The sequence below is a fragment of the Citrobacter sp. CK199 genome (genome assembly GCF_030333285.1).
Lineage (GTDB): Bacteria > Pseudomonadota > Gammaproteobacteria > Enterobacterales > Enterobacteriaceae > Citrobacter_B > Citrobacter_B koseri.
Map to the genome: position 1 here is coordinate 1 of NZ_JAOWGF010000024.1, position 57671 is coordinate 57671.

Here is a 57671-nt window from a genome sequence, read left to right on the forward strand (position 1 = left end):
ACCTCCTTCGGATTTGCCAGATAACCCGTGGTATCCCCGGTCGGGCGGCTGTTGGCGTTGGGTTTAATCACAATGTTCGGTCTGGTGAAGTGCGCGCCCGGCAGCGGCGCAACGGCCGCCAGCGTGCCATGTTTCTTCCGCAGCTCTTCTATCGGGCCAAAGTCCAGCGCGCGCAGCGGGCAGGACTCGACGCAGATCGGCTTTTTGCCGTCGGCAACGCGGTCATGACAGCCGTCGCATTTGGTCATGTGGCCTTTGGCGGCGTTGTACTGCGGCGCACCGTACGGGCAGGCCATATGGCAGTAGCGACAGCCGATGCAGACATCCTCATCCACCACCACAAAACCGTCCTCGCGTTTGTGCATCGCGCCGCTCGGACACACTTTCGTGCAGGCCGGGTCTTCGCAGTGGTTGCAGGAGATGGAAAGATAGTAGGCAAAGACATTCTGGTGCCAGACGCCGTTATCCTCCTGCCAGTCGCCGCCCGCATATTCATAGATGCGGCGGAAGCTGACGTCCGGGGTTAAATCTTTGTAGTCTTTGCAGGCCAGTTCGCAGGTTTTGCAACCGGTGCAACGACTGGAGTCAATAAAAAATCCATATTGGGTTGTCATCGGTTACTCCTTATACCTTCTCAACCTGAACGAGATTGCTGTGAGACGGGTTCCCCTTCGCCAGCGGAGAAGGACGATGTGATGTCAGAATGTTGATGGAACCGCCGTGATCGACCTGGTCGCCAAACATATCCGCCTTGAGCCAGGCGCCTTGCCCGATGGCGGTAACGCCCGGCAAAATGCGCGGCGTGACTTTTGCCGGGATCAGCATCTGCCCGTTATTGTTAAATACGCGCACCGTGTCACCCTGTTGGATGTTGCGCGCTTTCGCGTCAATGGGGTTAATCCAGATCTCTTGCGGGCACGCTTGCTGCAACACGTCAATATTGCCGTAGCTGGAGTGGGTGCGGGCTTTATAGTGGAAGCCGGTCAATTGCAGCGGATAGGTTATTCGGATGGGATCGTCCCAGCCATCAAACCCTGGCGCATAGGCGGGCAGCGGATGAACGATCTCATCGTTTTCCAGCTCCCAGGTGTCGGCGATGGTCGCCAGCCGCTCGGAGTAGATTTCAATCTTCCCTGATGGCGTTTTCAGCGGACTGGAGGCAGGATCTTCGCGGAATGCACGGAAGGCGACATAGTGTTCCTCCGGGCATTTTTTCTTGAAGATGCCGGTAGTTTTCATCTCTTCGTAGTCCGGCATTTCCGGGTTACGCGCTTTGGTTTTGGCATGCAGGTATTTCACCCACTCATGCTGGGTACGGCCTTCCGTAAATGTCTGGTAGACATCCGGGCCGAGGCGTCTGGCGATTTCGCTCAGCGTCCAGTAGATCGGCTTTCTTTCAAATTTTGGTGAGGTGGCCGGTTGCCCCAGGATGACATAACCCATGTTGCCTGCGGATTCGTGCGAAATAAGATCTTCCTGTTCCGTTGGCATCAGGTCCGGCAGCAGAATGTCGCAGTATTTTGCGGAAGCCGTCATGAAGTGCTCAATCCCGACGATCATTTCGCACTTGCTGTCGTCCTGTAATACGTCATGGGTGTGGGCGATGTTGCCATGCTGGTTAATCAGCGTATTGCTGGCATAGCACCACATAAATTTGATCGGGACATCAAGTTTATCTTTACCGCGCACGCCGTCGCGTGTGGCGGTCATTTCCGCGCCATGATCGATGGCGTCTGTCCAGGTAAAAACGGAGATCTGCGTTTTTACCGGGTTATCCAGCATAGAAAACCACTCTACGCCGAGGTCCCAGGTGCCTTCACGCACGCCGGAGTTGCCGCCGTTGATCCCGACGTTGCCAGTCAGGATAGAGAGCATGGCGATCGCGCGCGCAGTCTGTTCGCCATTGGAGTGACGCTGCGGCCCCCAGCCCTGACAGATATATGCCGGTTTTGCCGAGCCGATTTCCCGTGCCAGCTGGATGATTTTTTCCGCCGGGATACTGGTGATATGCGCGGCCCATTCCGGTGTTTTGGCAATACCGTCCGGGCCATCGCCCAGAATATAGGCTTTATAGTGCGCATTACGCGGCGCGCTGGCGGGTAAGGTCGTTTCGTCGTAACCGACGCAGTATTTATCGAGGAAAGGCTTGTCGATCAGATTTTCGGTGATGAGCACCCAGGCGATCCCCGCCGCCAGCGCGGCATCAGTACCGGGACGAATAGGGAGCCATTCATCTTCGCGACCCGCCGCCGTATCGTTATAACGCGGATCGATGACGATCATTCTGGCGTTGGAACGTTCGCGAGCCTGTTCCACATAGTAGGTCACGCCGCCGCCGCTCATGCGCGTTTCTGCCGGGTTGTTGCCGAACATTACCACCAGTTTACTGTTGGCGATGTCATCCGGGCTGTTGCCGTCATTCGTGCCGAACATATAACTCATTGCGGCGCTGATTTGTGCGGTACTGTAGCTGCCGTAACGGCTGAGATAACCGCCGCATGAGTTCATCAGACGATAAGGCACGTTGGAGTTCGTGATGTTCCCGCCATCCACGCCGGTGCCATACAGCACATGTACGGCTTCGTTGCCGTAATCTTTCAGAATACGCTTCAGGTTGTCGCCAATGGTATCCAGCGCTTCATCCCAGCTGATACGTTCAAATTTGCCTTCGCCGCGTTTACCGACGCGTTTCATCGGGTATTTAAGGCGATCCGGGTGATTCATGCGGCGACGGATCGAGCGTCCGCGCAGGCAGGCCCGCACCTGATGATTGCCGTAGACGTCATCGCCGGTGGTGTCGGACTCGACCCAGTACACTGCATCATCTTTCACATGCAGCCGTAGCAGACAGCGGCTCCCGCAGTTGACGGTACAGGAACTCCAGACCGCTTTTTCTTCCACTGGCGCAGGCGAAAGGCCGTCAGCGGCGCGGGCGATTCGGGAGAAAGGAAGCGTGAAGGCGCTACTGGCGAGCGCGAGACCACTAATGGCGGATGTTTTCACCAGACTACGACGGCTGATAGTGGCCGTCATGAGCGCCTCAGGCGTGGTGATTTTCATAGTTACTCACTTTGCTTATTGATTAAAAAAAAGAAACGCGATTTATAAAATTTGTTTTTACAGGACGTTGGTTTGTTCACATGACCGATGGACGTGCGAACACATCCCCCGAAACGCCTGTAATCGTTTCAGGGGATGGGGGTTACACTTTCTCGATTTCGACCAGATTGGTGTGCTGCGGATTTCCTTTCGCCAGCGGAGAGGGGCGCTGCGTCGTTAACGTATTCACGCAGGCGCCATGATCGATGCGATCGCCTGACATATCGGCATCATGCCAGGCGCCCTGGCCCATCGCGCTCACGCCGGGGAGAATGCGTGGCGTGACTTTCGCCGGAATGCGTACTTCGCCGCGATCGTTAAATACCCGCACCATATCCCCGTTGGCGATACCGCGTTTTTGCGCATCCACGGGGTTAATCCAGACTTCCTGACGGCAGGCGGATTTGAGAACATCAATGTTGCCGTAAGAGGAGTGCGTGCGTGATTTATAATGAAAACCAAAGAGTTGCAGTGGGAATACGCTGCGCTTAGGATCGTCCCATCCTTCGAACGTTGAGGCATAAATGGGAAGCGGGCTGATGACGTCGCCTTTTTCCAGCTCCCAGGTTTGGGCGATTTTAGCCAGGCGGCTGGAGTAAATTTCTATCTTGCCGGACGGCGTTTTCAGCGGGTTTGCCTGTGGGTCTTCACGGAATTTTTTATAGGCCACGAAATGGCCGTTGGGATCTTTACGCTTGTAGATCCCCATTTTTTTCAGCTCGTCATAGCCCGGTAACTCCGGGTCTTTAGCCAGCATTTTGGCGTACAGATATTGCAGCCACTGTTCCTGGGTTCGCCCCTCGGTAAACCTCTGGTGCACGTCCGGGCCCAGCCGCTTCGCGACTTCGCTCATTATCCAGTAAATGGGCTTACGCTCGAATTTAGGGGCGGTCGCGGGCTGGATGAAGATTAAATAACCCATATTGCCCGCATAGTCGTTAGGAATGATATCTTCCTGTTCTACCGTCATCAGGTCCGGCAACAGAATATCGGCGTATTTCGCGGAAGAGGTCATAAAGTTGTCGATGACCACGATCATTTCGCACTTCGATTCGTCTTGCAGGATCTCGTGTGTTTTATTGATATCCGAATGCTGGTTGGTGATGGTATTGCCCGCGTAATTCCAGATGAACTTGATCGGCACATCCAGCTTTTCTTTACCGCGCACGCCGTCGCGCAGGGCTGTCATTTCCGGGCCGCGGGCAATAGCGTCCGTCCAGGTAAACACGGAGATCTGCGTTTTTACCGGGTTTTCCGGTAACGGCATGCGTTCAATGGTGATGGTGTAGGTGGATTCGCGCGCGCCGCTGTTCCCGCCGTGAATACCGACATTGCCCGTCAGAATCGGCAGCATCGCAATCGCGCGTGCGGTGAGTTCACCGTTCGCCTGACGCTGCGGGCCCCATCCCTGACAAATACAGGCCGGTTTAGCTGCGCCAATCTCTCTGGCGAGCTTAATGATGCGATCCGCCGGAATACCGGTAATGCGCGACGCCCACTCAGGCGTTTTAGCCGTGCCGTCTTCGCCTTGGCCCAGAATATAGGCTTTATAGTGGCCATTCGCTGGCGCATCGGCCGGTAGCGTTTTTTCGTCGTAACCCACGCAGTAGTTATCGAGGAAAGGCTGGTTGACAAGATCTTCGGTGATGAGCACCCAGGCCAGTCCGGCGACCAGCGCGGCATCGGTGCCGGGACGAATAGGTATCCATTCGTCTTCACGTCCTGCCGCGGTATCGGTATAGCGTGGATCGATAACGATCATGCGCGCATTTGAACGTTCCCTGGCCTGTTCCAGGAACCAGGTAATTCCGCCGCCGCTCATACGGGTTTCTGCCGGGTTATTACCGAACATCACCACCAGTTTGGTGTTTTCGATATCGGAGGTGCTGTTACCCTCGTTCGAACCATAGGTGTAGGGCATGGCCGCCGCGATTTGCGCGGTGCTGTAGGTGCCATAGTGACTAAGAAAACCGCCGTAACAGTTCATCAGGCGGGCCACCAGAGAGGCATAAGGCGAGGAGCGGGTGATGTTGCCGCCGACGATACCGGAGGTGTAGTTAATGTACACCGCCTCGTTACCGTATTTATCGACCGTGTTTTTCAGGCTGTTGCTGATGGTATCCAGCGCTTCTTCCCAACTGATACGCTCAAATTTCCCCTCGCCGCGTTTGCCTGTGCGTTTCATCGGATAGTTGAGGCGATCAGGATGGTTAATTCGCCGACGGATTGAACGTCCGCGCAGGCAGGCGCGCACCTGGTGATTGCCATAGACATCTTCGCCGGTGTTGTCGGTTTCCACCCACCAGACTTCATCATCTTTGACGTGGAGACGCAGGGCGCAGCGGCTACCGCAGTTGACCGAACATGCTCCCCAGACCACTTTGTCTTCAGCGGGCTGGATTGCCTGCTGCACGGCAGCCGCCGCGATACGCATCCCGAAAGGCAAGGAGAGCCCTCCGGCAGCGAGCGCCAGCGATCCTATCGCGGTGGATTTCACTAACGTCCTGCGGCTGATGCCTCCCTGTTGTTCAACATCGGACATAATTCACTCCATTATAGTTATCGTTATATAATTATGTTTATAACGAAATTAATAGGATACTAATGAAAGAGTGATTTTAACCCCTTATAGGTAGAGGTTATTAATCCATGTCAAAATTGAGGGAATCTCTCTAAGAGGGAGTAAGAGCCTGGTATATCAGGCTCTTATCTGTTACTGAGGTTCGACAGCATGCCCGTCCTGAGAAGGACTGGTACTGGCAGGAGCGTTTCCGCTGCTGGTGCGGGCATACAAAATTTTATGGGTATCGTTTGCACAGTGGCCTACGACCTGGGAATCGGGCTGATCCGCCTGGTCATTAGGAACAATAGTTAACGTAAAACTGGACTCCGCCACACCATTGTTAATGATGCGCTGTTCGATGTCGCTTTTGACTCTTTCACATGACCCCGGCGCCGCCAGTACCTGCGGGGAGGCGACGATGAGCAGACACGCTGCAATTCCTGCTGAGATTTTCATCATTCACTCCTTTTATGAACACGATAATGAAAGCTTAGCATTTCTAGTGTAAACAACTGTATTTGCTAATATGATTGAGAATCATCTCTTTATCCTGGTGAATAACGTGAAGAAACAGACCCTGGTGAGCTTTCTGTGTGTGCTGCTTGTTGGATGTGATAACGCCACTGTTCTGGTCTCCTTTACCCCGGAAATGGCCAGCTTTTCCAATGAGTTCGATTTTGATCCGTTGCGCGGCCCGGTTAAAGATTTCAGCCAGACGTTGATGAACGACAAAGGGGAAGTGACGAAGCGCATCAGCGGAACGCTTTCGCAGGAAGGCTGCTTTGATACGCTGGAACTGCACGATCTGGAAAACAATACCGGGCTGGCGTTGGTACTGGATGCAAACTACTACCGCGATGCCGAGACGATGGAGAAAAGAGTGCGCTTGCAGGGGAAATGTCAGTTGGCGGAGTTGCCCTCGGCAGGCGTGGTCTGGGATACGGACGATAACGGTTTTGTTGTTTCCGCAACGGGAAGAGAGACGAAGGTACAGTACCGCTATGATGCGGAAGGGTATCCGTTGGGTAAGACCACCATCAGTAAAGACAAAACGTTATCTATTGATGCAAAACCGTCGGCGGACCCGCTTAAAAAGCTCGACTATACGGCGGTCAGCCTGCTGAACGATCGCCCGTTAGGCAATGTGAAGCAGACGTGTGAATATGATAATTACGCCAATCCGATCAACTGCCAGCTTGTGATCGTTGATGAAAGCGTTGAACCCGCCGTTGCGCGGAGCTATACCATTAAAAATACGATTGATTATTACCCGGCTGCGTCTGACACAGCCGGGTAGCGGCTTACTGTGCGGTAGGCTTCAGCAGGCTTGAGCCAGGCGTTTTGTGATCGTCCAGATATTGCTGCTGGAAAATGCACATACGAATGGTGTTGCGGTATTGGCCATTGATAAAGAACTCATGAATCAGTTCACCTTCAACCATAAAACCTAACTTACGGTAAATGTGAATGGCTTTTTCGTTTTCTTTATCAACGATCAGATACAGCTTATAAAGGTTGAGTACGGTGAATCCGTAGTCCATCGCCAGCTTCGCCGCGCGCGAAGCCAGCCCTTTTCCCTGGTATTCCGGTGAGATGATGATTTGAAACTCAGCCCGGCGGTGAACGTGATTAATTTCTACCAGTTCGACCAGACCGGCTTTTTCGCCGTTGCACTCCACGACAAAGCGCCGTTCGCTCTGGTCATGAATGTGCTTATCATACAGGTCAGACAGCTCGACAAACGCTTCGTACGGCTCTTCAAACCAGTAACGCATTACGCTGGCGTTGTTATCAAGCTGGTGGACGAATCGTAAATCTTCGCGCTCCAGCGGGCGCAACTTAACACTGTTGGCGTGGGTCATTTTGTGTCCTTACCGTCTGTCGCTCAACGCACTGTTATGGCGCAACGGTACGGCCAGTACGACGATCCAGGCAACGCAGCGTATTCGGTTCCCAGTACGCGTTAAGGTTGGCGCTCTGCTCGCACTTGTCGCGGTTATCAAACGCGGCGTCGGCTTTGTCCCACTCTTTCTCCGTGCGCGTGTTCACTTTCTGGCGCAGGCTGCGGGTATCATTCCATTGTTCCTTTTCCATGGCTGCGTGTTGGCGGCTTTGCGCGCTGTCTCCAGATTCAATGATCAGTTTGCTGGTATTCGCGAATGCGGAGGTGGTATACACGACAGCACCCAGCGCAAGCATTGCCGTCAGGCACAGGCGTTTGCTAAGTGTATTGTTCATGGTTAATTCCTTTCATGATAGAGGGATAAAACTTGTCTAAATTCTACACCATTCCTGGCGCAGGGCATACCCACCCTGCGGGTATGGATACGAAGGCGCTATTCTGGCGTATCATGCTTAAACCTGACGTAACGCAATGATGATGATGCTAAAAACAACACTTCTTTTTTTCATAACCGCACTGTGCGAAATCGTGGGCTGTTTTCTGCCCTGGCTATGGTTGAAGCGGGGCGCAACGGCCTGGCTGCTGGTTCCGGCGGGAGTCTCACTGGCGTTATTCGTCTGGCTGCTGACGTTGCATCCGGCCGCCAGCGGCCGCGTCTATGCGGCTTATGGCGGGGTCTATGTCTGTACTGCGCTGTTATGGTTACGCTTTGTTGACGGCGTCAGACTCAGTCTTTATGACTGGTCAGGCGCACTGATCGCACTCTGTGGAATGCTGATTATCGTTGCCGGGTGGGGGCGCGCTTAAGCGCCTTATTTTGTGATCGATGAGCGATTTTTTGATCATTATACTTGTATGGTAGTAGTTCAGGTGTGTAAATTTCCTGCATCGCACAGAAGAGATGTAAGGAACAACAATGAAGATTGTAGGGGCTGAAGTTTTTGTCACATGTCCGGGACGTAACTTTGTCACGCTGAAAATCACCACCGAGGACGGTATCACCGGCCTGGGCGACGCTACCCTGAATGGCCGTGAGCTGTCGGTGGCATCCTATCTGAAAGATCACCTTTGTCCGCAGCTTATTGGCCGCGATGCGCACCGTATCGAAGATATCTGGCAGTTCTTTTATAAAGGCGCCTATTGGCGTCGCGGGCCGGTCACGATGTCTGCTATTTCTGCCGTTGACATGGCGCTGTGGGATATCAAAGCGAAAGCCGCCAACATGCCGCTGTATCAGTTGCTGGGCGGCGCATCCCGCGAAGGCGTGATGGTCTATTGCCACACGACGGGTCACACCATTGATGATGTGCTGGAAGATTATGCGCGTCACAAAGAGATGGGGTTTAAAGCGATTCGCGTGCAGTGCGGCGTGCCGGGTATGAAAACCACCTACGGCATGTCTAAAGGCAAAGGTCTGGCCTACGAACCCGCTACGAAAGGTCAGTGGCCGGAAGAGCAACTCTGGTCAACCGAGAAATACCTCGATTTCACGCCGAAACTGTTTGACGCCGTACGTGCTGAATTTGGTTTTGAAGAGCATTTGCTTCACGACATGCACCACCGCCTGACGCCGATTGAAGCCGCCCGTTTTGGTAAGCGCGTTGAGGATTATCGTCTGTTCTGGATGGAGGACCCGACGCCTGCGGAAAACCAGGAATGCTTCCGTCTGATTCGTCAGCATACGGTGACGCCGATTGCCGTCGGGGAAGTGTTCAACAGCATCTGGGACTGCAAGCAGCTCATTGAAGAGCAACTGATTGACTATATCCGCACCACCATTACCCATGCCGGCGGCATTACGGGGATGCGCCGCATTGCGGATTTTGCCTCGCTTTACCAGGTGCGCACGGGGTCTCATGGGCCTTCTGATTTGTCGCCGGTTTGCATGGCCGCAGCGCTTCACTTTGATCTGTGGGTGCCTAACTTTGGCGTTCAGGAATACATGGGGTACTCCGAACAAATGCTTGATGTCTTCCCGCATAGCTGGACGTTCGATAACGGCTATATGCACCCAGGCGACAAGCCGGGTCTTGGTATTGAGTTTGATGAAAAACTGGCGGCGAAATATCCGTATGACCCTGCGTATTTGCCGGTCGCCCGTCTGGAAGATGGCACGTTGTGGAACTGGTAAGGAGTGATATGACATGAAAAGTATAGTGATTGAAAAACCTGACACGCTGGTTTTAGCGGAGCGTCCTATCCCTGAGCCTGCGGCCGGGGACGTTCGGGTTAAAGTGAAGCTGGCGGGGATCTGCGGTTCTGATAGCCATATCTATCGTGGGCATAATCCTTTTGCAAAGTATCCGCGTGTTATCGGGCATGAATTTTTTGGTGTGATTGACGCTGTGGGCGAAGGTGTTAGCCACGCCAGAGTGGGGGAACGCGTATCGGTCGATCCCGTCATCAGTTGCGGGCATTGCTATCCCTGTTCAATAGGCAAGCCCAATGTATGTACCTCGCTGGTTGTTCTGGGCGTACACCGCGACGGCGGATTTAGTGAATATGCGGTCGTTCCGGCGAAAAACGCGTTTACGATCCCGGATGCCATTGCTGATAAGCACGCGGTGATGGTTGAACCTTTCACCATTGCGGCGAACGTCACCGGGCAGGTTAATCCGACAGAGAACGATATTGCGCTGATTTATGGCGCAGGGCCGATGGGACTGACGACGGTTCAGGCGCTGAAGGGCGTTTATAACGTTAAAGAGGTGATTGTTGCCGATCGTATTGATGAACGACTGGAGATGGCGAAAGAAAGCGGCGCCGACTGGGTTATCAATAATGGACAGCAATCTCTGCAAGATTTCCTGGATGAAAAAGGGTTAAAACCGACGCTGATCGTCGATGCGGCGTGTCATCCGTCCATTTTACAAGAAGCTATCTCGCTGGCGTCGCCCGCCGCGCGCATTGTACTGATGGGGTTCTCCAGCGATCCTTGCCAGATTGTGCAGCAGGGGATTACTGGCAAGGAGTTGTCAATTTATTCCTCCCGTCTGAATGCGAATAAATTCCCGGTCGTTATTGGCTGGCTGGAAAAAGGTCTGATCGATCCCGATAAGCTCGTCACGCATACGTTTAATTATCACCATGTCACTGACGCGATTGAATTGTTTGAGAAAGACCAACGGCACTGCTGCAAGGTTTTACTCACATTCTCTGAATAATATTAATAAATGCGAGAGAGTGGTACGCATCTTACCTCTTAGAGATTGCCAATATGACTCAACAAAAACATGAACGGTCAACAAAAGATTTAATCAGAGCCGCCGTATCCGGTTGGCTGGGAACCGCCCTTGAATTTATGGATTTCCAGTTATATTCTCTGGGCGCTGCATTAGTTTTCCATGAAATATTTTTCCCGGAACAGTCCGCCGCAATGGCGCTTATTCTGGCGATGGGAACCTATGGCGCAGGATATATCGCACGTATTGTCGGCGCGTTTATTTTCGGAAAAATGGGCGACAGTATTGGACGTAAAAAAGTCTTGTTTATCACTATCACCATGATGGGGATTTGTACAACCCTCATTGGGGTTCTGCCGACCTATGCGCAAATTGGTATATTTGCGCCTGTTTTACTGGTGACGTTACGTATTGTTCAGGGGTTAGGCGCCGGGGCGGAGATCTCCGGGGCGGGAACGATGCTGGCTGAGTATGCGCCTAAAGGGAAACGCGGCATTATTTCCTCGCTTGTCGCAATGGGAACAAACTGCGGTACGCTGAGCGCAACAGCAATCTGGGCGGTGATGTTCTTTGCGCTTGACAGAGAACAGCTTCTGGCCTGGGGATGGCGTATCCCATTCCTGGCGAGCGTTGTTGTCATGATCTTCGCTATCTGGCTGCGTATGAACCTCAAAGAAAGCCCGGTATTTGAAAAGGTCAATGAAGGCGAAAATGCGCCAGCGTTAAATAACGCATCAGAAAACACATTGGGCGCCATGTTTAGCAGTAAATCCTTCTGGCTGGCAACCGGTTTACGTTTCGGTCAGGCGGGCAATTCTGGGTTAATTCAGACATTCCTTGCAGGATATTTAGTGCAGACGTTATTATTCAATAAGGCGATTCCTACCGACGCGTTAATGATTAGCTCTGTCATTGGTTTTATTACTATTCCACTTTTGGGATGGTTATCTGATAAATATGGTCGCCGCCTGCCTTATATTTTATTGAATATATCTGCGATTATTCTTGCGTACCCGATGTTGTCTATCATCGTGGATAAAACCTATAGCCCCGGCGTGATTATGACCGCGCTTATTGTTATTCATAACTTTGCCGTGTTGGGTCTCTTTGCGCTGGAAAACATTACGATGGCCGAGATGTTTGGTTCGCGTAATCGCTTTACCCGGATGGCGATTTCAAAAGAAGCCGGTGGCTTAGTCGCCGTTGGATTTGGTCCTGTACTGGCAGGTATTTTCTGTAATATGACCGATTCCTGGTTGCCTATATTAGCGATGATCATTGCCTATTCTCTTATCGGCTTAATTTCAGCGATTTTGATGCCGGAAGTGAGAGATCGCGATCTGAGCGTGCTGGAGGATGCAGCGGACCTAAAGGCGGCAAGTAGCGTTCAGGGTTCGGCAACGCAGGTAGGGTAACGTCGCACAGGGCATGACCGGAATTGACAGGGAATGTTGAATTTCGGTCATGTTGTCACATAACTTTAAAATGATGTCATACCAATTGCAAAAAGCTTAATTCAAATCAAATCATACAACCCTACAGGCGTTACTCTGAGACGGTCCTGAATTCATTCATACAATAGGTCATACCATGCAAAACAAGCTCTTAACGGCTAAGGCTTCGCTTCCTCATTACGATCGCGCCAGACTGGCTCCTCGCATTGTGCATTTGGGCTTTGGCGCATTCCATCGCGCGCATCAGGGTGTCTACGCAGATATCCTTGCGGCGGAACACAACAGCGACTGGGGATATTGTGAAGTCAACCTGATTGGCGGCGAGCAGCAGATTGCCGACCTGAAACAGCAAGACAACCTGTATACCGTGGCGGAAATGTCAGCGGATGCCTGGACCGCAAGGGTTGTTGGGGTGGTAAAAAACGCGCTGCACGCGCAGGTTGACGGTCTGGAAACCGTCCTGGCCGCCATGTGCGAGCCGCAGGTGGCGATTGTTTCCCTGACGATTACAGAAAAAGGGTACTGCCACTCTCCGGCGACCGGTCAGTTGATGCTGGATCACCCGATGATCGCCGCCGATCTGCAAAACCCGCAGCAGCCGAAATCCGCGCCTGGCGTGGTGGTGGAAGCGCTGGCGCGTCGTAAAGCGGCTGGCCTGGCGCCATTTACCGTGATGTCCTGCGATAACATGCCTGAAAATGGACACGTCATGCGCAATGTGGTTACTGCCTATGCCCGTGCGGTAGATGCAGAACTGGCCGCGTGGATTGAGCAACATGTGACGTTCCCGTCCACGATGGTTGATCGTATTGTACCTGCGGTGACGGCTGACACGCTGGATAAGATCGAACAGTTAACCGGCGTACGCGATCCTGCGGGTGTGGCGTGTGAACCGTTCCGCCAGTGGGTGATTGAGGATAATTTTGTCGCGGGTCGCCCTGAATGGGAAAAAGCGGGCGCTGAACTGGTGGCAGATGTTATCCCGTTCGAAGAGATGAAACTGCGTATGCTTAATGGCAGTCACTCATTCCTGGCGTACCTCGGGTATCTGGCGGGCTATCAGCACATTAATGACTGCATGGAAGATGAAAATTACCGCCTGGCCGCGCATGCGTTGATGTTGCAGGAACAGGCGCCGACGCTGAAAGTGAAGGGGGTGGATCTGAAGCGTTATGCCGATTTGCTGATCGCGCGCTACAGCAACCCGGCGTTGCGTCACCGTACCTGGCAAATTGCGATGGACGGTAGCCAGAAACTGCCGCAGCGTATGCTGGACTCCGTTCGCTGGCATATCGCGCATAACAGCCGTTTCGACCTGCTGGCCTTAGGCGTGGCGGGCTGGATGCGTTACGTTGGCGGCGTTGATGAGCAGGGGAATCCGATTGAAATTAGCGATCCGCTGCTGCCGGTTATTCAGCAAGCGGTTCAGGGCAGTGAAGAAGGGGAAAGTCGCGTTCAGGCGCTGCTGGCCATTGATGCGATTTTTGGTAATGAATTGCCGCACGTTGAGCTGTTTACGAATAAGGTGAAAGAAGCGTATCTGTCGCTGCTTGCCAACGGCGCGAAAGCAACCGTTGCAAAATATGCGGCGAATATCGCATCAGCGTAATCTCTGCATGGTTGTAGGCCGGATAAGGCCTGCAACGTTCAACATCATTGACTATTGTAGGCCGGATAAGGCGGTTACGCCGCCATCCGGCTTGTTTGTCAGCGGGATTACTCTTCGCTGAACCAGTCGCTGTTTTCCTGGCGGATAAGCTGAACGGACTCGCCAATCTCCTGTAGATGCACAGTCATGGCGCGTTCCACCGCGTCGGCGTCATGCTTTTCCAGGGCGGCAAAAATATCATGATGCTGGCGCAGCAACATTTCAGGCGGCGACACATGATCCAGACTCATATAACGCACGCGGTCGATGGTGGCTTTAATATTTTCAACCGTATCCCACGCCAGCTGGCAATCGGCAATTAATGCCAGTTTCTGGTGAAATTCATCATCAAGCTGGAAGAAATCGTTGAGCTGCTTGCGGTCAATGGCGATCCGCTGCTGGTGAAGGTTCTGCTCCAGCTGATAGCACTGGCTGTCGGTGATCATCAACGCCGCGCGACGAACGACCGCACATTCTATGGCCTGTCGGACAAAACACCCATTCTGCACCTGCGATAATGAAATCTTATTCACATAGCTGCCGCGCTGAGGGCGGATTTGAATCAAACCGTTTTCCGCCAGCTTAATAAACGCTTCACGTACAGGCTGGCGCGACACGTTAAAGCGCACGGAAACCTCTTTCTCGGAAAGCGGTGTGCCTGGCGCAATCAGACAGTGCACGATGTCACGTCGGAGAATGCGGTAAATTTGCTGATTTACAGGCTGCGTAGGATTGAGTTGGGTTTCAACGGTCATTCGTTCTTACTTTTTAGAGAGTTAACCAGAGTACTCTACCACTTTTTTGTCACTATCTATACCCGGCCCGCGGGCCGGGTATAAAAATTAACCCCGATGAACGCTCAGTCCGGCAAAAGACTGCGTAACCGGCATCATTTCCAGCGTATTAATGTTCACATGCGCAGGCAGATTAGCGACCCACCATACCGCTTCTGTGACATCATCCGGCGTGAGCGCGGTTGTGTTCTCGTAGGTTTTACCCACTTTGTCGTCATCGCCTTTAAAGCGGACGTTAGAAAACTCCGTGCCGCCGACCAGACCGGGTTCAATATCGGTAACGCGTACTGCCGTACCGTGTAAATCCGTGCGCAGATTCAGACTGAACTGGCGCACAAACGCTTTGGTTGCGCCATATACGTTGCCACCCGCGTATGGCCAGCTACCTGCGGTAGAGCCAATATTGATGATGTGGCCGCGATTGCGCTCCACCATGCCAGGCAGAACCGCGCGGGTCATGTAAATAAGACCTTTGTTGTTCGTGTCGATCATGGTTTCCCAGTCTTCCACGCTGGCTTTATGCGCGGGCTCAAGCCCCAGCGCCAGCCCGGCGTTGTTGACCAGCACATCAATGTTGCGCCACTCTGCGGGTAATGACGCCAGCATATCTTCAATGGATGCACGGTTACGCACATCTAAACGAGCGATAAACAGATTGTCGCCCAGCTCATCTTTCAGTTCTTGCAGGCGTTCCTGGCGACGGCCAGTGGCAATCACTTTGTGTCCATTCTCAATAAAACGACGTGTAATGCATTCGCCGAAACCTGCGGTCGCACCGGTGACTAAAACGATCATCTCACTGTTCCTCAACGCTTTTTGTGTTGTATTACCATAGCACGCCATCTCTGTTCAGGGGTAATCCTCGTTAATGGGATTGCGGTCATTTCAAGGGAGACCTACTCTAATGAACAAATCGTTTGCAGGAGTGAAAAATGTCGTTAACGAATCCATTCTTTAGCCAGAGCGTATTGCCTTACCGGGCCCCGCGTTTTGATCTGATTGAAGATAGCCATTACCGCCCGGCGTTTGACGAAGGGATGCGGCAAAAGCGCGCTGAAATTGATGCGATTGTCCAAAACCCGCAGGCGCCTGATTTTGAGAACACGTATCTGGCGCTGGAGCAAAGCGGCGCGTTGCTCACCCGTGTGACAAGCGTGTTTTTCGCCATGACGGCGGCGCATACCAATGACGAATTACAGCGCCTTGATGAAGCCTTTTCCGCTGAACTGGCGGCGCTGGCAAATGATATTTATCTCAACAGTACGCTCTTTGCGCGTGTGGATGCGGTCTGGCGGCAGCGGGAGACGCTGGCGCTGGATGCCGAGTCGTTGCGTCTTGTGGAGGTTATCCACCAGCGTTTTGTACTTTCCGGCGCGCAGCTTGGCGATGACGATAAAGCGCAGCTCAGGAGCCTGAATACCGAATCCGCCACGCTGACCAGCCAGTTTAATCAGCGGCTGTTGGCGGCGAATAAATCCGGTGGGATGGTGGTTGATTATCGCCATCAACTGGACGGATTGAGTCAGGAGGAGGTCGCTCTTGCCGCTGATGTCGCCAGGGAAAAAGGGCTGGCGGATCGCTGGCTTATTCCGCTTCTCAATACCACACAACAACCGACACTGGCCGTTTTACGCGATCGCCAGACCCGTGAAAATCTGTTTAACGCCGCATGGACTCGTGCGGAAAAGAACGACGCCAACGACACGCGTGCGATTATTCAGCGTCTGGTGGACATCCGTACCCGGCAGGCAACATTACTCGGGTTTGCCAGTTATGCCGCCTGGAAAACTGCCGATCAGATGGCGAAAACGCCTGACGCGGCGCTCGCTTTTATGCGCGCCATTGTCCCGGCCGCGCGTCAGCGCGCGCTGGATGAGCAGGCTGAGATCCAGAAAGTGATCGATGATGAGCAGGGAGGATTCACGACCCAGGCGTGGGACTGGGCGTACTATGCTGAGCAGGTACGCCGTGGAAAATACGCGCTGGATGAAGCGCAGCTCAAACCTTACTTTGCGTTAGATACGGTACTGAACGACGGCGTGTTCTGGACGGCAAACCAGCTGTTCGGCATTAAGTTTATCGAGCGCTTTGATATCCCGGTTTACCATCCTGATGTGCGCGTCTGGGAAATTTTCGATCATGATGGCGTCGGTCTGGCGTTGTTTTATGGTGATTTCTTTGCCCGCGAGTCAAAAAGCGGCGGCGCATGGATGGGCAATTTTATTGAACAATCCACGCTTAACGAAACCAGACCGGTTATCTACAACGTCTGTAATTACCAGAAGCCAGCGGCAGGGCAGCCCGCATTGCTGCTTTGGGATGATGTGATCACCTTGTTCCATGAATTTGGTCATACGCTGCACGGCCTGTTTGCGACACAGCGCTATGCGACGCTGTCGGGGACGAACACCCCGCGCGATTTTGTCGAATTTCCTTCGCAGATTAATGAGCACTGGGCGAGTCATCCGCAGGTGTTCGAACGCTATGCGCGCCACGTCGGGACGGGTGAAAAAATGCCCGAAGCGTTGCAGGAAAAAATGCGGCGGGCAAGCCTGTTTAACAAAGGCTATGACATGACGGAACTGCTCAGCGCCGCATTGCTGGATATGCGCTGGCACAGTCTTGAAACCTTTTCGGCATCGCAGTCGGTCGATCTCTTTGAACAGCAGGCGCTGGCGGCGGAAGAACTCGATCTTCCGGCAGTGCCGCCGCGCTACCGGAGCAGCTATTTCGCCCATATCTTCGGTGGCGGGTATGCGGCAGGCTATTACGCCTATTTGTGGACGCAAATGCTGGCGGACGACGGCTACCAGTGGTTTGTTGAACAGGGAGGGTTAACGCGTGAGAACGGACAGCGTTTCCGTGATGCCATCTTGTCACGCGGCAACAGTACGGATCTGGAACGTCTCTACCCGGCGTGGCGGGGTCATGAACCGCGTATCGAACCCATGTTAAAACACCGGGGTTTAGACCGCTAAGCGCAAGGGCGCTGCCTGAATGTTTATCAGGTAACGCTCTGATTTTTTATCAATGTTAAGTAAGCTGCCGGGATACTGGTGTACAATGCGGGCTTCTTTTTATCCGGGGCCCCTGTTTTCATGTGTTCGTATTCTCTTCCGCTTTTCTCTTTGTTTGAGAAAAAACTTGTTGTGTCTGTGAATCAGAACTGATGAGAACAATGAAAATTAAACACCAGATGCTCTGCGTATCCTTATTTGCGCTCATCGGGTGTGGCAACAGCACGCTTTCACAGCTGGATATGCCTGCGCAAAAAAGCGCGCAAGTTGTGGTGGGATACTACGGACGCGGTATTGATCCGATGATTCGGCAATATATGCGGGAAAAAGAGGTGACTGGCGTCGTTGTTGCTGTTATTCAGAATAATGGCCCGGCAGAATTTCACAGTTACGGGATAACCGATGATAAAAATCGTTATCCCATCACGCCAGATACGCTGTTCGCTTTAGGCTCGCTGAGTAAAGGCGTGACGGCAGAAGTGACGACGATGCTGGTGGATGAAGGGGTGTTTAACTGGACGGATACACTGGAAACGTTGCTTCCACAGAATACGCCTTTAAGCCCTGACGCCAAAAATATTACGCTCCTCCAGTTGGTGACTCACACTTCCGGTTTGCCCCGGCAGCCTATGGATTTGCTGACGCTGGAAAACTTAATGCGCTATTTCAGTAACGGTGAGAACTTTTATACGCAGCTGGACAGCGACGCCGTGCTGGGTTATCTCAGTGATTTTACTGCGCCGGACGCGCGCGTTCCGCAGTATTCCAACATCGGCTACGCCATCCTGGGGTATATTTTGCAGCGCAGAACGGGAGAGCCGATCCAGGCGCTGGCGCAACGCATGATATTTGAACCACTGGCGATGACAAACAGCAGTTATACGCCCACCTTATTGAAGGCATACCCGCGAAGAGCGCTGGGCCATGCTGGCGATCAGCCCAAGCTCATTACCCGTGGCCATCTGACGCCAGACTGGGTTTTTAACAAAAATATGATGGGGGCGGCCAGTTTATACAGTAGCGCCCGCGATCTGGCTAATTATGCCCGCGCGCATTTTACATCCACAACCGTTTCGGCCATCGATCAGGCTTTTGCTGAAGCCACACAGACTTATTATTATCGACAGAAAGAAGCAGCGAATATTGCGTGGGTGAGTGATGAGTTTTCTGCGCAAAAGATCACCTATCAGGTCGGATATATTGGTGGGTATTCCAGCTATATTGGGTTTGATAAAAGAAATCGCAACGCGGTAGTGGTTTTGCAAAATAGTTTCAACTGGAGTAATTATATCGGTCAGACGATCCTGACTCGCCTGGCGCAGCAGGGGAAGGGCGATTAAAGATGTTAAGTGCATTGCAAATATTCCAGGATTATTCACTTTTTTCCTTTATTACCACTTTAAAATCATAGCGTTATAGAACCTCCATTTCCTGGTTCGGCCTTCTATTAATAAATTGACATAAATTTGCTTTTGTACCGCTAGACTACGGTACATCAAGGATGTATGCCCAAGGAGTGGCAATGATTAAAAAAACGATAGAAATCGATACCATCTTGTTAGATCTGAACCAGTCTATTGATGCCCACTATCAGTGGCTGGTGAAAATGTTTCGTTGCACAGTGTCTGGCGATGTCAATCAACCCGATATTTTCGATATCAATTCTCACTGTCTGTGTCAGTTCAGCCAATGGCTAAATAATCATCCGGTACACGAACCTGAAGAAAAGGGCTTTGTTATCAAGATTATTATTGCTCATGAACACATGCATACACGAGGTCGGGAATTACTGCGGGCGATCGCGGAGAAACGTTCGGAAGATCACCATTTTGACAGCTTTCAGGAAGCGTTATTAGCATTTACCTCGGCGGTGATGGACTACAAAATATATCTGCTCAATATTCGCAGCAATATGGATATATTAACCGGATTACCCGGGCGCAGAGTCCTTGATGAATCTTTCGATCGTCAGCTTATTGATGCGCAATCGCTTAATTTATATTTGCTGCTTTTTGATATTGACCGCTTTAAATTGGTCAATGACAACTATGGTCATCTGGTCGGTGATAGCGTGCTGCGCACCCTGGCGTCGAATTTATCCGTCTGGACGCGCTACGATGAAACGCCTTACCGCTATGGCGGGGAGGAGTTTGTGATTATCATCCGTACAAAAACGGATGAACAGGCCTGTCGGGCAGGGTTACGTATCTGCCAGCTAGTGGCGGATAATTCGATTAATTACCCTAACGGAGAACTCTCGATAACGGTAACTGCGGGCATTACCCAGGCGCAGCAGGGAGAACCGCTGGATGTCGTCATCGGACGCGCAGACAGGGCAATGTACCGGGGTAAACAAACCGGAAGGAATCGCTGCATGTTTATGGACAAAGATCAGCAAATCACGCGTGTGTAACATGAGCCGAACGGCACGCTCTTTACATAACCGGTTCACTGACATAAGTGTGCAAAGGGATGGAAGCGCGAAACGCCGGTTTTGCTGGTTTAGTTCTATGTTGTTTAACCTTCATTGATATTGTCTGTGTCAGGATGGTAAACGATCCGTTATCTGCGCAGGGAATTGCCTGATAACGCATAAGGTAAAAACACAAATCTATCCATGCAAGCATTCACCGCTGGTTTATCCGGCGGTTTTTTTTGTCTGTCTGCCGGGCGGGTAAAAAAATGGCCCCTTGTGCAGTTACGCTACAAGGGGCCTTGTCGGTGAGGAGCTATCTCCGTTCATTAATCATCCCATTTATGACTGAAATACGCGGCCAGAAAACCAGAAAATAAAATAATTCCCAGAACGGCCATGAAAACGTTCATATTACCCAGCATATAATGCCTCCTTTTATTTGTGTGTTTCCTCTCTTACCTTAATTCACCTCATGAGCACCCATAGTAGCAGATTAAATCTAAACAAATGCTGAATTAGGTGATTATTTCAACGTTAACGTCAGGATTTTTCCGGTACGGGATTTCAGACTATGAAAAAGCGTCACAAAACGATGAGGCAATGTGAATTTATTTCAAGGGTGATGAATTTTTCTCGGTTGTCAGTGAGCAGGTTGCATGTCATTTTTAGACGCATAGCCATCCAGAAGTCTAAACTTCAAATAATAAATTATCACGTCAGGCAACTAACGCCGGGTGAATGAGGAGATCACATGCAAAAACAACAGGCCCCGTTTCGCGCAGACATCGTCGGCAGTTTTTTACGCCCGGACACGATCAAACAAGCTCGTTTGCAATTCGCATGCGGCGAGATAACGGCGCAACAATTGCGCGCGGTAGAAGATGACGCTATCCGCACCGTTGTGGAACAGCAGTGTGCCTGCGGGCTGCATGTCGTCACGGATGGCGAGTTTCGCCGCGCCTGGTGGCATTTTGATTTCTTCGATGGACTGCAAGGCGTTGAACGCTATGACGCTGAGAAGGGGATCCAGTTTAATGGCGTGCAGACAAAAGCGCACGGCGTGCGCGTTACCGGAAAACTGGGATTTGGCGATCACCCTATGCTGGAAGACTTCCGCTATCTGAAAAGCATTAGCGGCGCAGCCGAGCCCAAAATGACCATTCCATCCCCCAGCGTGCTGCATTTCCGTGGCGGGCGCAAAGATATCGATGCTACCGTTTATCCGCATCTGGACGCTTATTTCGATGATTTAGCTACCACCTGGCGCGATGCGATTCATGCTTTTTATGAAGCAGGCTGTCGTTATCTGCAATTGGATGACACCGTCTGGGCTTACTTGTGCTCCGACCAGCAACGTCAGCAGATTCGTGAGCGGGGTGACGATCCTGACGAGCTGGCGCAGATTTATGCCCGCGTGATTAACCGTGCGCTGGAGGATAAACCAGCCGATCTGACGGTCGGGCTGCATGTTTGCAGGGGAAATTTCCGTTCGACGTGGATCTCTGAAGGGGGCTATGAACCGGTGGCGGAAGTGTTGTTCGGCACGGTGAACGTTGATGCGTTTTTCCTGGAATATGATAACGATCGCTCCGGTGATTTCGCGCCGCTGCGCTTTGTTCGACCCGGACGTCAGCAGGTGGTTCTGGGACTGGTGACCACGAAAAACGGCGAGCTGGAAAACCCGGAAGGGGTGAAAGCCCGCTTGCAGGAGGCAGAGCGCTATGTCGCAAAAGAGCAGATCTGCCTTAGCCCACAGTGCGGATTTGCCTCCACGGAAGAGGGGAATACGCTGACGGAAGCCCAGCAATGGGGCAAAGTACGCCTCATCACCGAAATCGCCAGTCAGGTCTGGTAAGTTGCCTCTCTTTGTTACACAGCGTTGCACATTCGTAATGCAACGCTGTTTCATTCTGGATCATTTTCCTCGTTGTATTTCCCGCCTTGTGGTTTCCGATTTTCTTGTTTCAGCCCTGTTGCCGGTTAATAAATTGATATTTATAGACATTTAAAAATCTGGCACCGATTTTGCCTTATCACTTCTGAACATCCTTAATTTGCACCATTTGCCCGTCCGGTTGCACCGGGACTTCCAGCAAGCTTAATTTCAGGAGTGAAACTATGCAGCGTCGTACATTATTAAAAGCCTTTGCACTGTCCGCCTCGGTGGTTGCGATGGGGCTGAGCTTTAGCGTTCAGGCGGCCGATACGATTAAGGTCGGCATCATGCATTCGCTATCCGGCACGATGGCCATTTCGGAAACCCCGCTTAAAGATATGGCGTTGATGACGATTGATGAGATCAATGCTAAAGGCGGCGTGCTGGGCAAAAAGCTGGAACCGGTGGTGGTTGACCCGGCCTCAAACTGGCCGTTGTTTGCAGAGAAATCGCGTCAGCTGCTGAGCCAGGATAAAGTCGCGGTCGTGTTTGGCTGCTGGACGTCGGTATCGCGTAAATCGGTGTTGCCGGTATTTGAAGAGTTAAACGGGCTGCTGTTTTACCCTGTGCAATACGAAGGGGAAGAGTTATCACCGAATGTTTTCTATACCGGCGCAGCGCCAAATCAGCAGGCTATTCCGGCTGTTGAATATCTGATGAGTGAAGACGGCGGCAGCGCGAAACGCTTTTTCCTGCTGGGAACCGATTATGTCTATCCTCGTACCACCAATAAGATCCTTCGCGCCTGGCTGCATGCCAAAGGCGTCGAGGATAAAGATATTGAAGAGGTGTATACCCCGTTCGGACACAGCGATTACCAGACTATCGTCGCCAATATCAAAAAATTCTCTGCGGGCGGCAAAACGGCGGTGGTCTCCACCATTAACGGCGACTCAAATGTTCCGTTCTACAAAGAGCTGGCGAATCAGGGGATAAAAGCGACAGACGTGCCGGTCGTGGCATTCTCGGTCGGTGAAGAGGAGTTGCGCGGTATCGATACCAGACCGCTGGTGGGCAACCTGGCGGCGTGGAACTATTTTGAATCTGTCGACAACCCCACTAACCAGAAATTCGTTGCGGATTACCGGGCATACGCCAAAGCGCATAAGCTGCCGAATGCCGACACCGTCGTGACCAACGATCCGATGGAAGCGACCTATGTGGGCCTGCATATGTGGGCGCAGGCAGTAGAAAAAGCCGGTACGACCGACGTCGATAAAGTCCGCGAGGCGATGGCGGGGCAATCCTTCGCTGCGCCGTCTGGCTTTACCCTGACGATGGACGCCACCAACCACCATCTGCATAAACCCGTCATGATTGGCGAAATTGAAGATAACGGCCAGTTCAATGTGGTATGGCAAACCGACGAACCGGTTCGCGCCCAGCCCTGGAGCCCGTTTATCGCCGGTAACGATAAAAAATCAGACCAGCCTGTTAAAACCGCCAGCAACTGATCTTTTGCCCTCCTGCGGGAGGGCACATTCTGGAGAACACTTTCATGAAAGCCATGCGCTTTATTCGGGGTGTGTTGCTAATGACGTGGCTGGTGCCGTGGATCGTGCAGGCAACCGATGCCGATGTGTTTGTTGGCACCAGCCGGGCGCAACAGGCGACGTTATTAGAACAATGGGCCATCACGCCTGAGGCGCAGCGTTTGCCTTTGTTGAACGCATTAGCGCGTGAGAATGTGCTGACTGATAGCGCAAAACACGCTTTCATTCGGCAGGGTACGCAGGTTCTGCCGCTCGGCGCTGTCGCCGCGCCCGATGGCGAACTGAAAAAAGTTCGTCTGACTAACCGTCTGCGAAACCTGGTCAGCGGGGCGTTAGCCACGCATCAACTATTAAGTGACAATGTCACGGAAAGAGCCGCTGCCGCCAGCCTGTTACAGCGGGAGGCCACGCCCGCGATGCTGCCGCTTTTACAGCAGCGGCTGGCGCAGGAAACGGAAAGCGAAGTGACATCACGTCTGGAGATTGCGCTGGCTAACCTGCAACTGGTGAGTCCTTCCGCTGACGTCCGGCGTCAGGCGATTGTCTTACTGGGGCAGTCGGGCGACCCGGAAACGCAATCACGCCTGCAACCCTTTACGGATGCTGAACATGAACCGGATGCGCGTGTTCGCGAGGCCGCGACAGAAAGCCTGAACGCAATCGCGCAGCGGATGGTGATTGGCGATCTCCTGGGGCAGGCATTTATGGGGCTGTCGCTGGGATCGATTCTGCTGCTGGCGGCCCTGGGGCTGGCGATCACCTATGGATTACTGGGCGTAATCAATATGGCGCACGGTGAAATGCTGATGCTTGGCGCGTACAGCACATGGATGGTTCAGCAGTTTATGGGGCAGTTCATGCCACAGTGGCTGGCGTTTTATCCCGTTGTGGCGTTGCCGGTTGCCTTCCTGATCGCTGCCGGAACTGGAATGGCGCTGGAGCGCGGCATTATTCGCCATCTTTATGGTCGTCCTCTCGAAACGCTGCTGGCGACCTGGGGGATTAGCCTGATGCTGATCCAACTGGTACGCATGACCTTTGGCGCGCAAAACCTGGAGGTTGCCAACCCTGCGTGGCTTTCTGGCGGGGTGCAGGTCTATGCCAACCTGACGTTGCCCTGGAACCGTATCGTGGTGCTGGGGTTCGCCATGCTGGTGCTGTTTTTCACCTGGCTATTGCTGAATAAAACCCGCCTCGGGATGCGCGTTCGCGCGGTAACGCAGAACCGCAGTATGGCGGCGTGTTGCGGCGTGCCGACGGGGCGCGTGGACATGCTGGCGTTTGGCCTCGGGTCGGGGATCGCCGGATTGGGCGGCGTGGCCTTGTCGCAACTGGGCAACGTCGGGCCGGAACTGGGACAGGGATATATTATTGATTCATTTTTAGTGGTGGTGCTCGGTGGCGTCGGACAACTGGCGGGAAGCGTGGCCGCCGCATTTGGGTTGGGTATCTTCAATAAGATTCTGGAACCGCAAATGGGCGCGGTGCTGGGCAAAATCGTCATTCTGATTGCGATCGTTCTGTTTATCCAGAAACGGCCTCAGGGATTGTTTGCGCTGAAAGGGAGGGTTATTGATTAATGACCATGCCAATGACATTAACACTGGCGCGTAGAGCGCCGCGTACTGTCCAGGTTTTTGGCCTCTGCCTGCTGGCGGCGCTGCTGATTCTGCCTTTTCTGGCGCTGCTGCCTGCGGATCACCCGCTGGCTGTCCCGGTCTGGGTGTTAACGCTGGCCGGGAAGATCCTCTGTTACGCCATTGTCGCTGTGGCGCTGGATCTGGTGTGGGGGTATGCCGGAATGCTGTCTCTGGGGCACGGTATTTTCTTCGCGCTGGGCGGGTATGCGATGGGAATGTATCTGATGCGTCAGGCCTCTGGCGACGGACTTCCCGCGTTTATGTCTTTCCTCTCCTGGAGTGAATTACCGTGGTTCTGGTGGGGAACGCAGCACTTCGCCTGGGCGATGCTGCTGGTCGTGCTGGTTCCGGGACTGCTGGCGCTGGTGTTCGGCTATTTTGCCTTTCGCTCAAAAATCAAAGGCGTCTATTTTTCCATTATGACCCAGGCGCTGACGTTCGCAGGCATGCTGCTGTTTTTCCGTAACGAAACCGGGTTTGGCGGCAATAACGGGTTTACGGGGTTTACCACGTTGCTGGGCTTCCCTGTTGCAGCGACCTCCACGCGCGTTGCGCTGTTTCTCGCGACCGTCATATTACTGGTGCTGGCGCTGTGGCTGGGGTATCTCCTTGCGCGCAGTAAGTTTGGCCGCGTTCTGACCGCCGTGCGCGATGCGGAAAATCGCCTGATGTTTTGTGGGTACGATCCGCGTGGCTTCAAACTGCTGGTATGGACGCTCTCCGCTGTTCTGTGCGGTCTGGCGGGCGCTCTGTACGTTCCTCAGGTCGGCATCATTAACCCCAGCGAAATGTCGCCGACCAACTCTATTGAAGCGGCCATCTGGGTCGCGCTGGGCGGGCGCGGCACCTTAATTGGCCCGGTGTTTGGCGCAGTGCTGGTGAACGGCGCTAAAAGTCTGTTTACGGTGATTATGCCGGAGTACTGGCAGCTGTTTCTCGGCCTGATCTTTATTGGCGTTACGCTGTTTTTACCGCGCGGCGTCATTGGTCTGTTTCGCAAAGGAGAAAAATGATGCAACCGGATGACGGACTTTTTACCCGCCAGTTGCCGGGGGATCGTTTTCGCGATCAAACAGACCCGGTTCTGCAACTGGAAGGGATCAACGTCAATTTTGACGGCTTCCAGGCGCTGACGGATTTAACCCTGAACATTGGCGTAGGGGAATTGCGCTGCGTTATTGGCCCTAATGGCGCAGGAAAAACCACCTTAATGGATGTGATTACCGGTAAAACCCGGCCGCAAAGCGGACGCGCGATTTACGATCAGTCCACGGACTTAACTTCGCTCGATCCTATTGCGATTGCCCGCCAGGGCATTGGGCGTAAATTTCAGAAACCGACCGTGTTTGAGGCCCTGACGGTGGAGGAGAATCTGGAACTGGCGATGAAAGAGGATAAATCCGTCTGGGCCACGTTAAGAGCGCGCCTCTCGGGCGAACAGCGGGATCGCATTGACGAGATGCTCGGGTTATTGCGTCTGGGCGCGGAGCGTGGGCGTCGCGCCGGGCTGCTTTCGCACGGACAAAAGCAGTTTCTGGAAATCGGTATGCTGCTGGTACAGGAGCCGCACCTGCTGTTACTGGATGAACCTGCGGCGGGGATGACGGACGCGGAAACGGAGTATACCGCTGAGCTGTTTCGCACTCTGGCGGGGAAACACTCGCTGATGGTGGTGGAGCATGACATGGGGTTTGTCGAAACCATTGCCGACCATGTTACCGTTTTGCATCAGGGGCGCGTGCTGGCGGAAGGGAGCCTGCGCGACGTCCAGGCCAATGAACAGGTTATTGAAGTTTACCTCGGGCGATAGGGAGGACGGATGTTACAGGTGAATGAACTGAATCAATATTACGGCGGCAGTCATATCCTGCGCGGGGTAAGTTTTGAGGCCCGCATTGGCGAAGTAACCTGTTTGCTTGGGCGTAACGGCGTGGGAAAAACCACCTTACTGAAGTGTCTGATGGGGTTAATCCCGGCACGCACCGGCAATGTGATCTGGCAGGGGAAGAACATCACCCAGCGTAAACCGCATCAGCGCGTGCGGGCCGGTGTCGCCTATGTGCCGCAAGGGCGGGAGATTTTTCCTCGCCTGACGGTAGAGGAAAACCTGCTGTTGGGGCTGTCGCGTTTTTCCGCCCGCGATGCAAAACAGGTGCCGGATGATATTTACGCGCTTTTTCCGGTGCTTAAAGAGATGAAGCACCGGCGAGGGGGCGATCTCTCCGGGGGGCAACAGCAGCAGCTGGCAATTGGCCGGGCGCTGGCCTGCCGTCCTCAGCTGTTAATTCTGGATGAACCGACCGAAGGGATACAGCCGTCAGTGATCAAAGAGATTGGGCAGGTGATTTCACATCTGGCGCGTCAGGGGGATATGGCGATTTTGCTGGTGGAGCAGTTCTATGATTTTGCCGCCCAACTGGCGGATCACTACTTATTGATGTCGCGGGGAAGCATTATTCAGAGCGGCAGGGGCGAGAATATGGAAGCGGAGGGCGTCCGCGGTCTGGTCGCGATCTGAGTTCCGGGACTGTACCGGACGTTATCCGGCACAGTCTGGCGTGCCGTCAGCACATTGCGGGCTGCCCCCAGGGTCTGGCCCGCATCCCTTTTAGCATCAGCGCCCAGGCAAGAATAATCGTAACGATCAGCACCGCAAACAGGGACCAGGCGGGCAAGGTGGTGAGGATCACGCCGCTGACCAGCGGGTTGACCGCCGCGCCGAGCCAGCCAAGCGACTGCGCTGAGAAGTAGCTTGCTTTCATCCCCGCCGGAGCAATGTTATCGATCAGCATATATTCGCCCGGGGCGTAAATAACCTCGCCAATGGTAAATACGGCGGCGGAGAGCCCCCAGAGCAGCAGGCTGTTTCCTGAAATCATAAAACCAACCAGCCCAGCCACAAAACAGATTGTGCCGGCCGCCATCAAGGGTCTGATATTTGCGGTCGTTAACCGACGACCTACGGCATATTGCAGGCTGACGACAATCGCCGCGTTGACGGGGAGTACGACAGCCACCACTTTTTCGGCAAAATTACCGTTCGCGACAACCATGACATACTGGGAAATACATGAAGCGAACGCGCCGCTGACAAATGACGCCAGGAAGGCCGACAGGGTAAACCAGAGCAGGGCTTTATCGCGTAACAGCACCGATGGCGACCAGACTGACGCCGTTGTTCCTTCAACGGGCGTCTCTGCGCGCTTCACCCAGGTCTGGATAAACACCAGCGGGAAAGCAGAGCAAATGGCCGCAAGCCAGAACGGCAGGTTGATGCTTTGCATGACCAGCAGGGTGCCAAGCGGCGGCCCGACGGTCCAGCCAATATTGAGCACGGTATAGTTGAGGGAAAATATTTTGCTCCTGGTTGTGGCGGAAAGATTGTCGGCAAACCAGGCTTTCAACACGGTGGCAAAGACGGAGTAGGCGCAGTTTATCAGGGCGAAAAGCAGCACCACCAGCGTGACGCTGTGTACCAGGGGGATGGCGATAAAGCCCAGCAAGAACGCCGAAATTGCCAGAAGCATATAGCGCTTTTTATCGAACTTATCCGCGAGGATGCCGAAACCCAGGCTGAAAATCACGCCGATGGTTAACGCTACCGTCATGGCATAGCCGATCAGATCGACGCTCAGATCGTACTGGCGGTTAAGATAGATCGTCATGAACGGAAGCGTGGCGCCGCGCCCAATGGTCAATAACAGTGATGAGGCGAGTAAAGCGAGGGTGGAGCGTCTCAGCGTTGTGTTCATTTTCCTGCCCGACAATGCGTTTCATTATATTTATTGGTGATTTAAAGCAATAGCACGGCAAAAGTGTGATGTATACCCGGGATGTTGTTCGAAAATGCTCGTCCCACCCTACCTGAATTAATGATCTGTTCCGGGGCGATGATTTCCGTTAACTTAACTTGTTTACAAAAATTTAATATTTGCAGGGGCCGTGGTATGTCGCGTAAAGACGGGTTATTGGCGTTACTGGTCGTGGTGGTGTGGGGGCTTAACTTTGTCGTCATCAAAGTCGGGCTGCACAATATGCCGCCGCTGATGCTGGCGGGATTACGTTTTTTGCTGGTCGCGTTTCCGGCTATCTTCTTCGTTGCGCGTCCGAAAATCCCGCTGTCGCTGTTACTCGGCTACGGTCTGACCATCAGTTTTGGTCAATTCGCGTTTCTCTTTTGTGCGATTAAATTCGGAATGCCTGCCGGCCTGGCGTCACTGGTGCTACAGGCGCAGGCGTTTTTTACCATCGTGCTGGGCGCGTTTGCGTTCGGCGAGCGCTTGCAGGGCAAACAGGTGGCCGGTATCGCGCTGGCGGTGTTTGGCGTTCTGCTGCTGATAGAAGCCAGCCTCAATGGGCAACATATTGCGATGCTCGGGTTTATGTTAACGCTGGCGGCGGCGTTCTGCTGGGCGTGCGGGAATATTTTCAATAAGAAGATCATGCAACATGCCACTCGCCCGGCGGTGATGTCGCTGGTGGTCTGGAGCGCGCTGATCCCGATTATTCCCTTCTTTCTGGCCTCTTTGATTCTGGACGGTTCTGCGCAGATGGTTCAGAGCCTGATTGCGATTGATATGACGACGATTTTATCGCTGGTGTATCTGGCGTTTGTCGCCACGATTGTCGGTTACGGGATCTGGGGAACGTTGCTCGGACGCTATGAAACCTGGCGCGTGGCGCCGCTGTCTTTGCTGGTGCCGGTCGTGGGGTTGGCCAGCGCGGCTGTGTTGCTCAATGAGACGCTTACCGGGTTACAGTTTCTTGGCGCGGTGCTGATTATGGCGGGTTTGTACATCAACGTGTTTGGTTTTCGGCTGCGCAAAGCGGCGCAGGTAAGGGGATAAAAAAAGCCCCGCAGTGGCGGGGCAAAAACGAATTACAGGCTGTGTCCGTTGTAATACGGCACGCCTAATTCGTCGGACTTATCGCTTCCCGCACCCATATGATTGAAATCGAATGGCGACTGATCATGCGCAGACGGCATGACCATCGCATCGCGATTATTTTGTGTTCCAGGTTGTGCGGTTTGCTCCGCAATGCTTGGGCCAGAGACGACAAGCAGCACAGCCAGCATTGCGGAAGACAGAGATTTCATGATTTCCTCGATTACGTCATTAACAGGCGATTAGCAATTACAATGGTTGAGTGGATGCAAATACCGGGATTCGCCATGCATATTGGTAATACGGTACTTATGCGGTGGAACGTCGAAATAGTTTTTAAATGTCCGGGTTAGCGTCTGCTGTGACTCAAAGCCATAACGTTCCGCCAGGTACAGGATCGGCTCGTTACTTTCTTTTAATTTCTGGGCTATTTCAGTCATTTTGCGACTGCGGATGTACTGGCCTAATGAGTGACCGGTCTCTTTTTTAAACATCCGTTGCAGGTGCCATTTGGAGTAACCTGAACGCTCTGACACTTTTTCCAGTGAGAGCGGCGATTCCAGGTTATCTTCGATCCAGTCCAAAATGCTATGAATGGTAATAGCGTCAGTATTGCGTCTGGACATCGTCATACCTCTTTCTGTTTACGGCAGGATTTTCTTAAGCAAAAGCTCAAGTGTTGCCACTTCATCCGCCGTTAAGTTTTTTGTTAGTTCCTGGTGCAGGTCTTGTCCTACTAACTGATGACATTGCTCACAAATTGCCGCGCCGTGTTCGGTGAGTTTCACCAGCACGCCGCGTTTGTCATGTGGATTTGGCAGTCTTTCGATCCAGCCTTTACAGACCAGCCGATCAAGCATGCGCGTCAATGCGCCGAGATCGACAGACAGCACTTTCTTCAGCTCGACCGGGGTAATGCATACCGCGCAACGGATAGAACAGAGCACCTTAAACTGCGATGCGGTGATATCCAGCGGCGACAGATAGTCGTTCAACAGACGATCTTTTTTCTGATTGACCATGTAGATCAAGCGACCCAGCGGGATGATTTCGTTGAATAGGTCACTGGTGCTTTTCACAATGGTTGCCCCGGCAAGTAGTTAGTCACGGCAGATACTATTGCCCAGGCAAATATAAGTCAATCGAATGAATAAGGGGATGCCACGATTTGCTAAAACGCGTCAGTACAGGGGCTGCATCACGGGGTAATTTATTAATAATAATTACTGGTTATGCTTATTCGACATAATGAATGCTTAATGGCGAAACGCCGCGTTTTCCCTTTATACTTGCCGCTTACAACGAGCTTGATGGGGAAGAGATGGCATTATGATGGATTTGTTTAAAGCGATAGGGCTTGGGCTGGTTGTCCTGCTGCCTTTGGCGAACCCGCTAACCACGGTGGCGTTGTTTTTAGGCCTGGCCGGTAATATGAACAGCGCGGAGCGTAACCGTCAGTCGCTGATGGCCTCCGTGTATGTGTTCGCCATCATGATGGTTGCGTATTACGCCGGTCAACTGGTGATGAACACCTTTGGAATTTCCATCCCCGGTTTGCGCATTGCGGGTGGGCTGATTGTCGCCTTTATCGGCTTTCGGATGTTGTTCCCGCAGCAGAAGGCGCACGAATCGCCGGAGGCGAAAAGCAAGTCAGAAGAGCTGGAGGATGAGCCTTCTGCCAATATCGCTTTTGTTCCGCTGGCGATGCCGAGCACCGCAGGACCGGGGACGATCGCGATGATCATCAGTTCGGCCTCTACCGTACGTCACGGCGTCGATTTTCCCGGCTGGGTTATTCTGGTGGCACCACCGCTTATTTTTCTGGCGGTGTCAGTGATTCTGTGGGGTTCTCTGCGCAGCTCAGGGGCGATTATGCGCCTGGTCGGCAAGGGGGGAATTGAAGCTATTTCCCGCCTGATGGGCTTCTTACTGGTCTGTATGGGCGTGCAGTTTATCATTAACGGCGTGCTGGAAATTATTAAGACTTACCATTAAGTCAGAATTCCCCCCGAAAGTCTCAGTAGTATTCAGTCGGGGGGAACTTATCCTCAATGCTGCGGCTGTTCTTCCAGCGAAACAGGCCAGCGGCGAAAGATAATGATCGACCACACCAGCGCCGCCAGGGCTGGCACTGCGCCGACGTAGCCAATAGTGGACATCGACCAGTGTAAACTCACCTGATTCCCCACCAATGCGCCAGCGCCAATGCCAATATTAAAAATGCCTGAGAACAGCGCCATTGCCACATCGGTGGCGTCCGGCGCCAGTGCCAGGACTTTCACCTGCATCCCCAGGCCTATCACCATAATGGCGATGCCCCAGAAAATACTCAGCACGGCAAGATGGCTTTCGCTGTCTGCTGCGGGCAGCAGGAGCATCAGGCAAATCACCAGCAGCATAATGGCAATGCTGATAAGCGGCGAGGCGTACTGATTACCCAGTTTGCCGAATACCACGCTGCCGATAATCCCGGCGCCGCCGAGGATCAGCAGTAATACCGTGGCAAAGTTTGCGCTCAGACCCGCCACCGTCTGTACAAACGGTTCAATATAGCTGTATGCCGTATAGTGTGCGGTGACCACCACGACCGTCAGTAAATAAATACTCATTAGCGCCGGGCGACGGAACAGCAGCGGCAGACTTTTTAGTGACCCAGAATGTTCGCTGGGCAATTTCGGCAGCAGTTTGATCAGGCATACCAGCGTGATTAACGCCCCTATACCAATGGCGAAGAACGTTGTTCGCCAGCCGAAGTATTGACCAACAATACGCCCGATAGGCAGCCCCAGCACCATCGCCAGCGCGGTTCCGGTGGCGATCAGACTCAGTGCCTGCGCACGTTTGCCTGGCGGCGCAAGGCGAATGGCCAGCGAAGCGGTAATAGACCAGAAGACGGCGTGTGCAAACGCGATCCCGATGCGGCTGATTACCAGCACGGTAAAATTCCATGCCAGGAAGGAGAGCACATGGCTGGCAATGAAGAGAACAAACAGGCAGATTAGCAGTTTACGCCGCTCAACCTGACTGGTCAGCAACATAAAGGGCAACGACATCAGCGCCACAACCCAGGCATAGATCGTCAGCATAATCCCGACCTGCGCGGTCGGCATAGCAAAGCTCCGGGCGATGTCCGACAGTAAGCCAACAGGGACAAACTCTGTGGTATTGAAAATAAAAGCGGCAATAGCAAGCGTAACTACCCGTAGCCACGCGACCTTGCGGGAAACAGTGTTTGTTGTCATAAGAGTAAATCGGGTCAGTTGCGAAAAGGCGAGGTCACGATCTTAAAACGTTTGCTGGCGAAAATACAATCGTTTTGTGATGTATGTCTCATTATCGTTGGTGGGCCGATTGATGAAACAAACGAAATGGCGTCCGGGTATGGAAATCATCCCGGACACCGTATTCAGGGGAGTTTTGCGATATTCGCTTTGATGACTTCGGCGGAGTATCTGAATTTCGCCAGTTCATCATCGGCTAACTGTAATTCGATAATTTGTTGAACACCGCTTTGAGTCAGCACCGCCGGTACGCCGATGGCGACGCCGTCAACGCCGTATTCCCCCTCCAGTACGCAGGAGATGGCCAGCGCCCGATGGCTTCCGGTGAAGACGTTCCGGCAAATTTCCGCAATGGTTCCGGCAATACCATATTCAGTGCAGCCTTTGCGGTTATAGATTTCAAACCCATGTTTGCGCACTTTTTCCGCCATCGCCTCGACGTCCAGGATTTTACCCGTACGGCGTTGATAAACATCCGCAATCGGAGAACCGTAGACGGAGGAGTGGGACCAGACCGGGAATTGCGTATCGCCATGCTCTCCCAGAATAAAGGCATCGATGCTTTGCGCGCCGATATCCAGTTCCTGCGCCAGCGCGCGCCGTAAACGGGTGGTGTCCAGCCAGACGCCAGTGCCGATTACCTGGCTGCGCGGCAGGCCTGATAGCGTCCATACCTGCCAGGTAATGATATCGCAAGGATTGGTGGCGATAAGAAAGATGCCGTTAAAGCCGCCATCCATCATTTCCGGCACGATCTTTTGGACGATCCGCGCAGTGTTGTTCAGCTCATCAAGCCGTGTTTGCCCTGGTTTTAATGCGCCGCCGGAAACGGTAATCACGGCGATATCGACATCGGCGCATTCACGCGCCTCTCGGGTGGAAATGGTCATCATCCCCGGCATGTAGGCCGCTGCGTCGGCGAGATCCAAAGCATGGCCTTCCGAGCGATCTCTGTTCAAATCGACCAGAATCAGTTCTTCACAAATATTCTGATTGAGCAGAGCGTAAGCTGCTGATGCGCCAACATTACCTGCCCCAATGATCATCACTTTACGCGCTTTGGTGTTCATGACTGTTCCATATCCGTTTTCGTCTTGCGCAGTATAAAACGCTTCTCCCGGCAGTCGTAGCCCCAAACCCATAGGATAATGCTATGGCTGCGAGGACGGATTCAGCAGGGCGATAAACGCGTCCAGTTGACGGGTCATTGCCCCGCGACGCCACACAAGCCAGGTGTCCAGCCATCGCCACTCTTCGCTCAACGGCCAGGCTTCAACCTGATGATGCCCGGGCATACTTTCCAGCATGGTACGAGGGATCAGCGCGATGCCCGCTCCGGCGATAACGCATGCCAGCATGCCGTGGTACGACTCCATTTCATGAATGGTGCCGGGCATCGCGCGATCGGCATGAAACCAGCTTTCAAAGTGACGGCGATAAGAGCAGTTTGCGCGAAAGGCGTAGATATTGCTGCCATTCACGTCTTTTGCCCGCCGTACGGGGGAATGCCCATGAGGGGCGACAATCATCATCTCTTCATGGTATACCGGCATACCTTCAAGACCCGGATGAGTAATCGGGCCATCAACAAACGCTGCGTTAAGTCTGCCTTCCAGAACGCCTTCGAGCATTGTCCCGGAAGGCCCGGTAGAGAGGGCGAACTGAATTTTGGGGTAACGCTGATTGTACCCGGCAAGTGTGGCCGGGATGCGTACCGCAGCGGTGCTTTCCAGCGCGCCGAGTGAAAACAGTCCCTGAGGTTCATCACCGGCGACCACCATTCGCGCTTCATCAACCAGCGCCAGGATCTGCTGGCTGTAACGCAGAAAGTTATGTCCGGCGGGAGAAAGGCGCAGCCGCTGACTTTCACGAATAAACAGATCCACGCCAAGATCGGCCTCAAGCTGGCGGATTCGCGTAGTGAGGTTCGACGGGACGCGATGCACCTTCGCCGCCGCCTGCGTAATACTGCCGGTTTCGGCCACGGCATTGAACATTTCCAGCTGAGTCAGATCCATAGTTTTCTCTTTTTGTGAACGCAGTGCTTAATATTATTCATTTTTCAGAAAGAGTAAATGCGCCCATTATGCAGGTATATCCCGCAACGTAGAGAGACAAACCGATGACGATGACACCTGCTACACATGCGATTTCCGTGGATCCGACAACCGGTGAAACGCTGGCGATGATGCCGTGGGCCAGCGCTGATGATATTGAAAATGCACTCACTCTGGCTGCCCGTGGATTTGAGGAATGGAAACGCACGACGGTGGCATACCGGGCGCAGAAACTTCGCGATATCGGGCAAGCGCTGCGTAACCGTACAGACGAGATGGCGCACAGTATTTCCCGTGAGATGGGAAAACCGATCCGGCAGGCGCGCGCCGAGGTGGCGAAATCTGCGGCGCTCTGTGACTGGTATGCAGAACATGGCCCCGCGATGCTTAACCCGGAACCGACGCTGGTGGAAAATCAGCAGGCGGTGATTGCATATCGTCCGCTGGGGACAATACTGGCGGTCATGCCGTGGAACTTTCCGCTCTGGCAGGTATTACGCGGGGCGATTCCCATCCTGCTGGCGGGTAACGGCTATTTACTAAAACATGCGCCGAATGTGATCGGTTGCGCTGAACGTATTGCGCAGATCTTCGCCGATGCCGATATTCCGGCGGGCGTTTATGGCTGGGTAAATGCCAGTAACGACGGCGTTAGCCAGATGATTAACGATCCCCGTATTGCCGCCGTGACGGTAACGGGCAGCGTGCGTGCCGGGGCCGCGATTGGCGCGCAGGCCGGGGCAGCGCTGAAAAAATGCGTGCTTGAACTGGGCGGTTCCGATCCGTTTATCGTTCTTAACGATGCCGATCTGGATCTGGCTGTTAAAGCCGCTGTCGCCGGTCGCTATCAAAATACCGGGCAGGTATGCGCGGCGGCGAAGCGCTTTATTGTTGAAGAGGGGATTGCCGGGGAATTTACTGAACGGTTTGTTGCCGCCGCCAGCGCACTGAAAATGGGCGATCCGCTGGCGGAAGAGAACGATCTCGGCCCTATGGCGCGTTTTGATCTACGGGATGAGCTGCATCAGCAAGTGGAGGCATCAATAGCAGAAGGCGCGCGTTTATTACTGGGCGGTGAAAAGCTCGCCGGGGAAGGCAACTATTATGCCGTGACGGTGCTGGGCGATGTGACGCCTGAGATGACGGCGTTTCGTCAGGAGTTGTTTGGGCCCGTGGCGGCGATTACCGTGGCGAAGAACGCCGAACATGCCTTGCATCTGGCTAATGACAGCGACTTTGGGTTGTCGGCGACGCTGTTCACTGCGCGTGATGTACTGGCTCAGGAGATGGCATCGCGCCTGGAATGCGGCGGGGTATTTATCAATGGATACAGCGCCAGCGATCCGCGTGTGGCATTTGGCGGCGTGAAGAAAAGCGGCTTTGGTCGCGAGCTCTCCCATTTTGGCCTGCATGAGTTTTGCAACGTACAAACTGTCTGGAAAAACCGTCTGTGATCATTCCGGCGTCTTCTTGAGGCGCCATGTCACATTACTGCAATAGTTCTGTCATTTTCTCTCCGTACACTCGCGCATAACGCATTGATACAGAAGAATATCATGAACTTAACGCAAATTTTTCGAGGCTTAATTCGTCGTTTCACTCCCCGCCAGTTTGGTCTGTTAACGGGAATATTTTGCATTATCGCGCTGTTTTCTATTTTGCAGGTTGCGTCATCCCTGATGCTGTCGTTTTCCGTGCGAGACGCTCAGCGTAACGAACAACGTAACCAGCAGGCACTGCTGCAACAAACGAAGGTGGATGAGGCGAGGGTAGCGCTGTTGTCCGCAAGCGATCTGCTGAACCGGGCGGGCGTTTACTTTATGCAGGATGCCGCAACGGGATCAGAAGGCAGCTGGCGCCCGTTGATGGATGAAGCTCAGCAGGCGCTGGTGCAGTCAAAAACGGCCTGGGATGCCTGGCTTGCAATGGCCCCTCATAAAGACGACGGCCTGATTGAGAGTTATCAGCGTTTTTATAGCGGTATTCAGGAACAGGCGGACGGCCTGAGCCAGACTAACGCCATCGACGCGTTCTTTGCTGTTCCTGTTCAGGCGTTTCAGACAGATTTCAATGAAAACTATGCCCGCTTTCAGCAAGAGAGCGGGCGTCAGACGGAGGGCGGCAGGCAGCAGCTGATTGCCAGCCTGGAAGGGTTGCAGCACCTCTTTTTGTTCATCCCGTTTGTGCTGGTGGTGATTGCCCTGCTGGTCTGGAGCGGCATGTCTCGCTGGGTTATTTCTCCGCTGCGCCGCCTGATCGCCCATATTAATATTCTGGCCGCAGGCGATCTGTCCGAACCGATGCCGAAGGTGAGCGGGTTTAACCGCGAGGTCGCGCAACTCAGTTCACGCATTGATGCGATGCAACAGGGGCTGAGGCAGCTGGTGCAGCAGGTGAGCGATGCCACCACCGCAATGGTCGGCAACATCGATCAGCTTGCGCAGAGCAACAAACAGCTCTATCAGCAATCGGCGAAACAGAGCGAAGAGTTAAGTAGTGTCACCTCGCATATCTCGTTTCTGGAAACGCATGTCGAGGACAATAGCGGCTTTGCCAGACTGGCTAATCAACGTGCAGCCGAGGCGCGTCAGGTAGCGGCTGGCGGCGATCGTATGATGGAGACCGTTAACCGTTCGATGCAGGCGATTGTTGAGCGATCGTCAGAAATGCGCGGGATCATCTCTCTGATTGACAGCGTCGCGTTCCAGACCAATATCCTGGCGCTGAACGCGGCTATCGAAGCGGCCCATGCCGGAGAACAAGGTCGCGGATTTGCCGTGGTGGCAAAAGAAGTGGGGCTGCTGGCCCGTAAAAGCAGTCAGTCCACGCAGAACATACAGGAACTTATCCACCACTCCTTGCAGGGAATCGAGGAGGGTTCACATGCGGTTAACCGACTGGAAGAAAATTTACAGCAGGTGATTTCGTTAGTAGACAATCTGGGCATACTGTTGAATGACATCTCTGGCGCCACGTTAAGCCAGGGGGACAGCATCCACCAGATGACGGGGCAGCTACAGGCGCTTAACCGTGCGGCGCAAGAGACCAGCAGCCTGGTGAATACTGCATCGGCGTCATCGCTGCAACTGCATCATGAATCTCATCAGCTTCTGAACGCAGTGGCGCGATTTCGTCTTTCTGCCTGACGCCGCACATTCAGCTCTGTTATACTCGCAGGCCTTTTCAGACCTGCGAGCAAGGAGCACATTGTGGCCAGGGCCATGGACAATTCAATTTTAGAGACCATCCTTCAGCAGGTGCGCCCGTTGATTGGACAGGGGAAAGTGGCTGATTACATCCCTGCGCTGGCTTCTGTCGATGGATCAAAACTGGGGATCGCCATTTGCACCGTTGACGGGCAATACTATCAGGCTGGCGATGCGCAGGAACGCTTCTCAATACAATCCATATCAAAGGTGCTGAGTCTGGTGGTGGCGATGCGTCACTACCCGGAAGAGGAAATCTGGCAACGTGTCGGAAAAGATCCCTCCGGGTCGCCATTCAATTCCTTGGTGCAACTGGAACTGGAGCAAGGGATACCGCGTAACCCGTTCATTAATGCCGGCGCGCTGGTGGTTTGCGATATGCTGCAAGGGCGACTGAGTGCGCCGCGCCAGCGTATGCTGGAAGTGGTTCGGGCGCTTAGCGGCGTGTCGGATATTGCGTATGACGTCACGGTTGCCCGTTCTGAATTTGAGCACTCCGCACGCAATGCCGCTATTGCCTGGCTGATGAAGTCATTTGGTAATTTCCAGCATGATGTCACTACCGTTTTGCAAAATTACTTTCACTACTGCGCGTTGAAAATGAGCTGTGCGGAACTGGCGCGTACATTTGTTTTTCTGGCCAGACAGGGGCAGGCGTTTCACCTTGATGAACCGGTTGTCTCGCCGATGCAGGCCCGACAAATCAACGCGCTGATGGCGACCAGTGGAATGTACCAGAACGCAGGCGAATTTGCCTGGCGAGTAGGATTACCTGCTAAGTCAGGCGTTGGCGGCGGGATTGTGGCGATTGTCCCGCACGAAATGGCGATTGCGGTATGGAGCCCTGAACTGGACCCGGCGGGCAACTCCCTGGCGGGTATTGCGGTACTCGAACAACTCACCCAACAATTAGGTCGTTCGGTTTACTGATGAACGCGCTTGATCCACTTTTTTCTCGCCTGTCACGTTCGCCATTTCGCGCGCGGTTTCGTCTTGGCGCAAAAGAAAGGCAGTATTGCTGGGATAAAGGCGCGCAGGTTATTGATCAACATGCCGCCGAGTTTATTGCTAAGCGGCTGGCCCCGGCTTTTCCGCGCAACGATGGTAAACAAACGCCGATGCGCGGCCACCCCGTATTTATTGCCCAACACGCGACGGCGACCTGCTGCCGTGGTTGTCTGGCGAAATGGCACAACATTCCCCAGGGAGAATCGCTGAGTGAAGAACAGCAGCAGTATGTTGTCGCCGTCATTCACCACTGGCTGGTTAGCCAGATGAATCAGCCGTAAATCTCCGCGGCGTGAGAGATGTTAAAGCATAAAACAGTTTTGATTAATCGTGACTACTTGATCAAAACAGGGTTTCAATATCATAAAGTTTGCTAACCTGTTCTACCAATTCAAACAGGTTGTATGACTAATTAAGAAGGGAACCCATTGTGAAAACTCTAAACCGTCGCGATTTTCCCGGTGCCAGCTATCCTGAGCGCATCATTCAGTTTGGTGAGGGAAACTTCCTGCGCGCCTTTGTTGACTGGCAAGTTGATCTGCTGAATGAACATACCGATTTGAACGCCGGAGTGGTCATTGTTCGCCCTATCGAAAGCACGTTTCCGCCGTTATTGAGTACCCAGGATGGGCTCTATACCACGGTTATTCGTGGTTTGAATGAAAAGGGCGAGGCGGTTAGCGACGCGCGTTTGATCCGTTCTGTTAACCGTGAAATCAGCGTCTATGATAATTACGATGAATTCCTGAAACTGGCGCATAACCCGGACATGCGTTTTGTTTTCTCTAATACCACAGAAGCTGGTATTAGCTACCATGCCGGTGACGCATTTGATGACGCGCCCGCAGTCAGCTACCCCGCGAAGCTGACGCGGCTGCTGTTTGAACGTTATAACTGTTTTGACGGCGCGCTTGATAAAGGCTGGATTATCATTCCTTGTGAACTGATTGATTACAATGGCGAGGCGTTGCGCGAGCTGGTACTGCGTTACGCTCAGGAGTGGAACTTGTCCGCTGCGTTTGTGCAGTGGCTGGATCAGGCGAACACCTTTTGCTCCACGCTGGTTGACCGGATTGTGACCGGATATCCGCGTGATGAAGTGACGCAACTTGAAGCTGAACTTGGCTATCACGATGCTTTTCTCAATACTGCGGAACATTTTTATCTGTTTGTGATTCAGGGGCCAAAAAAGGTAGCGTCTGAGCTGCGTCTTGATAAGTATCCGCTCAACGTGCTGATTGTTGACGACATCAAGCCGTACAAAGAGCGTAAGGTCGCGATCCTGAATGGTGCGCATACGGCGCTGGTGCCCGTTGCGTTCCAGGCCGGGCTGGATACCGTTGGTGAAGCCATGAATGACCGCGACATTTGCGCCTTTGTTGAAAAAGCTATCTATGAAGAGATTATTCCGGTGCTGGATTTACCTCGCGACGAGCTAATGTCGTTCGCCAGTGCGGTGACGGGGCGTTTCCAGAATCCGTATATTAAACACCAGTTGTTGTCGATTGCGTTAAATGGCATGACTAAATTTCGCACCCGTATTTTACCGCAGCTACTGGCAGGGCAGCAGGTCAGCGGCGTTTTACCGGCGCGCCTGACGTTTGCGCTTGCGGCGCTGATCGCATTTTATCGTGGTGAACGTCGCGGCGAGACGTATCCGCTCCAGGATGATGCGCACTGGATTGAGCGCTATCAACAGTTGTGGCATCAACATAGCGACGGTCTTATCAGCACACAGGATTTGGTTCATGCCGTGCTGGCCGTGGACGCGCATTGGGAGCAGGATCTGACGTACGTTGCAGGTCTGGTCGAACAGGTCACAACCGACCTGGATGCAATCCTGACGAAAGGGATGCGTGAAGCGGTAAAACCGCTGTGCTAATCATCTGACCCGGCTGCGGCCGGGTTTTGTTTTCATGTTATTTAGTTACAACATACTTTTGAGGGGGAAATTAATCGCTGTCTGAAACTTCCGTGCGTTTACCCGTCAGGCAGAAAAGGAAGGGCTGGCGAAACAGGTAGACAGGGTGAGGGCGATGCGCTTAATGCGCATGAAGATCTTCATCCTGAGGCTCGTCAAATACGCCAGTTAACAACGCAACGGTAGGCGCATCATCAATTGCGCCTACTGAACTTCCGCAGTGAGAACAAAATGCCCGACTGGAGATATCCGAAGAGCGCCAGACCGCAGGCTTGTCTCCTTGTCCTGTCCACGTCACATCCTGAGCGTCGAACTCAACCCAACTGACCGAATATGCACCTGTATGTTTTTGGCAAATCGAGCAGGAACAGGTATGTGGATTTTTCGGCGCTACCGCCGAAAAACGGATAAAACCGCACAGACAGCCGCCAGTATAGACTTTGCTCATCGTCATTTCCGTTAAACATTCATTTCCCGACACTATCAGATGATCCCACACTCAACCAGTGATGAATGGCAGAAAGGAGAACAGACGCAGGATCATAATGACAAAGCGGGATCTGTGTTACAACGGAGGCTAAACAGATATCTCAATGGCTGGAAAACCGTGTCTATCTGTCTATTGGAATTTGCCAGCGACAGCGCATTTGTTGCATTTTTCCGTCAACACACGGGATTAACGCCAACGCGTTATCCACAGAAAGTTTTGGACGGAATGAGTGGATAACTCAGTTACAATAGAAGCAACGTAAGCATAATGAGTGGAAAATAATGTCTGCTATCGTCACGGAAAGATTCATTTTGCGCCCTCAAACCATCACAGATTATGATGTATGGTATCCGATGTATTCAGACCCTAAAATATTTCATCTGGTTAATGCCCCAGGCTTTACGCCGGAAGAGGCGTGGAACCGCCTGTTGAGAAACATCGGGCATTGGTCTATTTTTGGTTACGGTATATTTTCTATTTTTCAAAAGTCTGACGGTACGTTTTTAGGCGAAACAGGGCTGGCTAATTTTCATCGTGGTATTGATGAAAACTTTGAGAACTGTGTCGAGGCATCATGGGTTATTTCACGTTCAGCTCAGGGGGCTGGCGTGGCAAAGGAAGCCGCCGTCGCTGCGCATCAGTGGTTTGTCCATTCGTTTTCACCTTCGAAGACAATTTGTCTTATCGCAAAGAATAACATTCCGTCCATTCGTGTTGCTGAGCATGTGGGCTACCGTATTTATGATGAATGCTTATACAAAGGCGCTGAGTGTTTAAAACTTGAATGCTTATGGGATAAATAAAAGCATGGGCCGTCGTCACGGCCCCGTATTCCTGATTACACTTCAGGCTCCGCCAGATAGTGCCGTAAAGGGTGGATCTGATGTCCACGTTCGTCGAGATTTTCCGTTCTTAGCCAGACAGATATCGCACTGGATATCTTCGGCCACTCGGCGCTAATAATTGAATATGTTGCGATATCCACGCTCCTTGATTTTATGATTTGCTTATCACGTAAGATGCCTTCTTTCCGAAACCCAATTCTTTCAGCAGCATTCATTCCAGCATGATTAAGCGTGTCTGTTTGCCACTCACAACGACGATATTTAAGGACATCAAAAACATACATCAGTAAAAGATAAATTGCTTCCGTGCTTAAAAAGGTGCGTTTTATCGCTGGCGTGAGATGTACATATCCGATTTCCGCAACGCCATTATTCTTGTCTATATTAAAAAGGGCGAGGGTGCCTCGGGCTTTCGCAGATTTATTTTCTATTATGGCATAATATGAAATTCCGCCCTGACTGATGATGCGTTTGATATAGTCAAAGGTTGCTTGCCTTGTCTCGGGGCGTTCATCAGGAAGATAAGTCCAGTCCCGTGGGTCCTCTATGCTATGCCAGCCCTGATAAAGATCATCACAGTGGTAAGTCGCAAGGGGTTGTAAGTGACAGTAACGGCCTGACAACTGGCGCGTGTCAGGTAAAATAAAATCAAGGTTACCCTCAAGATGTCTGCCTACATATTGACCGAAGATATTAAGTTCTTTCATACTCTTCTCCTTAAAATAATAACGACAAGGATTTAAACGAGTAATATCGGTATGTTTATGTGAGTAAGCGACAGGTTCCTTAGTATGTTAACAACAACTGATGGATGTACCCGATGAAAACATTATATATTAACCATAGCATATTTTAATCTTGCTACAGCACTTCTGAGCGCTTTGTGATAAATATCATATTCAGCATTATGTTGTGCGTTAACTTAAATTTAAGCCGTTTCAGGAGAGTGTATGAACTTGACCATACGTTATGCTGTACCTGCCGATACCCCGACATTGCAAACGCTGGGGAAGTCAAGTTATTACCATCATTTCAAAGAGTTATGGGATTGTCCTGTAGAGCTTCGACAATTTATTGACAGTGAGTACGCGCCGGACCAACTTGAAAATAGTTTAAATGATCCGTCAGTTACCTGGCTCATTGCGGAAAGCGATAAGCCAGTAGGTTTTGCAAAGATAAGCTGGGACCGTCCAGTTAGCGGTGGTAATCACTCAGGAGCGCTCTTAAACAAACTGTATTTTGCACCCGGAGAAACCGGTAAAGGATATGGCCGAATTCTTTTCGAAAAAGCTATCGAGATAGCAAGGCATAAGGAGCAGCATTTTTTCTGGTTGCAGGTTCTTAAGGGTAACGACAGCGGGCGTCGGTTTTATGAATCCCTGGGGATGCAACATCTTGCGGATGAGGAATTCACAACGCCTAAGCAAAAAAGCGTGTTACATGTATTCGGAAAATGTATTTAGACATCGCGGGAAGTGCCGGAGCTGTGAAACAGAGCCCCAGAATCAACGGAGTCGTGCTGGAGAAAGTGCTTTCAGAGACCATAGCGGCCAGCACAAGGATGACTACAAAACCACAGATTCTCCCTTTATCCTCTTTAGTGCGCATAATGTATATTATGTTAAATTGAATTTATGACGCCCAATACAGGCTTACTCCCTTGACTCATAATGCATCCCTCGCCTTTTCTGCACGCCTTCCATCGTGCCCTGTGTGAATTCTGCAAACTGATTCGTTAAACAGCACCAGGTCATCACGTTGTAGAGCATCAACAATATCACTCATTCGTCGGAGCTCTTCATCCAGCTTTCCGCTGACCATATGGCTGTCTTCTTCACATTTGTAATGCGTGAATATCTGCCGACAAAGATCTGCGCTATAACATTCAGCAGAAACGAACATCCCTGTCTGCATCATTATCTGCGCCAGCCCGATACTGCGTAAAAACGTGGATTTCCCTCCCTGGTTTGCGCCAGTGATGATAAAAGTATTTTTATTATCTGTTCTTAATGTGTTGCTAACGATTTCCCGATCCGATGTCAGTGCAAGGCAGGGATCAAAGAGTGCCTCAAACACATGATGGCGTTCTCTTTGATATATCGGGACAGGAAAGCACAGTGGAATATTGCGTTTGTTTAAGGCCTGCGCAAGATTAAGGCATGAAATATAAAATCCTAATTCAGTGCGCAGTGACTTTAGAAAATTAAGCAAATGCGCGGTGGATTGCGCCATTGCGTTGGCGATCAATACGAGCCCTTCGTCCTTTAAGTCGCTTAATGCACTGAAGCCATTTTCATCACGCGCGGCTAGCTGTACGGTGTAATGCGCTGGCCTTTTTGTCCAAAGACGCCGGAACCATCCTTTTTGCGGGGGATTGGGCCGCCTGAGTACATAGTCTTTGCCCTGATTCCCCTGCCCTAATCGCGCGCTGATTAATACGCCTTTTTTGAAAGACATCTGTTTCAGATGTCTTTCAATAGTACTCATATAATCATCGTTTAACTCCTGAACAAGCATCGAGAAAAGACGAACCATCCCCGGAGATTCAACGTGATGGATGTTTTCTTGTGCGATAATTTTTATTTTCTGTAAATAGGTCATCAGGAATTGGGTAAACGAAAGAGACTGATGCAGCACAGCGGAAGGATAATGACCAAAAACGCCGTAGTGAAGTTTCTCTTTTTCCATTTGCAGGCATTCAACCACCACGTTATAGAATGTTCTGATAACGTCCTCGTTATACAGGCAATCCCGCAGAATAGCCTGCCTGTACTCAATGTCAGGAATGCCCGATAGCAGCACAGAACATGCCTTCCTGACGACAGAATAAAGAAAATCATCCCCATCAGACAACGCATGAAACAACACCGCCAACTCCAGATCTTTCATGGCAAATTTGATGTTCTCTGGAATATTATCGTCAACGATAAAATCGTTATCTTTATACATCAGATACGCGTTCATCCGTTTAACCTCTTTTTTATCTGCTCATATGTCAGCCCATGCTTTATCACCAGCGTCGTTGACCATGCGATACCATCGGCCGGTTTCCTGGTGATTTTATAGGTTCTTAATGCCGCATTATTATGCTCAACCGTACTCATTAAGCTGACGATGGACGGGTCTAATGCCGTAAGCTCGTCGATAAACGTTACGCAGACACAAAGCGCATCGAGCATGACTATTTTCTTGATTACCCGTGTTCCCAGATAAATGGCGTCCCGCGATGTGGTTGACGTAAAAATCTCATTCATGATAATCAAACTGTGTGATGTGGCAGCATCAAGGATCGCTTTTATTCTCACCAGGTCGTCATACAGTTTTCCCCGAAGGTTATAAATATTTTCGCTTTTCTCAAAATGCGCAAAAATAGTGTCTGTCAGAAAGAGTTTTGCCTGCCTGGCAGGGACATAAATGCCCAGCAAGGCAAGAAAATGCAGTTGCCCTATCATGCGGGCAAAGGTGGTTTTCCCGCCCTGGTTGGGACCCGATATGACGAAAATACGTTCATGCTCCTGGAAGCTGAAATCATTGCAGACAACCTTCTCCTTTTTCTCAAGGATGACCTCTGCAAGCGCGAGATCGAAAGCCGCAACAGCCGAAATAGCTTTTTTATCTCGTAGTACCTCCGGGATACAAAATGGTAGCCCTTTCTGCCGAAATTTTTCAATGTATTCCACAACAGCCAGATAAAACTGCACTTCACGTTCAAAAAGATCCAGCGTGTTATCTCTGTAGCGTTTGTTGGCATCTATAAACACATCAAGTTGATGAAACTCGGCGGGAAATAGTCTGGCAACACAATCCAGAACTTGTGCTTCAATATGGTTCATCCCGAAGTTGTGATGTCTACTCTCCACCTCGACATTCACATCATGCTGCTTAAACTTTGAGAACACATCGAGGATCTCATCGCTATAGTTTTTCTCCTGGTGATACCGTTCAACAATAATGGTGTCGCCTTTAATTTTCAGGCCGTACTGAACCGCCTCCAGACTTTTTCTTATCATAGTGGCGGTTGAATATAACCCGGTAAAATTTTCACTCTCGATATACTGACGAAGATAATGCCTGAAATTAATCATACCATCGGAAGACAAAGACAGCGGCGCTATACGCTCATACAGCGCCGTAACGGCCTGGCAATACAACAAAATGCACTCAAGCTCCCAGCGCCGCTGTTGATAGAAGTAAAACCGGTTTGTTTTTTCTTCTGAAATCTCCCTGATATTCTTCATCTCTGCGGAATATGCCATTAGCGCCTTATAGAGCGCATGTATTGTCACATCCTGAATAATTTCCTGTCGATAGAGGATATCCTCCAGACATTCGAGCGGTGAATAAAAGAAAGCGCTGATGCCGTACTCTTCCCGCCCCTGAACAATGCGATCGACGATTTTATCAAGATTCAGATCGACAAAATATGCAGGAGCACGATCGCCCGAAGGGGGTGTATGACGACGACCAGAGGCATACAAAACGGTAATAAATTGCAGCGATGTTGTTGAGGTACGGCGCATAATGACTCCTACACAATACACGTTGACTTGTCCACGCGGGGCAACGTCCAGAATGTGCAGGCATCATCAGCCAGAGGGCGGTTATGAGGAGGAATGCCATCTCCTGTAAAAAACGTAGCAATGAACTCTGTAATTAGCCAGATCTCGTGTAAGATTTTTTGGATTAACCAAACGGAAAATTGGCAAATATGATCATCAGCTCTCGTCACGCTCGTCTTGTCAGCAAAGTAAAAAAACGGGCTACGCTTGTCGCCACCGCGTTTTTACTTGCCAGTTGCGCCTCAAAACCTCCCGTTTCTCTGGTTACGCCCCCTTCTTCCGCGACGCCAGCTTCATCCCAGAAAAATCAGCAGCCGGTTCGTGGTATCTGGCTGGCAACCGTTTCGCGTCTTGACTGGCCTCCGGTCAGTTCCGTGAATACGAGTAATGCGGCGGTTCGGGTGCGTCAACAACAGAACGCGTTGATCGAAAAGCTGGATAAGCTAAAAAGTCTGGGAATCAATACCGTGTTTTTCCAGGTCAAGCCGGATGGAACGGCGCTCTGGCCGTCAAAAATTTTACCGTGGTCAGATATGCTGACCGGAAAGATTGGTGAAGATCCGGGCTACGATCCGCTACAGTTTATGCTTGATGAAGCGCATAAGCGGGGAATGAAAGTACACGCCTGGTTTAACCCCTACCGCGTATCGGTAAACACCAAACCAGCAACGGTGGCGCAGTTAAATGCGACGGTGACGTCAAATCCGGCGAGCGTGTTTGTGCTGCATCGCGACTGGGTGCGCATCTCTGGAGACCGTTTTGTTCTTGATCCCGGCATTCCTGACGTCCGGGACTGGATCACCAGTATCGTGGCGGAAGTGGTCACACGTTATCCCATCGATGGCGTACAGTTTGATGACTATTTCTATACCGAAACGCCTGGCTCCACGCTTAACGACAATTCCACCTTTGCCCGATATGGTCAGGCGTTTGCCTCAAAAGCGGACTGGCGGCGACACAATACGCAACTGCTGATTGAGCAGGTGTCCCGCACGGTCAAAAACCTGAAACCGGATGTTGAATTTGGCGTCAGCCCCGCTGGCGTATGGCGTAACCGCTCGCATGATCCGGCAGGTTCGGATACGAGGGGCGCGGCGGCGTATGATGAATCCTATGCCGATACTCGCCGCTGGGTGCAACTGGGATTACTGGATTACATTGCGCCGCAGCTCTACTGGCCCTTTGCGCGTGACGCGGCCCGTTATGATGTGCTGGCGAAATGGTGGGCGGATGTGGTGAAACCCACGAATACCCATCTCTATATTGGCGTGGCGTTGTATAAAGTCGGCGAACCGTCAAAGAATGAGCCGGACTGGATGATTAATGGCGGCGTCCCGGAGCTTAAGAAGCAACTGGATCTGAATGAATCCGTCTCACAAATCAAAGGCACAATCCTGTTCAGAGAAAGCTATCTTGATCGGCCGCAAACCCAGCAAGCGGTGAACTATCTGAAAAGCCGGTGGGGAAGCTAACCTCCCCACACCCTCTTGTTCCGTGAGACTGACTCAGCCGTCATCCCTTCAGGCGGCTGATATTCCCATCAATTTGCTTTTGGATATAGTTCAGCGTGTCGCTCGTGATTTGCCCCGGGTAGAGGTCGGTAGCAATTGCGCTGAACGTCGCCGCAACGTCGCAAATAGTCGCGATGATCTCCGCGACTCTGGTTGCTGGTAATTCGGCTTCTTGTTCGCCCAGCGCCTGAAGATGCTTTCTTTCAATATCCAGTGCTTCACCCATCACATCCATCTGGTGATAGCCGCCAGGCCCATCGCAATAGGTCACATCATAGGCGGGCGCCAGGGTCCATTGTCCATCTGCGGACATCAGATAAGCGAAGTTCTTAGGATGATCGTCCCGGTTGTTGAACACGACATTAAAGACCACTCGCTCGAAGGCAAGCGCTTTTTCCCGAATATCGTTGGTGCATATTTGCGTCGCACGTAAAAAACTTCGGTAGTCGAGCGAACCCGGCGTCTGGTAATTCGCGCCAGTGAAGGCGGCCAGACTTTGCATGGGCACGCGCATCCCTTGTTCACGATCAAAACGGCGGGTGGCGAATGCCGCTTGCCCTTCCGGCAAGGCGAAATACGTAACGTCAGGCGTCTGGATGCCGCATTTGCGCAGACACGCTGAATAGACGGCTTCGATGGCGCAGACCTCGGCATGTTCCTGTCTGGCCGGGAATTTGACCAGCCAGCTTTCCGCGCCTGCTAACGGCGAGGTTGTGAATTTTGACGTGACAGTGTCACGGTAGAGTAATGCTTTTGGCCGTGCCCCCTGTGGTGAACCGCCCATCTGCAATAATTTTTGCAGGAACTCCCCGCCTTCTCCGCTCAGAACCTCCTGCACCTCTGCGGCCAGCTGCACCAGCGGGATCTCTTCTTGCGAGGTGAGTTCTGCCTCAGCCTGTACCGGCTGGAATGTCATTGCCCCCATTGCGTTGCCGCCTACCCAGGTGAGCCGCTCCAGGGGGCCAATTCGGGCGGCATTGAGTCCTCTGCGTTTGAATAAGCGATCCATCAGCAGCATTCCCCAGCCATCAGGCAGAGCGTCGTAAACCGGCCCCGGAAGATGTAATTGATGAGCCGGAAAGTCCCTGCGTAATCGCGGCCCCTCAAGCGGTAATGTTAAGCGGGACAGCTCAAAACCTTTGCGAACGGCCTCGTCACTGTATTCAAAGGCGATGACTGGCCGACCGGTCAATGCCGTTGAGGAGACCAGCTTGCCCCAGAGCCATCGTTCCCCCCATCCTTCATAGAAGACGTCTATCTGCTCAGGCATCGCTATTTTTCCTCTTCACCCGCTGACGCGTCGCGCTCTTCTCATAACGTAAGATATCATCCAGGCTATCAATTTTGGGCTTGAACAGCGCTTTCAACGCGTCGCCATAACCTAATACCACCGCCACTCTGACCAGATTCTCGAAGCCCACATTTTTGCCTGCTTCAAGGTTTGAAACCGTATTGACGCCAACCCCCGCCCGGGCGGCCACGTCAGCCTGAGTCATCTGTTTTGCCAGGCGTTCTTTGCGTAACCGGTCGCACAGCAGCGTAACAATCTCGGCTGGAGAACTAAGGGTTAAATCCATCATAGTGTCCCTTATCGCAATATTTCTGACGTAATACACAATATTATAGAGTTAATGTGCAACAAAGGCAAAAAGCATAAACCACTATATAATGGAGTTATTGCCTATTCATGGAGATAAAACACTAAATAATGGATTTAGTTATCTGACTGACGCAAGCAGAACGTCTGCAATTTGCAGACGTTCTGTGGGGGAGAGAGAAAATTATGCCGCAGTGGGTTCAGGCAATCTGAATGAAGAGACCAGCAGCGCCAGTTGTTCAGCCTCTTCTTTCAGGACCTGGGTTCGCGCAGCGGCATCATCAATCAGCGACGCGTTCTGCTGAACCGTACTGTCCATTTCGGTTACTGCCAGCGTGACCTCAGAGACACCTTTACGCTGTTCTTCACCCGCCACGCGAATTTCACCCATCAATTGTCTGACCTGACGCACGTTGCCGACCAACTCGCCAAGACGATCCCCGGCGTTATGGATCTGCTGACTGCTGCTGTCTACGTGTGAAACCGACTCATCGATTAACGCTTTGATCTCCTGTGCGGCGGTGGCGCTGCGCTGTGCCAGCGTGCGCACTTCAGAGGCGACGACGGCAAATCCGCGACCGGCATCACCCGCTCGTGCGGCTTCCACCGCCGCATTCAGCGCGAGAATGTTGGTCTGAAACGCGATGCTGTCGATAACGGCGACAATTTCCACCATCCTGCCGGACGACGCGCTGACGTTATCCATCGTGGAAATCACGCCCTGCATGACATCGCCACAGCGGTTAGCCGTTTGCGCCGTGTTTTCGGAAAGCTCATCGGCTAACTGTGTATTCCCGGTATTTTGATGAACGGTCGCATTTAATTGCTCCATCGCCGACGCGCTTTCCTCCAGCGCGGCAGCCTGCTGCGTTACGCGGGAGGATAACTCCATATTACTGTCAGCCAGACTGACGGCGTTATTCGCAACCACCACGCTACTGCTGCGAACGGTAATCAGGATCGCGGATATTTTGTCCACAAAGAGGTTAAAGGCCTGAGCAATATCGGAAATCTCATCTTTACCCCGGACGTCCAGGCGGCGAGTCAGATCGCCTTCGCCCTGGGCGATATCATCCAGCGCGCGACGCGTATCGTCCAGACGAGAGATAAGACGGCGCACCACCAGCCAGGAGCCCACCAGCAGAATGGCCATGATCGGAATCAGCACTTCCAGTACATCCTTCATCATCACTTTTGCCAGTCCGACAACGCGTTCTTCAGGCGTCACCAGACCAACGATCCACCCGGTATCCGCCATCGGGAAAAGCATCACCCGGGAAGGCCCGTCCAGTATGCCGTCGTGTGCAAGGGGAATGGTGGCGACATCGGCCGAGGCATTCAGCGTTTTCAGCGATCCGGCTACCGGGGCGAGCCAGTCAGAGGCTTTGACCAGGTCAGTAAACGTTTTAAACTGCGCGTGATCGGCCTGCGGGAAATAGAGGATTTGCCCCTGTTTATCCACCACAAAGGCGTAACCGCCCGTGCTGTTCCCCTGCTGTTGCATAAAGGTGGCGACGTTATCCAGTCGGATATCGGTTGTGGCGACGCCGGCAAATTTCCCTGCCAATTGATAAGGAATGCTACAGGTCACCATGTTAACCCCGGAAATCGTATCCTGGTAAACATCAGACCAGACGCAACTGTTCTGTGAGTGCCCTTTCGCCTGGAGATACCAGCTTTCGTTATGATAACCGCTTCCTCCGGCAACGTTGTAGTCGTCGGAAAAGATCAATTTCCCTTCTGCATCACGCGCCCAGAAGAAACTGCGTCGCTCAATGCCGGGCGTAAAGGCATCCGGCTCCGGCCAGATGCCGCCGCCGGTAATGATGGAATCATTCTGTTCGCCAATAAGATGCGGAACGACATGCTGGTATAGCGATTCGTCGTTTGGCAGCACTTCGGCAAGGCGCGACAGGCTTACCGTTTCACCTTCAATACGCGATAAAACAGTACCTAACTGGCGAGTCAGTCCTTGCCCTGTCTCCTCTATCAGGGCGGAGTTGATCTCAACAACGCGCGGCTGACCGCGCCAGAGCATAATGGCAACAATAACCAGCGTGGTCACTGCAAGCAGCGCAATCCCCCCAATCGTCAGACGGGTGGAAATGCGTGATGGATACCAGACCATACAAACCCCTTATGTAAACGACTCTCTTTTATTCAGTATCGGCACACAAATTTATATCTTTATGCGGTTTTATGGTTCGTTAAGAAATATTAACACGCTCTTAAATGTGACGTTGTCACTAATAACAAAATCCTGCACTTTCAGATGATTTAAATAGCATGATAAGTTTATTTTGAATATTATTTTTAATGCGTTGCTTTAATCACTTACGCGCCAGGCCTTGTGTTCTCCTGGTTGTAGCGCACTTCACAAGTCAGGGGGTTTTACGCTTCACCGCCTTCATACGTTGCTACAAACCTGTCTGTTATAAAAGAATAATTAATATCGTGTTGTATTTTAATGCGTAAAATGAACAGATTACTTGCCTGATGAATATTTATTAAATCTACAAAAATAATACACCGTTCTTTCCGCCGATAAATAATGTGTCTCACGCTTTTATATTTCTCTGCTATCCACGTTGGCGTTTGCCATTTTTGACCTTGCAATTTCTGGCATCACAATGTGATCCCTGCGACGGATTCGACACATTCATGCCCTCTCTGACGATCGCTGCACCAAAAGTGAACTAATCTGCACAAATGTTGATCATTCGTTAATTAAATATCACCTTAATTTAACAAAAAAGACGGCGATGCCGTGGTTTCCAGGTTGGCATGCGTCCTGCATTGTTAATTCAGTAACAGCGGAACGCTCTCTGACAGCTCACTAACAGCGAGACGGTAATGACATCAAAACCTGAGTTATTTGCCCGAATTGAGAAGAGTTTTAGCCAGCATACGCCCAGCGAAAAGCGCGTTGCAGGCTGGCTGTTAGCGCACGCGGCGCAGATACCGTTTGAAACGGCAGACGGTATCGCCAGAGCGACAGGCACCAGCGGCATCACGGTGGGACGTTATTTACGGAAGCTTGGTTTTCGTAATCTTGAGGATGCCAAAGCCAGCCTGCGGGAACTGCCATCCGTGCCCTATCAGCCCTGGGGGATGAATGAACGCCTTGACTCCTGGCAACAGCAGCAGCGACTGCCCGACAGAGCGCGTCAGTCGCTGTCGCTGGAAATTGATGCCATCACCCACGTCTATCAGCTGGCGCAAAGTGAAACGTTCTTGCGCATCGCTCAGCAACTGGCGCATGCGGAGGCCGTGTATGTTCTGGGGATTCAGTCCACGCGCGGCATTGCTAACGCCTTTTTCAGCCATCTGGAATACCTGCGGCCCAAAGTCAGTTATTCCGAAGGGTTATCCGGGAGCTGGGTCGAGTCGCTGAATTCCGGGTTCGCACGGCCATATGTGGTGATCACGGATACCCGCGCCTATTCCGCCGCTGCCCGTCAGTATTGTCGCGTTGCCAGCGAGCGGCGCATTCCGCTGGCGTTAATCACCGATGTCTGGTGTCCGTGGGCCAGAGACTACGCCATCGACTTATTGCAGGTAAAAACCGACACCGGGCACTTCTGGGATTCGCTCGCCCCCGTGAGCTGCCTGTTCAACTTATTGCTGTCAGGCGTGGTGGATCAACTGGGCGATACGCTTGCTGAACGGCTGCGAACCAATCGCCAGCTGCAACAAGAGTTTGGTCAATTCGAACAATAAACAGGAAACGTGCTATGTCAGAAACCCCTGAACTGGTCGATCTGTCAGTGATTTTCCCCTCGCTGCATATCGATCTCAAATACGCCACCGCCGATAACCTCACCGGCGCGCCCATTTACCGGGAGGCCCGTTGCCTGTTGCATACGGATGCCGTCACCGCGCTGGCGAAAAGTATCAGCATCGCGCAGCTGGCAGGACTGTCTCTGGTGGTATACGACGCCTATCGTCCGCAGCAGGCGCAGTCGGTTCTGTGGCATGTCTGTCCCGATCCGCAATACGTGGTGGATGTAGCCATCGGTTCAAACCATAGCCGTGGTACGGCAATTGACGTCACTCTGATGGATGAGCATGGCAACGTGCTTGATATGGGGGCCGGTTTTGATGAAATGCACGATCGCTCGCACTCGTATCACCCTTCTGTTCCACCCGCAGCGCAACGTAATCGATTGTTATTGAACGCTATTATGTTTGGCGGTGGTTTTGTCGGCATCACCAGTGAATGGTGGCATTTTGAATTGCCGGACGCGGCCAGCTACCCCTTGCTCGACGACTGCATTGCCTGTTTCCCGGCATCACGCACAACAACACAACCCTCCCTGTAAATGATGGAGCACGGTCATGAAGACAACACACGCTTTAACTTCGCTGTTTCGTCCCGCCCTGATTGCCGTGGCACTGGCTGTTGCCCTGCCCGCCGCTCAGGCGGCTGTACCCAAAGATATGCTGGTGATTGGTAAAGCGGCCGATCCGCAAACGCTTGATCCTGCCGTCACTATTGATAACAACGACTGGACGGTGACCTACCCGTCTTATCAACGCCTTGTGCAGTACAAAACCGAGGGAGGTAAAGGTTCCACGGAGGTTGAAGGCGATCTGGCGAGCGACTGGAAGGCCTCTGACGATCAGAAAGAGTGGACGTTTACCCTTAATAAAGATGCCCGATTCGCTGATGGCTCGCCCGTTACGGCAGATGCGGTGCAACAATCTTTTGCGCGTCTGCTGAAAATTGGGCAAGGCCCGGCAGAAGCCTTTCCAAAAGATTTGAAAGTCGAAGCCGTCGATGACTATACGGTGAAATTTACGCTGAGCCAGCCGTTTGCGCCCTTCCTGTACACGCTGGCGAATGACGGCGCCTCCATTATTAACCCGGCGGTTCTGAAAGAACATGCCGCAGATGATGCGCGCGGTTTTCTGGCGCAGAATACCGCAGGTTCCGGCCCGTTTATGCTGAAAAGCTGGCAGAAAGGACAGCAGCTGATTCTGGTGCCGAATCCGCATTATGCGGGAGCCAAACCTGCCTTTAAGCGCGTGTCGGTAAAAATCATTGGTGAGAGCGCTTCCCGCCGCCTGCAATTGTCGCGGGGAGACATCGACATTGCCGATGCTCTCCCGGTAGACCAGCTCAACGCGTTAAAACAGGAAGGGAAAGTCAACGTGGCGGATTACCCTTCGCTGCGCGTGACTTATCTCTATCTGAACAACAGTAAAGCGCCGCTGAATCAGGTGGATTTGCGCCGGGCCATCTCATGGTCAACGGACTATCAGGGCATGGTGACGGGTATCCTCAGCGGTAACGGCAAGCAGATGCGCGGCCCGATTCCTGAAGGTATGTGGGGCTATGACGCGAAGGCAATGCAATACAGTTTTGATGAAGCGAAAGCCAAAGCCGCCTGGGAGCAAGTCGCGACCAAGCCCGATGGCCTGAGCTTCCTCTACTCTGATAACGATCCGAACTGGGAACCGATTGCGCTTTCCACGCAGGCCAGCCTCAGCAAGCTGGGCATTAAGGTGAAGCTGGAAAAACTGGCGAATGCCACCATGCGCGACCGGATCGGCAAAGGTGATTACGACATTGCCATCGGCAACTGGAGCCCGGACTTCGCCGATCCGTACATGTTCATGAACTACTGGTTTGAGTCTGATAAGAAAGGTCTGCCGGGTAACCGTTCGTTTTATGAAAACGCCGGGGTCGATAAACTTCTGCGCAGCGCGCTGACCACCACCGATCAGGCGGCCAGAACGAAGGATTACCAGCAGGCGCAAACCATCGTGATTGATGAGGCCGCCTACGTCTACCTCTTCCAGAAAAACTACCAGCTGGCGATGAACAAAGAGGTCAAAGGCTTTGTTTTCAACCCCATGCTGGAACAGGTCTTTAACATTGGCGCCATGAGTAAATAAGCCACGTTGATGCGGGGCCGTTATGGCTCCGCAAGGGGAAGCCTATGACGTTCTGGAGCATTTTACGCCAGCGATGCTGGGGACTTATTCTGGTGGTCGCCGGTGTTTGCGTAATTACGTTTATTATTTCTCACCTGATTCCTGGCGACCCTGCGCGACTGCTGGCCGGCGATCGCGCCAGCGATGAGATTGTCGAAAACATTCGCCAGCAGCTGGGGCTGGATCAGCCGCTGTATGTGCAATTTTTTCGCTATGTCAGCGACGTTTTTCACGGTGATCTGGGCACGTCTATACGCACTGGCCGCCCGGTAATGGAAGAGTTGCGCGTGTTTTTCCCCGCCACGCTTGAACTGGCCTTCTGTTCCCTGCTGCTGGCGTTGGTGATCGGAATTCCGCTGGGGATTTTATCCGCCGTATGGCGAAACCGCTGGCTGGACCATCTGGTGCGGCTGATGGCGATAACCGGCATTTCCACCCCGGCGTTCTGGCTGGGGCTGGGCGTTATTGTTCTGTTTTACGGGCATCTGCAAATTCTGCCCGGCGGCGGAAGGCTTGATGACTGGCTGGACCCGCCCGCCCACGTCACCGGGTTCTACCTGATTGACGCGCTGCTGGAGGGGAATGGCGAGGTCTTTTTCAACGCGTTACAACACCTTATTTTACCGGCGCTGACTCTGGCGTTTGTCCACCTGGGAATTGTCGCCCGTCAGATTCGTTCCGCCATGCTGGAGCAACTCAGTGAGGACTACATTCGTACCGCGCGTGCCAGCGGTCTGCCTGGCTGGTACATCGTGCTCTGCTATGCCTTGCCTAACGCCCTGATTCCGTCGATTACCGTTCTGGGGCTGGCGCTGGGCGATTTGCTGTATGGCGCCGTGCTTACCGAGACGGTCTTTGCCTGGCCGGGAATGGGGGCCTGGGTGGTCACCTCTATTCAGGCGCTGGATTTTCCGGCGGTGATGGGATTCGCCGTAGTGGTCTCTTTGGCTTATGTGCTGGTAAACCTGGTCGTCGATTTACTCTATTTGTGGATCGATCCCCGAATCGGTCGCGGAGGTGCTGAATGATGTTAACGCAAGAGACGCCCGCCCCGTCGCAGACCGCCCGCCGCCGGATCGACTGGGCAAAACTCTTCTGGCTGATGAAAAGCAGCCCGCTGACGCTGACTGGCGGCGTGATTATCATCCTGATGTTGCTACTGATGGTGCTGTCGCCCTGGATAACGCCTTACGATCCCAATGCCATCGATTTGACCGCGCGCCTG

The 57671-nt window shown here is 52.5% G+C and carries 53 protein-coding genes and 1 riboswitch (1 of these 54 running past the window's edge); of the genes, 30 read left to right on the forward strand and 23 right to left on the reverse strand.

The window, feature by feature from the left end; all coding sequences use genetic code 11:
• The 4 genes from OGX75_RS04195 to OGX75_RS04210 all read right to left on the reverse strand — a co-directional run.
• The coding region (locus OGX75_RS04195) for a dimethylsulfoxide reductase iron-sulfur subunit DmsB (RefSeq protein WP_012132456.1) at window positions 1-614 on the reverse strand (614 nt) is incomplete at its 3' end.
• A 10-nt stretch (window positions 615-624) separates the two neighbouring features.
• Window positions 625-3060, reverse strand: a complete 2436-nt coding sequence (ynfF, locus tag OGX75_RS04200) for a selenate/tellurate reductase subunit YnfF (RefSeq protein ID WP_110494277.1) — start codon at window positions 3058-3060, stop codon at window positions 625-627.
• A gap of 142 nt (window positions 3061-3202) precedes the next feature.
• Entirely contained in the window at window positions 3203-5641 is a 2439-nt protein-coding gene (gene ynfE, locus OGX75_RS04205; RefSeq protein WP_353622027.1) for a selenate/tellurate reductase subunit YnfE, read from the reverse strand.
• A 171-nt stretch (window positions 5642-5812) separates the two neighbouring features.
• Window positions 5813-6121 (reverse strand): DUF1161 domain-containing protein, encoded by a 309-nt coding sequence (locus OGX75_RS04210; protein ID WP_286451340.1) that lies wholly within the window; start codon window positions 6119-6121, stop codon window positions 5813-5815.
• A 103-nt stretch (window positions 6122-6224) separates the two neighbouring features.
• Between OGX75_RS04210 and OGX75_RS04215 the strand changes: the two genes are divergently transcribed.
• The gene (locus OGX75_RS04215; RefSeq protein ID WP_024130347.1) at window positions 6225-6959 is read left to right on the forward strand and encodes a YnfC family lipoprotein; all 735 of its coding nucleotides are present in this window, start codon (window positions 6225-6227) and stop codon (window positions 6957-6959) included.
• A 4-nt stretch (window positions 6960-6963) separates the two neighbouring features.
• Here the strand turns inward: OGX75_RS04215 and speG are convergent, their stop codons facing one another.
• Together speG and OGX75_RS04225 are read right to left on the reverse strand one after the other, a co-directional pair.
• Window positions 6964-7524 (reverse strand): spermidine N1-acetyltransferase, encoded by a 561-nt coding sequence (gene speG / locus OGX75_RS04220; RefSeq protein ID WP_012132451.1) that lies wholly within the window; start codon window positions 7522-7524, stop codon window positions 6964-6966.
• Between the two features lie 34 nt (window positions 7525-7558).
• Window positions 7559-7900 carry a DUF1283 family protein gene (locus tag OGX75_RS04225; protein WP_012132450.1) on the reverse strand — a complete coding sequence of 114 codons (342 nt, stop codon included), beginning with the start codon at window positions 7898-7900 and terminating at the stop codon, window positions 7559-7561.
• Window positions 7901-8045: 145 nt separating this feature from the next.
• Between OGX75_RS04225 and OGX75_RS04230 the strand changes: the two genes are divergently transcribed.
• The 5 genes from OGX75_RS04230 to OGX75_RS04250 all read left to right on the forward strand — a co-directional run bounded on the left by OGX75_RS04230 (window position 8046) and on the right by OGX75_RS04250 (window position 13810).
• Window positions 8046-8372, forward strand: a complete 327-nt coding sequence (locus tag OGX75_RS04230) for a YnfA family protein (protein ID WP_047463685.1) — start codon at window positions 8046-8048, stop codon at window positions 8370-8372.
• A gap of 109 nt (window positions 8373-8481) precedes the next feature.
• Window positions 8482-9696: a starvation-sensing protein RspA gene (rspA, locus tag OGX75_RS04235; protein WP_012132448.1), complete on the forward strand. Its 1215-nt coding sequence runs from the start codon at window positions 8482-8484 to the stop codon at window positions 9694-9696.
• A gap of 13 nt (window positions 9697-9709) precedes the next feature.
• The gene (locus OGX75_RS04240; protein WP_012132447.1) at window positions 9710-10729 is read left to right on the forward strand and encodes a Zn-dependent oxidoreductase; all 1020 of its coding nucleotides are present in this window, start codon (window positions 9710-9712) and stop codon (window positions 10727-10729) included.
• Window positions 10730-10782: 53 nt separating this feature from the next.
• Window positions 10783-12162 (forward strand): MFS transporter, encoded by a 1380-nt coding sequence (locus OGX75_RS04245; RefSeq protein WP_198448210.1) that lies wholly within the window; start codon window positions 10783-10785, stop codon window positions 12160-12162.
• 175 nt (window positions 12163-12337) lie between these two features.
• Window positions 12338-13810, forward strand: a complete 1473-nt coding sequence (locus OGX75_RS04250; protein WP_286451339.1) for a mannitol dehydrogenase family protein — start codon at window positions 12338-12340, stop codon at window positions 13808-13810.
• 107 nt (window positions 13811-13917) lie between these two features.
• On the opposite strand, the gene OGX75_RS04255 is transcribed toward OGX75_RS04250, so the two are convergent.
• Entirely contained in the window at window positions 13918-14604 is a 687-nt protein-coding gene (locus tag OGX75_RS04255; protein WP_012132443.1) for a GntR family transcriptional regulator, read from the reverse strand.
• A gap of 87 nt (window positions 14605-14691) precedes the next feature.
• Window positions 14692-15438: a bifunctional NADP-dependent 3-hydroxy acid dehydrogenase/3-hydroxypropionate dehydrogenase YdfG gene (ydfG, locus tag OGX75_RS04260; RefSeq protein WP_199972405.1), complete on the reverse strand. Its 747-nt coding sequence runs from the start codon at window positions 15436-15438 to the stop codon at window positions 14692-14694.
• Window positions 15439-15575: 137 nt separating this feature from the next.
• Here ydfG and dcp point away from each other — a divergent pair, with 137 nt between their 5' ends.
• From dcp to OGX75_RS04275, 3 genes are all read left to right on the forward strand, one after another.
• Window positions 15576-17621: a peptidyl-dipeptidase Dcp gene (gene dcp, locus OGX75_RS04265; RefSeq protein ID WP_286451338.1), complete on the forward strand. Its 2046-nt coding sequence runs from the start codon at window positions 15576-15578 to the stop codon at window positions 17619-17621.
• Between the two features lie 200 nt (window positions 17622-17821).
• Window positions 17822-19000, forward strand: coding sequence for a serine hydrolase domain-containing protein (locus tag OGX75_RS04270; RefSeq protein ID WP_012132439.1), 1179 nt, complete (start codon window positions 17822-17824; stop codon window positions 18998-19000).
• A gap of 182 nt (window positions 19001-19182) precedes the next feature.
• Window positions 19183-20073 carry a diguanylate cyclase gene (locus OGX75_RS04275; RefSeq protein WP_286451337.1) on the forward strand — a complete coding sequence of 297 codons (891 nt, stop codon included), beginning with the start codon at window positions 19183-19185 and terminating at the stop codon, window positions 20071-20073.
• Window positions 20074-20402: 329 nt separating this feature from the next.
• Here OGX75_RS04275 and mgtS read toward each other — a convergent pair whose 3' ends face one another.
• Complete coding sequence (gene mgtS / locus OGX75_RS04280) at window positions 20403-20498, reverse strand: protein MgtS (RefSeq protein ID WP_000901367.1); 96 nt, start codon at window positions 20496-20498, stop codon at window positions 20403-20405.
• A 329-nt stretch (window positions 20499-20827) separates the two neighbouring features.
• On the opposite strand from mgtS, the gene OGX75_RS04285 reads away from it, so the two are divergent.
• The 6 genes from OGX75_RS04285 (at window position 20828) to urtE (ending at window position 27663) form a co-directional block, all read left to right on the forward strand.
• On the forward strand, window positions 20828-21931 hold the full coding sequence (locus OGX75_RS04285; RefSeq protein ID WP_012132436.1) for a cobalamin-independent methionine synthase II family protein: 1104 nt from the start codon (window positions 20828-20830) through the stop codon (window positions 21929-21931).
• Between the two features lie 263 nt (window positions 21932-22194).
• Window positions 22195-23466, forward strand: coding sequence for an urea ABC transporter substrate-binding protein (gene urtA / locus OGX75_RS04290; protein ID WP_049009976.1), 1272 nt, complete (start codon window positions 22195-22197; stop codon window positions 23464-23466).
• Window positions 23467-23510: 44 nt separating this feature from the next.
• The gene (urtB, locus tag OGX75_RS04295; RefSeq protein WP_286451336.1) at window positions 23511-25085 is read left to right on the forward strand and encodes an urea ABC transporter permease subunit UrtB; all 1575 of its coding nucleotides are present in this window, start codon (window positions 23511-23513) and stop codon (window positions 25083-25085) included.
• A complete protein-coding gene (urtC, locus tag OGX75_RS04300; protein WP_012132433.1) occupies window positions 25085-26158 on the forward strand; it encodes an urea ABC transporter permease subunit UrtC in 1074 nt (357 codons plus the stop codon). The genes urtB and urtC overlap by 1 nt, the downstream gene beginning before the upstream one ends.
• Complete coding sequence (gene urtD / locus OGX75_RS04305; RefSeq protein WP_024130341.1) at window positions 26158-26955, forward strand: urea ABC transporter ATP-binding protein UrtD; 798 nt, start codon at window positions 26158-26160, stop codon at window positions 26953-26955. Before urtC ends, urtD begins: the two co-directional genes overlap by 1 nt.
• Window positions 26956-26964: 9 nt before the next feature.
• Window positions 26965-27663 carry an urea ABC transporter ATP-binding subunit UrtE gene (gene urtE / locus OGX75_RS04310; protein WP_012132431.1) on the forward strand — a complete coding sequence of 233 codons (699 nt, stop codon included), beginning with the start codon at window positions 26965-26967 and terminating at the stop codon, window positions 27661-27663.
• Window positions 27664-27709: 46 nt separating this feature from the next.
• Here the strand turns inward: urtE and ydeE are convergent, their stop codons facing one another.
• Window positions 27710-28897, reverse strand: a complete 1188-nt coding sequence (ydeE, locus tag OGX75_RS04315) for an efflux MFS transporter YdeE (RefSeq protein WP_286451335.1) — start codon at window positions 28895-28897, stop codon at window positions 27710-27712.
• 195 nt (window positions 28898-29092) lie between these two features.
• On the opposite strand from ydeE, the gene eamA reads away from it, so the two are divergent.
• A complete protein-coding gene (gene eamA / locus OGX75_RS04320; protein ID WP_047457143.1) occupies window positions 29093-29992 on the forward strand; it encodes an O-acetylserine/cysteine exporter in 900 nt (299 codons plus the stop codon).
• Window positions 29993-30024: 32 nt separating this feature from the next.
• On the opposite strand, the gene marB is transcribed toward eamA, so the two are convergent.
• From marB to marR, 3 genes are read right to left on the reverse strand one after another with little or no spacing between them, the layout of a single operon-like run.
• The gene (gene marB, locus OGX75_RS04325; protein ID WP_110494266.1) at window positions 30025-30243 is read right to left on the reverse strand and encodes a multiple antibiotic resistance protein MarB; all 219 of its coding nucleotides are present in this window, start codon (window positions 30241-30243) and stop codon (window positions 30025-30027) included.
• 30 nt (window positions 30244-30273) lie between these two features.
• A complete protein-coding gene (marA, locus tag OGX75_RS04330) occupies window positions 30274-30657 on the reverse strand; it encodes an MDR efflux pump AcrAB transcriptional activator MarA (protein WP_024130339.1) in 384 nt (127 codons plus the stop codon).
• A gap of 18 nt (window positions 30658-30675) precedes the next feature.
• On the reverse strand, window positions 30676-31110 hold the full coding sequence (marR, locus tag OGX75_RS04335) for a multiple antibiotic resistance transcriptional regulator MarR (RefSeq protein WP_012132424.1): 435 nt from the start codon (window positions 31108-31110) through the stop codon (window positions 30676-30678).
• 250 nt (window positions 31111-31360) lie between these two features.
• On the opposite strand from marR, the gene OGX75_RS04340 reads away from it, so the two are divergent.
• Window positions 31361-32026, forward strand: coding sequence for a MarC family NAAT transporter (locus OGX75_RS04340; RefSeq protein WP_012132423.1), 666 nt, complete (start codon window positions 31361-31363; stop codon window positions 32024-32026).
• A 53-nt stretch (window positions 32027-32079) separates the two neighbouring features.
• Here OGX75_RS04340 and OGX75_RS04345 read toward each other — a convergent pair whose 3' ends face one another.
• The 3 genes from OGX75_RS04345 to ptrR form a co-directional block, all read right to left on the reverse strand.
• On the reverse strand, window positions 32080-33273 hold the full coding sequence (locus OGX75_RS04345) for a sugar transporter (RefSeq protein WP_012132421.1): 1194 nt from the start codon (window positions 33271-33273) through the stop codon (window positions 32080-32082).
• A 164-nt stretch (window positions 33274-33437) separates the two neighbouring features.
• Window positions 33438-34382, reverse strand: a complete 945-nt coding sequence (locus tag OGX75_RS04350; protein ID WP_049011690.1) for an L-lactate dehydrogenase — start codon at window positions 34380-34382, stop codon at window positions 33438-33440.
• 81 nt (window positions 34383-34463) lie between these two features.
• Window positions 34464-35330, reverse strand: coding sequence for a putrescine utilization regulator PtrR (gene ptrR, locus OGX75_RS04355; protein WP_286451334.1), 867 nt, complete (start codon window positions 35328-35330; stop codon window positions 34464-34466).
• Between the two features lie 104 nt (window positions 35331-35434).
• On the opposite strand from ptrR, the gene sad reads away from it, so the two are divergent.
• The 5 genes from sad to OGX75_RS04380 all read left to right on the forward strand — a co-directional run bounded on the left by sad (window position 35435) and on the right by OGX75_RS04380 (window position 41465).
• The gene (gene sad, locus OGX75_RS04360; protein ID WP_286451333.1) at window positions 35435-36823 is read left to right on the forward strand and encodes a succinate-semialdehyde dehydrogenase; all 1389 of its coding nucleotides are present in this window, start codon (window positions 35435-35437) and stop codon (window positions 36821-36823) included.
• A gap of 102 nt (window positions 36824-36925) precedes the next feature.
• Window positions 36926-38515 (forward strand): methyl-accepting chemotaxis protein, encoded by a 1590-nt coding sequence (locus OGX75_RS04365; protein WP_012132417.1) that lies wholly within the window; start codon window positions 36926-36928, stop codon window positions 38513-38515.
• A 63-nt stretch (window positions 38516-38578) separates the two neighbouring features.
• The gene (glsB, locus tag OGX75_RS04370) at window positions 38579-39505 is read left to right on the forward strand and encodes a glutaminase B (protein WP_058669100.1); all 927 of its coding nucleotides are present in this window, start codon (window positions 38579-38581) and stop codon (window positions 39503-39505) included.
• Window positions 39505-39864, forward strand: a complete 360-nt coding sequence (locus tag OGX75_RS04375; RefSeq protein ID WP_286451332.1) for a DUF4186 domain-containing protein — start codon at window positions 39505-39507, stop codon at window positions 39862-39864. Before glsB ends, OGX75_RS04375 begins: the two co-directional genes overlap by 1 nt.
• A gap of 149 nt (window positions 39865-40013) precedes the next feature.
• Complete coding sequence (locus tag OGX75_RS04380) at window positions 40014-41465, forward strand: tagaturonate reductase (RefSeq protein WP_286451331.1); 1452 nt, start codon at window positions 40014-40016, stop codon at window positions 41463-41465.
• Window positions 41466-41625: 160 nt separating this feature from the next.
• Here the strand turns inward: OGX75_RS04380 and OGX75_RS04385 are convergent, their stop codons facing one another.
• A complete protein-coding gene (locus OGX75_RS04385) occupies window positions 41626-41952 on the reverse strand; it encodes a GFA family protein (RefSeq protein ID WP_024130336.1) in 327 nt (108 codons plus the stop codon).
• 323 nt (window positions 41953-42275) lie between these two features.
• Between OGX75_RS04385 and OGX75_RS04390 the strand changes: the two genes are divergently transcribed.
• On the forward strand, window positions 42276-42797 hold the full coding sequence (locus tag OGX75_RS04390) for a GNAT family N-acetyltransferase (protein WP_275055036.1): 522 nt from the start codon (window positions 42276-42278) through the stop codon (window positions 42795-42797).
• A gap of 35 nt (window positions 42798-42832) precedes the next feature.
• Here OGX75_RS04390 and OGX75_RS04395 read toward each other — a convergent pair whose 3' ends face one another.
• Window positions 42833-43546 (reverse strand): GNAT family N-acetyltransferase, encoded by a 714-nt coding sequence (locus OGX75_RS04395; protein WP_012132412.1) that lies wholly within the window; start codon window positions 43544-43546, stop codon window positions 42833-42835.
• Window positions 43547-43789: 243 nt separating this feature from the next.
• On the opposite strand from OGX75_RS04395, the gene OGX75_RS04400 reads away from it, so the two are divergent.
• The gene (locus OGX75_RS04400; RefSeq protein WP_115609308.1) at window positions 43790-44302 is read left to right on the forward strand and encodes a GNAT family N-acetyltransferase; all 513 of its coding nucleotides are present in this window, start codon (window positions 43790-43792) and stop codon (window positions 44300-44302) included.
• 202 nt (window positions 44303-44504) lie between these two features.
• On the opposite strand, the gene OGX75_RS04405 is transcribed toward OGX75_RS04400, so the two are convergent.
• Both OGX75_RS04405 and OGX75_RS04410 read right to left on the reverse strand, forming a co-directional pair.
• Complete coding sequence (locus tag OGX75_RS04405) at window positions 44505-45803, reverse strand: MutS-related protein (protein ID WP_286451330.1); 1299 nt, start codon at window positions 45801-45803, stop codon at window positions 44505-44507.
• Window positions 45800-47359: a MutS-related protein gene (locus OGX75_RS04410; protein ID WP_286451329.1), complete on the reverse strand. Its 1560-nt coding sequence runs from the start codon at window positions 47357-47359 to the stop codon at window positions 45800-45802. Before OGX75_RS04410 ends, OGX75_RS04405 begins: the two co-directional genes overlap by 4 nt.
• A 50-nt stretch (window positions 47360-47409) precedes the next feature.
• A riboswitch (Fluoride riboswitch) is annotated at window positions 47410-47472 on the reverse strand.
• A 75-nt stretch (window positions 47473-47547) separates the two neighbouring features.
• Here OGX75_RS04410 and OGX75_RS04415 point away from each other — a divergent pair.
• Entirely contained in the window at window positions 47548-48870 is a 1323-nt protein-coding gene (locus OGX75_RS04415; protein ID WP_047463675.1) for a glycoside hydrolase family 10-like protein, read from the forward strand.
• Between the two features lie 40 nt (window positions 48871-48910).
• Here the strand turns inward: OGX75_RS04415 and OGX75_RS04420 are convergent, their stop codons facing one another.
• From OGX75_RS04420 to OGX75_RS04430, 3 genes are all read right to left on the reverse strand, one after another.
• Window positions 48911-50179, reverse strand: a complete 1269-nt coding sequence (locus tag OGX75_RS04420) for a type II toxin-antitoxin system HipA family toxin (RefSeq protein WP_114847906.1) — start codon at window positions 50177-50179, stop codon at window positions 48911-48913.
• Entirely contained in the window at window positions 50172-50486 is a 315-nt protein-coding gene (locus tag OGX75_RS04425; RefSeq protein WP_047463672.1) for a helix-turn-helix domain-containing protein, read from the reverse strand. Before OGX75_RS04425 ends, OGX75_RS04420 begins: the two co-directional genes overlap by 8 nt.
• A gap of 204 nt (window positions 50487-50690) precedes the next feature.
• Window positions 50691-52634, reverse strand: a complete 1944-nt coding sequence (locus OGX75_RS04430; protein ID WP_012132402.1) for a methyl-accepting chemotaxis protein — start codon at window positions 52632-52634, stop codon at window positions 50691-50693.
• Window positions 52635-53359: 725 nt separating this feature from the next.
• On the opposite strand from OGX75_RS04430, the gene OGX75_RS04435 reads away from it, so the two are divergent.
• The 5 genes in view from OGX75_RS04435 to ddpC are tightly spaced (at most 44 nt apart) and all read left to right on the forward strand, a layout consistent with a single transcriptional unit that may run on beyond the window.
• Window positions 53360-54226 (forward strand): MurR/RpiR family transcriptional regulator, encoded by an 867-nt coding sequence (locus OGX75_RS04435; RefSeq protein ID WP_012132399.1) that lies wholly within the window; start codon window positions 53360-53362, stop codon window positions 54224-54226.
• 14 nt (window positions 54227-54240) lie between these two features.
• Entirely contained in the window at window positions 54241-54828 is a 588-nt protein-coding gene (gene ddpX, locus OGX75_RS04440) for a D-alanyl-D-alanine dipeptidase (protein WP_012132398.1), read from the forward strand.
• A 16-nt stretch (window positions 54829-54844) separates the two neighbouring features.
• Window positions 54845-56407, forward strand: coding sequence for an ABC transporter substrate-binding protein (locus tag OGX75_RS04445; protein WP_049011703.1), 1563 nt, complete (start codon window positions 54845-54847; stop codon window positions 56405-56407).
• A 44-nt stretch (window positions 56408-56451) separates the two neighbouring features.
• The gene (locus tag OGX75_RS04450) at window positions 56452-57474 is read left to right on the forward strand and encodes an ABC transporter permease (RefSeq protein ID WP_012132396.1); all 1023 of its coding nucleotides are present in this window, start codon (window positions 56452-56454) and stop codon (window positions 57472-57474) included.
• Window positions 57471-57671 carry the start of a D,D-dipeptide ABC transporter permease gene (ddpC, locus tag OGX75_RS04455; RefSeq protein WP_012132395.1) on the forward strand. It continues 696 nt past the right edge of the window, so 201 of the gene's 897 nt are visible here — the first part of the coding sequence; it begins with the start codon at window positions 57471-57473; its stop codon lies off the right edge, out of view. Before OGX75_RS04450 ends, ddpC begins: the two co-directional genes overlap by 4 nt.

Excerpts from the sequence above, each read along its gene's own strand:
- OGX75_RS04375 (WP_286451332.1), top strand. The coding sequence starts at position 39,505 with ATGAACGCGCTTGATCCACTTTTTTCTCGCCTGTCACGTTCGCCATTT.
- OGX75_RS04225 (WP_012132450.1), bottom strand. The coding sequence starts at position 7,900 with ATGAACAATACACTTAGCAAACGCCTGTGCCTGACGGCAATGCTTGCG.
- eamA (WP_047457143.1), top strand. The coding sequence starts at position 29,093 with ATGTCGCGTAAAGACGGGTTATTGGCGTTACTGGTCGTGGTGGTGTGG.
- OGX75_RS04345 (WP_012132421.1), bottom strand. The coding sequence starts at position 33,273 with ATGACAACAAACACTGTTTCCCGCAAGGTCGCGTGGCTACGGGTAGTT.
- urtB (WP_286451336.1), top strand. The coding sequence starts at position 23,511 with ATGAAAGCCATGCGCTTTATTCGGGGTGTGTTGCTAATGACGTGGCTG.
- ynfF (WP_110494277.1), bottom strand. The coding sequence starts at position 3,060 with ATGAAAATCACCACGCCTGAGGCGCTCATGACGGCCACTATCAGCCGT.
- OGX75_RS04275 (WP_286451337.1), top strand. The coding sequence starts at position 19,183 with ATGATTAAAAAAACGATAGAAATCGATACCATCTTGTTAGATCTGAAC.
- OGX75_RS04425 (WP_047463672.1), bottom strand. The coding sequence starts at position 50,486 with ATGGATTTAACCCTTAGTTCTCCAGCCGAGATTGTTACGCTGCTGTGC.
- marB (WP_110494266.1), bottom strand. The coding sequence starts at position 30,243 with ATGAAATCTCTGTCTTCCGCAATGCTGGCTGTGCTGCTTGTCGTCTCT.
- OGX75_RS04245 (WP_198448210.1), top strand. The coding sequence starts at position 10,783 with ATGACTCAACAAAAACATGAACGGTCAACAAAAGATTTAATCAGAGCC.
- rspA (WP_012132448.1), top strand. The coding sequence starts at position 8,482 with ATGAAGATTGTAGGGGCTGAAGTTTTTGTCACATGTCCGGGACGTAAC.
- speG (WP_012132451.1), bottom strand. The coding sequence starts at position 7,524 with ATGACCCACGCCAACAGTGTTAAGTTGCGCCCGCTGGAGCGCGAAGAT.
- OGX75_RS04350 (WP_049011690.1), bottom strand. The coding sequence starts at position 34,382 with ATGAACACCAAAGCGCGTAAAGTGATGATCATTGGGGCAGGTAATGTT.
- OGX75_RS04395 (WP_012132412.1), bottom strand. The coding sequence starts at position 43,546 with ATGAAAGAACTTAATATCTTCGGTCAATATGTAGGCAGACATCTTGAG.
- OGX75_RS04390 (WP_275055036.1), top strand. The coding sequence starts at position 42,276 with ATGTCTGCTATCGTCACGGAAAGATTCATTTTGCGCCCTCAAACCATC.
- urtA (WP_049009976.1), top strand. The coding sequence starts at position 22,195 with ATGCAGCGTCGTACATTATTAAAAGCCTTTGCACTGTCCGCCTCGGTG.
- urtE (WP_012132431.1), top strand. The coding sequence starts at position 26,965 with ATGTTACAGGTGAATGAACTGAATCAATATTACGGCGGCAGTCATATC.
- ddpX (WP_012132398.1), top strand. The coding sequence starts at position 54,241 with ATGTCAGAAACCCCTGAACTGGTCGATCTGTCAGTGATTTTCCCCTCG.
- OGX75_RS04405 (WP_286451330.1), bottom strand. The coding sequence starts at position 45,803 with ATGAACGCGTATCTGATGTATAAAGATAACGATTTTATCGTTGACGAT.
- urtC (WP_012132433.1), top strand. The coding sequence starts at position 25,085 with ATGACCATGCCAATGACATTAACACTGGCGCGTAGAGCGCCGCGTACT.
- dcp (WP_286451338.1), top strand. The coding sequence starts at position 15,576 with ATGTCGTTAACGAATCCATTCTTTAGCCAGAGCGTATTGCCTTACCGG.
- ynfE (WP_353622027.1), bottom strand. The coding sequence starts at position 5,641 with ATGTCCGATGTTGAACAACAGGGAGGCATCAGCCGCAGGACGTTAGTG.
- OGX75_RS04255 (WP_012132443.1), bottom strand. The coding sequence starts at position 14,604 with ATGACCGTTGAAACCCAACTCAATCCTACGCAGCCTGTAAATCAGCAA.
- OGX75_RS04250 (WP_286451339.1), top strand. The coding sequence starts at position 12,338 with ATGCAAAACAAGCTCTTAACGGCTAAGGCTTCGCTTCCTCATTACGAT.
- OGX75_RS04445 (WP_049011703.1), top strand. The coding sequence starts at position 54,845 with ATGAAGACAACACACGCTTTAACTTCGCTGTTTCGTCCCGCCCTGATT.
- OGX75_RS04240 (WP_012132447.1), top strand. The coding sequence starts at position 9,710 with ATGAAAAGTATAGTGATTGAAAAACCTGACACGCTGGTTTTAGCGGAG.
- OGX75_RS04340 (WP_012132423.1), top strand. The coding sequence starts at position 31,361 with ATGATGGATTTGTTTAAAGCGATAGGGCTTGGGCTGGTTGTCCTGCTG.
- OGX75_RS04420 (WP_114847906.1), bottom strand. The coding sequence starts at position 50,179 with ATGCCTGAGCAGATAGACGTCTTCTATGAAGGATGGGGGGAACGATGG.
- OGX75_RS04415 (WP_047463675.1), top strand. The coding sequence starts at position 47,548 with ATGATCATCAGCTCTCGTCACGCTCGTCTTGTCAGCAAAGTAAAAAAA.
- OGX75_RS04450 (WP_012132396.1), top strand. The coding sequence starts at position 56,452 with ATGACGTTCTGGAGCATTTTACGCCAGCGATGCTGGGGACTTATTCTG.
- OGX75_RS04270 (WP_012132439.1), top strand. The coding sequence starts at position 17,822 with ATGAAAATTAAACACCAGATGCTCTGCGTATCCTTATTTGCGCTCATC.
- urtD (WP_024130341.1), top strand. The coding sequence starts at position 26,158 with ATGCAACCGGATGACGGACTTTTTACCCGCCAGTTGCCGGGGGATCGT.
- OGX75_RS04410 (WP_286451329.1), bottom strand. The coding sequence starts at position 47,359 with ATGCGCCGTACCTCAACAACATCGCTGCAATTTATTACCGTTTTGTAT.
- OGX75_RS04430 (WP_012132402.1), bottom strand. The coding sequence starts at position 52,634 with ATGGTCTGGTATCCATCACGCATTTCCACCCGTCTGACGATTGGGGGG.
- OGX75_RS04210 (WP_286451340.1), bottom strand. The coding sequence starts at position 6,121 with ATGATGAAAATCTCAGCAGGAATTGCAGCGTGTCTGCTCATCGTCGCC.
- marA (WP_024130339.1), bottom strand. The coding sequence starts at position 30,657 with ATGTCCAGACGCAATACTGACGCTATTACCATTCATAGCATTTTGGAC.
- OGX75_RS04435 (WP_012132399.1), top strand. The coding sequence starts at position 53,360 with ATGACATCAAAACCTGAGTTATTTGCCCGAATTGAGAAGAGTTTTAGC.
- OGX75_RS04365 (WP_012132417.1), top strand. The coding sequence starts at position 36,926 with ATGAACTTAACGCAAATTTTTCGAGGCTTAATTCGTCGTTTCACTCCC.
- OGX75_RS04400 (WP_115609308.1), top strand. The coding sequence starts at position 43,790 with ATGAACTTGACCATACGTTATGCTGTACCTGCCGATACCCCGACATTG.
- ptrR (WP_286451334.1), bottom strand. The coding sequence starts at position 35,330 with ATGGATCTGACTCAGCTGGAAATGTTCAATGCCGTGGCCGAAACCGGC.
- OGX75_RS04285 (WP_012132436.1), top strand. The coding sequence starts at position 20,828 with ATGCAAAAACAACAGGCCCCGTTTCGCGCAGACATCGTCGGCAGTTTT.
- mgtS (WP_000901367.1), bottom strand. The coding sequence starts at position 20,498 with ATGCTGGGTAATATGAACGTTTTCATGGCCGTTCTGGGAATTATTTTA.
- sad (WP_286451333.1), top strand. The coding sequence starts at position 35,435 with ATGACGATGACACCTGCTACACATGCGATTTCCGTGGATCCGACAACC.
- OGX75_RS04385 (WP_024130336.1), bottom strand. The coding sequence starts at position 41,952 with ATGAGCAAAGTCTATACTGGCGGCTGTCTGTGCGGTTTTATCCGTTTT.
- OGX75_RS04230 (WP_047463685.1), top strand. The coding sequence starts at position 8,046 with ATGCTAAAAACAACACTTCTTTTTTTCATAACCGCACTGTGCGAAATC.
- ydfG (WP_199972405.1), bottom strand. The coding sequence starts at position 15,438 with ATGATCGTTTTAGTCACCGGTGCGACCGCAGGTTTCGGCGAATGCATT.
- ydeE (WP_286451335.1), bottom strand. The coding sequence starts at position 28,897 with ATGAACACAACGCTGAGACGCTCCACCCTCGCTTTACTCGCCTCATCA.